Annotated in this window: 52 protein-coding genes (1 of these 52 cut by a window edge); 22 read left to right on the forward strand and 30 right to left on the reverse strand. The window is 64.2% G+C overall.

Features of this window, described 5'->3' with window-relative positions; genetic code table 11:
• Both FHP89_RS16730 and FHP89_RS16735 read left to right on the forward strand, forming a co-directional pair.
• On the forward strand, positions 1 to 58 hold the 3' end of the coding sequence (locus FHP89_RS16730; protein WP_144178921.1) for a phasin family protein. 482 nt of this gene lie to the left of the window's left edge; 58 of the gene's 540 nt are visible here — the last part of the coding sequence; its start codon lies beyond the left edge, outside the window; it ends in the stop codon at positions 56 to 58.
• A gap of 169 nt (positions 59 to 227) precedes the next feature.
• Entirely contained in the window at positions 228 to 734 is a 507-nt protein-coding gene (locus FHP89_RS16735; protein WP_144178920.1) for a hypothetical protein, read from the forward strand.
• A gap of 62 nt (positions 735 to 796) precedes the next feature.
• Here the strand turns inward: FHP89_RS16735 and FHP89_RS16740 are convergent, their stop codons facing one another.
• Positions 797 to 2,134 carry a mechanosensitive ion channel family protein gene (locus FHP89_RS16740; protein ID WP_222105428.1) on the reverse strand — a complete coding sequence of 446 codons (1,338 nt, stop codon included), beginning with the start codon at positions 2,132 to 2,134 and terminating at the stop codon, positions 797 to 799.
• Between the two features lie 193 nt (positions 2,135 to 2,327).
• On the opposite strand from FHP89_RS16740, the gene FHP89_RS16745 reads away from it, so the two are divergent.
• The 3 genes from FHP89_RS16745 to FHP89_RS16755 all read left to right on the forward strand — a co-directional run bounded on the left by FHP89_RS16745 (position 2,328) and on the right by FHP89_RS16755 (position 4,574).
• A complete protein-coding gene (locus FHP89_RS16745; RefSeq protein WP_144178919.1) occupies positions 2,328 to 3,023 on the forward strand; it encodes a hypothetical protein in 696 nt (231 codons plus the stop codon).
• A gap of 19 nt (positions 3,024 to 3,042) precedes the next feature.
• Positions 3,043 to 4,029, forward strand: coding sequence for a DUF6976 family protein (locus FHP89_RS16750; RefSeq protein WP_144178918.1), 987 nt, complete (start codon positions 3,043 to 3,045; stop codon positions 4,027 to 4,029).
• A gap of 116 nt (positions 4,030 to 4,145) precedes the next feature.
• Positions 4,146 to 4,574 carry a GFA family protein gene (locus tag FHP89_RS16755; protein ID WP_144178917.1) on the forward strand — a complete coding sequence of 143 codons (429 nt, stop codon included), beginning with the start codon at positions 4,146 to 4,148 and terminating at the stop codon, positions 4,572 to 4,574.
• Between the two features lie 51 nt (positions 4,575 to 4,625).
• Here FHP89_RS16755 and FHP89_RS16760 read toward each other — a convergent pair whose 3' ends face one another.
• Both FHP89_RS16760 and norR read right to left on the reverse strand, forming a co-directional pair.
• Positions 4,626 to 6,455 (reverse strand): gamma-glutamyltransferase family protein, encoded by a 1,830-nt coding sequence (locus FHP89_RS16760; RefSeq protein WP_144178916.1) that lies wholly within the window; start codon positions 6,453 to 6,455, stop codon positions 4,626 to 4,628.
• Between the two features lie 67 nt (positions 6,456 to 6,522).
• The gene (norR, locus tag FHP89_RS16765) at positions 6,523 to 8,064 is read right to left on the reverse strand and encodes a nitric oxide reductase transcriptional regulator NorR (protein WP_144178915.1); all 1,542 of its coding nucleotides are present in this window, start codon (positions 8,062 to 8,064) and stop codon (positions 6,523 to 6,525) included.
• Between the two features lie 154 nt (positions 8,065 to 8,218).
• On the opposite strand from norR, the gene FHP89_RS16770 reads away from it, so the two are divergent.
• From FHP89_RS16770 to FHP89_RS16785, 4 genes are all read left to right on the forward strand, one after another.
• Positions 8,219 to 9,160, forward strand: coding sequence for a multicopper oxidase domain-containing protein (locus tag FHP89_RS16770; RefSeq protein WP_144178914.1), 942 nt, complete (start codon positions 8,219 to 8,221; stop codon positions 9,158 to 9,160).
• Positions 9,161 to 9,197: 37 nt separating this feature from the next.
• Positions 9,198 to 9,890 (forward strand): c-type cytochrome, encoded by a 693-nt coding sequence (locus FHP89_RS16775; RefSeq protein ID WP_186300350.1) that lies wholly within the window; start codon positions 9,198 to 9,200, stop codon positions 9,888 to 9,890.
• Entirely contained in the window at positions 9,887 to 10,234 is a 348-nt protein-coding gene (locus FHP89_RS16780) for a c-type cytochrome (protein ID WP_144178912.1), read from the forward strand. The genes FHP89_RS16775 and FHP89_RS16780 overlap by 4 nt, the downstream gene beginning before the upstream one ends.
• An 86-nt stretch (positions 10,235 to 10,320) precedes the next feature.
• Positions 10,321 to 11,385, forward strand: coding sequence for a multicopper oxidase domain-containing protein (locus tag FHP89_RS16785; RefSeq protein WP_222105429.1), 1,065 nt, complete (start codon positions 10,321 to 10,323; stop codon positions 11,383 to 11,385).
• 43 nt (positions 11,386 to 11,428) lie between these two features.
• On the opposite strand, the gene FHP89_RS16790 is transcribed toward FHP89_RS16785, so the two are convergent.
• Genes FHP89_RS16790 through FHP89_RS16805 form a run of 4 tightly spaced genes read right to left on the reverse strand, consistent with a single transcriptional unit; the run spans position 11,429 to position 13,612 of the window.
• Positions 11,429 to 12,232: an ABC transporter permease gene (locus FHP89_RS16790; protein ID WP_144178910.1), complete on the reverse strand. Its 804-nt coding sequence runs from the start codon at positions 12,230 to 12,232 to the stop codon at positions 11,429 to 11,431.
• Entirely contained in the window at positions 12,223 to 12,852 is a 630-nt protein-coding gene (locus tag FHP89_RS16795; RefSeq protein ID WP_222105430.1) for an ABC transporter ATP-binding protein, read from the reverse strand. The genes FHP89_RS16790 and FHP89_RS16795 overlap by 10 nt, the downstream gene beginning before the upstream one ends.
• A gap of 56 nt (positions 12,853 to 12,908) precedes the next feature.
• A complete protein-coding gene (locus FHP89_RS16800; protein WP_144178909.1) occupies positions 12,909 to 13,274 on the reverse strand; it encodes an antibiotic biosynthesis monooxygenase family protein in 366 nt (121 codons plus the stop codon).
• Between the two features lie 2 nt (positions 13,275 to 13,276).
• Positions 13,277 to 13,612 carry an NIPSNAP family protein gene (locus FHP89_RS16805; RefSeq protein WP_144178908.1) on the reverse strand — a complete coding sequence of 112 codons (336 nt, stop codon included), beginning with the start codon at positions 13,610 to 13,612 and terminating at the stop codon, positions 13,277 to 13,279.
• A 76-nt stretch (positions 13,613 to 13,688) separates the two neighbouring features.
• Here FHP89_RS16805 and FHP89_RS16810 point away from each other — a divergent pair, with 76 nt between their 5' ends.
• Positions 13,689 to 14,372: an ArsR/SmtB family transcription factor gene (locus FHP89_RS16810; RefSeq protein WP_144178907.1), complete on the forward strand. Its 684-nt coding sequence runs from the start codon at positions 13,689 to 13,691 to the stop codon at positions 14,370 to 14,372.
• On the opposite strand, the gene FHP89_RS16815 is transcribed toward FHP89_RS16810, so the two are convergent.
• The 3 genes from FHP89_RS16815 to FHP89_RS16825 form a co-directional block, all read right to left on the reverse strand.
• On the reverse strand, positions 14,373 to 14,615 hold the full coding sequence (locus tag FHP89_RS16815) for a hypothetical protein (RefSeq protein ID WP_144178906.1): 243 nt from the start codon (positions 14,613 to 14,615) through the stop codon (positions 14,373 to 14,375). It lies immediately after the preceding gene.
• Between the two features lie 229 nt (positions 14,616 to 14,844).
• Positions 14,845 to 15,183, reverse strand: a complete 339-nt coding sequence (locus tag FHP89_RS16820) for a hypothetical protein (protein ID WP_144178905.1) — start codon at positions 15,181 to 15,183, stop codon at positions 14,845 to 14,847.
• 370 nt (positions 15,184 to 15,553) lie between these two features.
• On the reverse strand, positions 15,554 to 16,462 hold the full coding sequence (locus FHP89_RS16825) for a LysR family transcriptional regulator (protein ID WP_144178904.1): 909 nt from the start codon (positions 16,460 to 16,462) through the stop codon (positions 15,554 to 15,556).
• A gap of 193 nt (positions 16,463 to 16,655) precedes the next feature.
• On the opposite strand from FHP89_RS16825, the gene FHP89_RS16830 reads away from it, so the two are divergent.
• The 5 genes from FHP89_RS16830 to FHP89_RS16850 all read left to right on the forward strand — a co-directional run bounded on the left by FHP89_RS16830 (position 16,656) and on the right by FHP89_RS16850 (position 20,128).
• A complete protein-coding gene (locus FHP89_RS16830) occupies positions 16,656 to 17,483 on the forward strand; it encodes a pirin family protein (protein ID WP_260851654.1) in 828 nt (275 codons plus the stop codon).
• Positions 17,484 to 17,570: 87 nt separating this feature from the next.
• Positions 17,571 to 18,197: an isochorismate family cysteine hydrolase YcaC gene (ycaC, locus tag FHP89_RS16835; protein WP_144178902.1), complete on the forward strand. Its 627-nt coding sequence runs from the start codon at positions 17,571 to 17,573 to the stop codon at positions 18,195 to 18,197.
• A gap of 99 nt (positions 18,198 to 18,296) precedes the next feature.
• Positions 18,297 to 18,875, forward strand: coding sequence for an antibiotic biosynthesis monooxygenase (locus FHP89_RS16840; RefSeq protein WP_222105431.1), 579 nt, complete (start codon positions 18,297 to 18,299; stop codon positions 18,873 to 18,875).
• Positions 18,876 to 18,914: 39 nt separating this feature from the next.
• The gene (locus FHP89_RS16845; RefSeq protein ID WP_144178901.1) at positions 18,915 to 19,829 is read left to right on the forward strand and encodes a pirin family protein; all 915 of its coding nucleotides are present in this window, start codon (positions 18,915 to 18,917) and stop codon (positions 19,827 to 19,829) included.
• Positions 19,830 to 19,939: 110 nt separating this feature from the next.
• Positions 19,940 to 20,128: a hypothetical protein gene (locus tag FHP89_RS16850; protein ID WP_144178900.1), complete on the forward strand. Its 189-nt coding sequence runs from the start codon at positions 19,940 to 19,942 to the stop codon at positions 20,126 to 20,128.
• A 409-nt stretch (positions 20,129 to 20,537) separates the two neighbouring features.
• Here FHP89_RS16850 and FHP89_RS16855 read toward each other — a convergent pair whose 3' ends face one another.
• The 10 genes from FHP89_RS16855 to fliF form a co-directional block, all read right to left on the reverse strand.
• On the reverse strand, positions 20,538 to 21,932 hold the full coding sequence (locus FHP89_RS16855; RefSeq protein ID WP_144178899.1) for an alkaline phosphatase PhoX: 1,395 nt from the start codon (positions 21,930 to 21,932) through the stop codon (positions 20,538 to 20,540).
• 170 nt (positions 21,933 to 22,102) lie between these two features.
• Positions 22,103 to 22,627 (reverse strand): flagellar motor switch protein FliN, encoded by a 525-nt coding sequence (gene fliN, locus FHP89_RS16860; RefSeq protein WP_144178898.1) that lies wholly within the window; start codon positions 22,625 to 22,627, stop codon positions 22,103 to 22,105.
• A complete protein-coding gene (gene fliM / locus FHP89_RS16865) occupies positions 22,620 to 23,630 on the reverse strand; it encodes a flagellar motor switch protein FliM (protein ID WP_144178897.1) in 1,011 nt (336 codons plus the stop codon). The genes fliN and fliM overlap by 8 nt, the downstream gene beginning before the upstream one ends.
• Before the next feature lie 21 nt (positions 23,631 to 23,651).
• On the reverse strand, positions 23,652 to 24,209 hold the full coding sequence (locus tag FHP89_RS16870) for a flagellar basal body-associated FliL family protein (RefSeq protein ID WP_144178896.1): 558 nt from the start codon (positions 24,207 to 24,209) through the stop codon (positions 23,652 to 23,654).
• 95 nt (positions 24,210 to 24,304) lie between these two features.
• A complete protein-coding gene (locus FHP89_RS16875) occupies positions 24,305 to 25,624 on the reverse strand; it encodes a flagellar hook-length control protein FliK (RefSeq protein WP_186300349.1) in 1,320 nt (439 codons plus the stop codon).
• 67 nt (positions 25,625 to 25,691) lie between these two features.
• Positions 25,692 to 26,141 carry a flagellar export protein FliJ gene (gene fliJ, locus FHP89_RS16880; protein WP_144178894.1) on the reverse strand — a complete coding sequence of 150 codons (450 nt, stop codon included), beginning with the start codon at positions 26,139 to 26,141 and terminating at the stop codon, positions 25,692 to 25,694.
• 109 nt (positions 26,142 to 26,250) lie between these two features.
• The gene (fliI, locus tag FHP89_RS16885) at positions 26,251 to 27,654 is read right to left on the reverse strand and encodes a flagellar protein export ATPase FliI (protein ID WP_144178893.1); all 1,404 of its coding nucleotides are present in this window, start codon (positions 27,652 to 27,654) and stop codon (positions 26,251 to 26,253) included.
• Positions 27,654 to 28,331 (reverse strand): flagellar assembly protein FliH, encoded by a 678-nt coding sequence (locus tag FHP89_RS16890; protein WP_144224976.1) that lies wholly within the window; start codon positions 28,329 to 28,331, stop codon positions 27,654 to 27,656. The genes fliI and FHP89_RS16890 overlap by 1 nt, the downstream gene beginning before the upstream one ends.
• A 12-nt stretch (positions 28,332 to 28,343) precedes the next feature.
• Complete coding sequence (gene fliG, locus FHP89_RS16895; protein ID WP_144178891.1) at positions 28,344 to 29,342, reverse strand: flagellar motor switch protein FliG; 999 nt, start codon at positions 29,340 to 29,342, stop codon at positions 28,344 to 28,346.
• Positions 29,339 to 31,024, reverse strand: a complete 1,686-nt coding sequence (gene fliF / locus FHP89_RS16900) for a flagellar basal-body MS-ring/collar protein FliF (protein ID WP_144178890.1) — start codon at positions 31,022 to 31,024, stop codon at positions 29,339 to 29,341. The genes fliG and fliF overlap by 4 nt, the downstream gene beginning before the upstream one ends.
• Positions 31,025 to 31,196: 172 nt before the next feature.
• On the opposite strand from fliF, the gene FHP89_RS16905 reads away from it, so the two are divergent.
• The 3 genes from FHP89_RS16905 (at position 31,197) to fliE (ending at position 34,073) form a co-directional block, all read left to right on the forward strand.
• A complete protein-coding gene (locus tag FHP89_RS16905) occupies positions 31,197 to 32,324 on the forward strand; it encodes a sensor histidine kinase (protein WP_144178889.1) in 1,128 nt (375 codons plus the stop codon).
• Positions 32,317 to 33,681, forward strand: coding sequence for a sigma-54-dependent transcriptional regulator (locus FHP89_RS16910; protein ID WP_144178888.1), 1,365 nt, complete (start codon positions 32,317 to 32,319; stop codon positions 33,679 to 33,681). The genes FHP89_RS16905 and FHP89_RS16910 overlap by 8 nt, the downstream gene beginning before the upstream one ends.
• 68 nt (positions 33,682 to 33,749) lie before the next feature.
• Positions 33,750 to 34,073 (forward strand): flagellar hook-basal body complex protein FliE, encoded by a 324-nt coding sequence (gene fliE / locus FHP89_RS16915; RefSeq protein ID WP_144178887.1) that lies wholly within the window; start codon positions 33,750 to 33,752, stop codon positions 34,071 to 34,073.
• Positions 34,074 to 34,179: 106 nt separating this feature from the next.
• Here fliE and FHP89_RS16920 read toward each other — a convergent pair whose 3' ends face one another.
• The 3 genes from FHP89_RS16920 to pmbA all read right to left on the reverse strand — a co-directional run bounded on the left by FHP89_RS16920 (position 34,180) and on the right by pmbA (position 38,191).
• Positions 34,180 to 35,505: an IS4 family transposase gene (locus FHP89_RS16920; RefSeq protein ID WP_144178886.1), complete on the reverse strand. Its 1,326-nt coding sequence runs from the start codon at positions 35,503 to 35,505 to the stop codon at positions 34,180 to 34,182.
• Positions 35,506 to 35,634: 129 nt separating this feature from the next.
• Entirely contained in the window at positions 35,635 to 36,717 is a 1,083-nt protein-coding gene (locus FHP89_RS16925) for a TRAP transporter substrate-binding protein (RefSeq protein ID WP_144178885.1), read from the reverse strand.
• A gap of 133 nt (positions 36,718 to 36,850) precedes the next feature.
• A complete protein-coding gene (pmbA, locus tag FHP89_RS16930; RefSeq protein ID WP_144178884.1) occupies positions 36,851 to 38,191 on the reverse strand; it encodes a metalloprotease PmbA in 1,341 nt (446 codons plus the stop codon).
• 63 nt (positions 38,192 to 38,254) lie between these two features.
• On the opposite strand from pmbA, the gene yjgA reads away from it, so the two are divergent.
• Together yjgA and mog are read left to right on the forward strand one after the other, a co-directional pair.
• The gene (gene yjgA / locus FHP89_RS16935; protein WP_144178883.1) at positions 38,255 to 38,779 is read left to right on the forward strand and encodes a ribosome biogenesis factor YjgA; all 525 of its coding nucleotides are present in this window, start codon (positions 38,255 to 38,257) and stop codon (positions 38,777 to 38,779) included.
• Between the two features lie 14 nt (positions 38,780 to 38,793).
• On the forward strand, positions 38,794 to 39,387 hold the full coding sequence (gene mog / locus FHP89_RS16940) for a molybdopterin adenylyltransferase (RefSeq protein ID WP_144178882.1): 594 nt from the start codon (positions 38,794 to 38,796) through the stop codon (positions 39,385 to 39,387).
• A 263-nt stretch (positions 39,388 to 39,650) separates the two neighbouring features.
• On the opposite strand, the gene FHP89_RS16945 is transcribed toward mog, so the two are convergent.
• From FHP89_RS16945 to FHP89_RS16960, 4 genes are all read right to left on the reverse strand, one after another.
• Positions 39,651 to 40,358 (reverse strand): protein-methionine-sulfoxide reductase heme-binding subunit MsrQ, encoded by a 708-nt coding sequence (locus FHP89_RS16945; protein WP_144178881.1) that lies wholly within the window; start codon positions 40,356 to 40,358, stop codon positions 39,651 to 39,653.
• A gap of 9 nt (positions 40,359 to 40,367) precedes the next feature.
• Positions 40,368 to 41,306, reverse strand: a complete 939-nt coding sequence (gene msrP / locus FHP89_RS16950) for a protein-methionine-sulfoxide reductase catalytic subunit MsrP (RefSeq protein WP_144178880.1) — start codon at positions 41,304 to 41,306, stop codon at positions 40,368 to 40,370.
• 85 nt (positions 41,307 to 41,391) lie between these two features.
• Entirely contained in the window at positions 41,392 to 42,162 is a 771-nt protein-coding gene (locus FHP89_RS16955) for an anti-sigma factor family protein (protein ID WP_222105432.1), read from the reverse strand.
• Entirely contained in the window at positions 42,159 to 42,659 is a 501-nt protein-coding gene (locus FHP89_RS16960) for an RNA polymerase sigma factor (RefSeq protein ID WP_144178879.1), read from the reverse strand. Before FHP89_RS16960 ends, FHP89_RS16955 begins: the two co-directional genes overlap by 4 nt.
• 193 nt (positions 42,660 to 42,852) lie before the next feature.
• Here FHP89_RS16960 and aroG point away from each other — a divergent pair, with 193 nt between their 5' ends.
• Complete coding sequence (gene aroG / locus FHP89_RS16965) at positions 42,853 to 43,932, forward strand: 3-deoxy-7-phosphoheptulonate synthase AroG (RefSeq protein WP_144178878.1); 1,080 nt, start codon at positions 42,853 to 42,855, stop codon at positions 43,930 to 43,932.
• 57 nt (positions 43,933 to 43,989) lie between these two features.
• On the opposite strand, the gene FHP89_RS16970 is transcribed toward aroG, so the two are convergent.
• On the reverse strand, positions 43,990 to 44,280 hold the full coding sequence (locus FHP89_RS16970) for a ferritin-like domain-containing protein (protein WP_260851655.1): 291 nt from the start codon (positions 44,278 to 44,280) through the stop codon (positions 43,990 to 43,992).
• Positions 44,281 to 44,641: 361 nt separating this feature from the next.
• Between FHP89_RS16970 and dinB the strand changes: the two genes are divergently transcribed.
• Entirely contained in the window at positions 44,642 to 45,724 is a 1,083-nt protein-coding gene (dinB, locus tag FHP89_RS16975; RefSeq protein WP_144178877.1) for a DNA polymerase IV, read from the forward strand.
• Positions 45,725 to 45,783: 59 nt separating this feature from the next.
• Here the strand turns inward: dinB and FHP89_RS16980 are convergent, their stop codons facing one another.
• Both FHP89_RS16980 and ilvC read right to left on the reverse strand, forming a co-directional pair.
• Positions 45,784 to 46,485 carry a PEP-CTERM sorting domain-containing protein gene (locus FHP89_RS16980; RefSeq protein ID WP_144178876.1) on the reverse strand — a complete coding sequence of 234 codons (702 nt, stop codon included), beginning with the start codon at positions 46,483 to 46,485 and terminating at the stop codon, positions 45,784 to 45,786.
• Positions 46,486 to 46,798: 313 nt separating this feature from the next.
• On the reverse strand, positions 46,799 to 47,498 hold a 700-nt coding region (gene ilvC, locus FHP89_RS16985; RefSeq protein WP_144178875.1), incomplete at its 5' end, for a ketol-acid reductoisomerase.

Below are 47,498 nucleotides of genomic sequence, written 5' to 3' on the forward strand. Positions count from 1 at the left end.
CGAAGCCAACGTGGCTGCTGCCACCAAGGCCGCGACCAAGGCTGTTAGCGGTAAGTAATGACGGCGCTCGGTTCGGCTTCGGCTGAACCGACCCGGCGCTTCGGCGCAGATGCCGTCCGGCGAAAACCGGGCGGCATTTTTACGTCTACGATCCGGTGTTTTCGTTGGCATGTCTTTGTAATATGTCGGCGCTAGGCTGGCAGCACTATTCAATTTCGGGAGCCGTCATGATTGCCCAACACCTGATCCGCCAGCATCACGTCGAATCGCTTGATCACTTCCATGCCGCCGGCCAGCTTGCGGTCGACACGCTGTCGCGGCTGACCGATGTGTCGCTGCGTCATCTGCGCGGCAGCGTCGGCACCCACGGTCAGCGGGCGCAGGCCCTGAGCGCACGCGAGCAGCCGACGCCGATGGATGTGGAGGCCGCGGTGTCGGTGCTGAGCGAGTCGATGCATGTGCTGACCGAGAGCTACGGTCGCTGGATTGCGCTGGCGGAGGCACAGCGCCAGCTCATGCACCGAACCACCCATGCCACGCTGGAAGACCTGCAGCGCTGGAGCCCGGCCGGCACCGAGTTTGCCGTCGATACCGCTGAAGTACTTACCGATGTGCTGGAGTCGGCTGTCGAGATCGCCGCCGACGCCAGCGTTGCGATGGCCAATGCCGTCGACGCGAAGCCGGCCCCGGCGCCGCGCCGCAGCCGCCGTGCGGCGCCGCCCGACACCGAATGATGGGCCGGGTCTGAGAAAACACGGGGCGCCACGTGGCGCCCCATTTTTTGCTGTGCCGGCTTTCAGTCGGGAGTCGCTGCGTCGCGCAGCGTGCGCACCGGTGGCATCGATTTGAGGTGCAGGTCGCGCTGCGGATACGGAATGGTGATGCCGGCCGCTTTGAACAGCCGCCAGATCGCCAGGTTTACATCGGTGCGTACATTGCCGATGCCGTTCTCCGGGTCGCTGATCCAGATGCGCAGTTCGAGTTGAATGCCGCTGTCGGCAAATTCCAGCATGCGCGCCGTCGGCACCGGCTCGGCGAGGATGCGGGGCGAGGCCTTGGCCGCTTCCATCAGCAAGGCCATGGCCTGCTCGGGGTCGTCGTCATAGCTGATCTGCACCGGAATGCGTACCCGCGTGTTCGGGTCCGAGTAACTCCAGTTCACCACCTCGGAGGTGATCAGGTTTTCGTTCGGGATCAGGCGCTCGACGCCATCGCGATCGCGTACCACCACGTAGCGGGCACGTAGCTCCTGCACCCAGCCGAACTTGGCATCGTTGCCGCCCACCGAGATCACGTCGCCGGGTTTGATGGAGCGGTCGAGCACCAGGATGAAGCCGCTGATGAAGTTGCTGGTGATGCGTTGCAGACCAAAGCCGATGCCGACACCCAGCGCGCCGCCGAAGACCGTGAGCGTGGTCAGGTCGATGCCGACCGCGTCGATGGCCAGAAAAATGGCCAGCGCGATCAGAAAGAATTTGCTGAACTTGCCGAAGGCCACCTGCAGCGACGGGTTCATGTGCGCAGAGGCGCGCATGCGCCGTTCAAGCACGCCCGAGATCCAGAACGCCAGCGTGAGCAGCAGCGCGATCAGCGCCACCAGCTTGATGGTCGACAGTACCGAGACGCGAGAGCTGCCGATGTTGATCGCCAGATCATCCAGCGCCTGCTGCACCGCCGGCAACCAGCCCACCAGGTGCAAGGCGACCATCGTCCAGATGCCGAAGCCGATGATGTTTTCCCAGGCCTTGAGTGCCGGCGTGGCGCGAAAGCCCTTGCGCAAGGCATACACCAGCAGCCGGACGGTGGCCAGCGACAGCAACAAGGGCACGGCGGCATCAAGCAAGCGGGCTGGCGCGTCCAGGGACAGAAACACGCCGCGCCCGATCAGCACCACGACCAGCGTCATCACCGGCCACATCAGACGCTGCACCCCGCGAAGCGCCAGGCGGCGCAGGTCGTCGGGTGGGTAGCGATCGCAGAGCGTGCGCAATGGGCCTTTGAGTATCCGGTGCAGCAGCCATGCGCCGACACCGGCGGCAAGAAGAAAGCCGAGTTCGTACAACATGGCGGGTTGGATCAGCGCGTCGACCCATTCCGGTACACGGGCCCGCAATGCCTGAATGTCTGATTCCATTGCAACTCTCATCACCTCGGAGAACCTCCAGTCTATCGCGGCGGCACGCTGGCTCGGTGTTCCAATTCGAAGCACCTGCATCGTGATGATCCATTGGCGTGGCGCGATTTGCTGTATTTCGGGCGTTTAGGCGGTCGCACGCTAATTGCATTCGTCATGGTTCGGACGGCAGCCGCCGCGATGGAGGCAGGATATGAAATATGAAGATCTGCTATGCCAGGCACTCGAAATCGAGCCCCCCTGGCAGATCGTTCGCATGCGCAACGATCTTGGCCGGCGTCAGCTCGACGTCTGGGTAGCCCGGGAGATGCCGCGTCGGGGGTGGATTTTCGGTCCGCGCCACGCCCTGCCGGAGGTGCCGGAGCGAGTGTGGCGGCACATCAATGTCGGCCAGTCGCGTTGCGTGGTGCACGCAGCTACCACGGACGACATGGCACAGATGGCGCTGCCCTGGATTGGCGCCGACGAGCAGGTGTTTACCCATGCGCTGAGCCGTCAGATCGCGACCTATTTCATGGAAGGGATCAAGTTTCAATCGATCTGCAAACTGCTCGACATCCCGGCAGGCGACCTGTGGAAATTCAAGCACAGTCTCGATAACGGAAAGATCAGTTTGTCCGGCAAGGACACGCTCATGGCGGACAGCGGGCAGGCGAAGTTTGATATTCCCGAGGTCGATCATCCGGTGTGGGGCGCCTTGCTGACGGGCGGGCTGGATATCGAGATCCGTGTGCTCAGTCTCAAGCTGCTGCTGACCAAGCTGCGTGGGCAGATGCAGCTGATCAGCGACCCGGAGGTGCGTCAGATGAAGGCGCATGAGTTGCATCACTACTTTGTCCGCCATGCGATTCAGCTCTCGCATGAGCTGGCACAGATCCGCCAAAACTGACCGCCTCCGGAGAGCGCACATGATGCCAAAAGAAGGATTGATGCCCGTGGCCGCCGTGGCCGAGTTGATTCGAGCGGGTCACTACCTGAGCCTTGCCGGTGACGAAGCCGCACTCAGGCAACTGCCCTTGGGCAACTGGATCGGTGGCACGATCCCCTATTTCATGGCGGCAACCGGCGGCACGGTGAGCCGGGACCAGGTGTTTGTTCAAGCGGTGACCGGGTTCGCGTCACCCCCGCGTTTGCGTCTGTACGACCCGGGCACTTTGCCGCAACTGTGCCGGAATGCGCCCGACCACGGCTTCAGTTTGCTGATCGTGCCAGCCTTCAGCGCATGCCATGGCGACTTTGCGCGCAACGCACCGAACTATGAAGATATGTACCTCAAGCCGCTGGCTGGCTGGGTGGCCGGAACGCATCTGGACGATGCCGGCCACGCGACGCCGCGGGTGGTGCTTGGGCCGAGCGGTGAGTTCTCGGCCGAGCACGCGGTGGTCATGGATGTTGAGTTGCCGCCCGAGCGTTTTGCTCAGATCGACATCATCAACCCGTTCAAACCCGGTGACGGCGATGCCATCAGCTTTGCGGAGACCGGCTTTTCGGTGGATACCTGCTTCGTCAATGGTGAGCCGATGCCTCTGGCCGACTACCTCAGCAATCTGGGGGTCGATACCCGGCTGCCGCTGGTGGCGGATTACTGCGGCGCATCGGTCAACGTCAGCATCAAACAGATCGACATGGGGGCACGACGGGTCGAGCTTTATGCCCCGGTGTTTCCGGGGCTGAACTATCGGCTCGCCACCCCCTCTGGCGAAGTTGCTCCGCCGTCGGTCGGCGGCGATGCGTCTGCCGGAGTTCCGCCCACCTTTGCGTGCAACTGCATTCTCAACTTTCTCTATGAGGGCCTGGAGGGCCAGCGCGCCGGGGCACTGACCGGCCCGGCCACCTTCGGCGAGATTGGCTACCAGTTGCTTAATCAGACGCAGGTGGTGCTCACCGTTCGCTGATCCCGGTTGCCTCCTGTCGTCCAGTGGCGCGATCGGCAAAATGACGTTGTCAATCCGGCACCGGTTTTGTAGGCTGCGTTGGGAGGCATTTTTCAGCGACGACAAAGGAGCGCGTGATGTCAGAACCAAATCCAGCCCAGGGGCGTTGTCTGTGTGGCGCCGTGACGATGCAGGTGGCACGCCCGGCGAATACCGTGGGCGCCTGCCACTGCAGCATGTGTCGCAAGTGGGGCGGCGGGCCCTTGTTGGCGGTGGAGTGCGGCACCGAAGTAAGGATTGCTGGCGAGGAAAACGTGTCGGTGTTCGACTCCTCGCCCTGGGCGCAGCGCGGCTTCTGCAAGCACTGTGGCACGCATCTGTTCTACCGGCTGAAAGAGGCGCAGCAATATCACTTGCCGGTGGGGCTGTTCGATGAGGCGCCCGAGTTCAGCTTCGATCAGCAGATCTTCATCGACGAGAAACCGGCCTATTACCGCTTTGCGAACGACACCAAAAACATGACCGGCGCGGAGGTGTTTGCGCTGTACGCGCCGCCGCCGGGCTGAGCGCCGCTGCCGTGGCGAGTCGTGCTCGCCACGGGCGGTTTGTGCCGTCGCTTATTCGCCCATCACCACGCCTTCGCGTCGCGGGTCGGCGCCGCCGAGCAGGCGTTGCTTGCTGCCGTCGCCTTCCACCCGAATGGCCTGAAGGCCGCTCGTCATGTCCATCTCCTTGATCTGATGACCCCGGGCCTTGAGCCCGTTGATGGTCGTCGCGTCAAAGCGTCCGGCTTCGAGCAGCACCGGCACCTTGCCGCCCACCGAGGCGAAGTTGGGCAGGTCGATGGCCTGCTGCGGGGTGAGTCCGCGGTTGAGCGTGCCGTAGAGGGTTTTGGCGGTGTAGTGGATGATCAGCGCGCCGCCCGGGCTGCCGCCGCTCATCACCAGCTTGCCGGTCGCCTTGTCGAATACCAGCGTCGGCGCCATCGATGAGCGCGGTCGTTTACCAGACTCGACCCGGTTGGCGATCGGCGTGCCGTCGGCAGCCTTGGGGGCGAAACTGAAGTCGGTCAGCTCATTGTTGAGCAGGAAGCCTTTGACCATCTGCCGCGCGCCGAATGCGTCCTCGATGGTGGTGGTCATGGCCACCGCGTGGCCGTTGGCGTCGACGATGCTGATGTGGCTGGTGCCGTATTCAGGTTGCTCCGGCATGGGGGCGTAGCTGGTTTTCATCGCGCCGGGCACACCGGCCGGCGCATCCGCCATCGCCATGTCGCCGATCAAACGGCTGCGTTCCGCGAGGTAGGCCGGGTCGAGCAGCGAGGCCCAACTGCCGCCCGGTGCGGCCACGAAGTCGGGGTCGGCGAGATACTGCGCGCGGTCGGCAAAGGTGAGGCGCGAGGCCTCGACATAGCGATGCAGCCACTCGGCCGACGCCATATCTGCGGGGGGCTCGGTGGCGCCGGCTTCGAGCGAGGTCGTGCGGGTCTCTGCGTGGCCAAGAATGCCCAGAATCTGCCCAACGGCGATGGCGCCCGAACTTGGCGGCGGGAAGCCGCAGATGCGGTAATCGGTGCCGAGACCGCGGTGGTCGTGGCACATCGGGGCGCGGCGTTTGGCCTTGTAGTTGGCCAGGTCGGACAGGGCGAGCACTCCCGGGTTGGTCGGGTGGGAGGTGACCTTGCTGACGATGGCGCGCGCCACTTCGCCTTCGAGCAGACCGGTCGCGCCGCGCTGTGCGATGGTTCGCAGCACGGTGGCGAGCTCGGGGTTTTTCAGCACATGGCCGACGGGCCACGGCCTGCCTTCAGCATCAAAAAAGTAGGCCCGCGCGGCCGGGTCTTTGGCGATGAATTTGTCCTTGCCGAGCATGGTGTTCAAACGCGGACTCACCTTGAAGCCTTGTTCCGCGAGCTGGATGGCCGGCGCGAACAGCGTGGCCCAGGGCAGCGTGCCGTGCCGGGCGTGCGCCATCTCGAGCATGGCGACCGTGCCCGGCGTACCGACTGAACGGCCGCCCACCTTGGCCTCGTCGAAGGCCATCGGCTTGCCGTCCTTGTCCAGAAACAGCGTCTCGGTGGCAGCCGCCGGGGCGGTTTCCCGGCCGTCGTAGGCGGCGATGTCCGTGCCATCGAAGTACATCAGGAAGGCGCCGCCGCCGATGCCGGACGATTGCGGTTCGACCAGCGCCAGTACCATCTGCACGGCGATGGCCGCATCGATGGCCGAGCCGCCGGCCTTGAGAGTCTGGAAGCCGGCGTCGGTCGCCAGCGGGTTGGCGGCGGCGACGGCAAAGTGTTGATGCGTCCAGCCGGGTTTGGCGGTGTAGCCGGAGGCGGCTTCGGGCTGGTCAGGGCGGGTGTAGGTGAAGCTGGGCGCGCTGGCGCAGCCGGCCATCAGGGCGGCGGCGAGCAGGGTGCCGAGCCTGGGGATCAAAGCCGTTTGCATGTCGATCTCTCCGCGGATATGAATGCTCACTATAGATGACAAGCGTCTGGGTGGTGGCGGGCGGCGCTCAGGACAGGTTCAGTTTGCGCAGCAGGCGGTGGAAGTTGCCGCGGTCGATGCCGAGCGAGCGGGCCGCTGCGGCCTTGTTGCCGTCATGGTGCTTGAGGCGGGCCAGGATGATCTTGCGCCGGCAGTGGTCGATGACTTCGTCCAGCGGCCGGGGCGCCTGGTCTGTGGTCTCGGTGGCGGCGACGACTTCTTCGGGTATCGGCAGGACCTCGGTGCCCAGGTGCTGGATGCCCAGTTCGATCACCCGCTCGCGCGATGGTGCGGCGCTGAGCGCTCGAATCATGGCGCGCGACAGGGTGTGTTCAAGCTCACGCACGTTGCCAGGCCAGTCATAGTGGGTCAGCCACTGGCGGGCCCGACGGCTCAGTCGTACGCCGTGCAGACCCAGGCGGCGTTGGTTGCGTTCGATGAAGTAGCCGGCCAGCAGCAACACGTCATCGCCGCGCTCGCGTAGCGGCGGCACCATCAGCGGATAGACGCTGAGGCGATGGTAGAGGTCGGCGCGGAAACGGCCGGCGGCCACCTCGGCTTTCAGGTCGCGGTTGGTGGCGGCGATCACGCGCACGTCGACGCGATGGTGCCGGTCGCTGCCAATGCGCTGGATCTCGCCGTTCTGCAGCGCCCGTAGCAGCTTGGCCTGCACCGTCAGCGGCAACTCGCCGACCTCGTCGAGAAACAGTGTGCCTTCGTGTGCCAGTTCGAACTTGCCGATACGGTCGTCGGTGGCGCCGGAGAAGGCGCCGCGCTGGTGGCCGAAGAGCTCGCTCTCGGCGATTGTTTCTGGCAGCGCGGCACAGTTGAGATAGACCATCGGCTCCTTTCCCCGGGTCGAGTGGCGGTGGATCATTCGTGCCACCAGCTCTTTGCCGACGCCGGTCTCTCCCAGGATCAGGGTTGGCAGATCGGATGGCGCAACGGTCTGCGCTTCGCGCTTGAGCTGGTCGATGATCACGCTCTGGCCGATCAGTTCGTCGGTTGTACCGTCGTGCGGTTCGGCGCGCTGGATGCGGTGATGGCGCTCGAGTTGCTCCTCAAGACGCACGATCCAGTCGGCCGCCCGCACGGTGGCAGCGGCCACGGCCACGAAGGCGCGGAAGACGTCCGGGTCGATGGCATCGAAGCTGCCCGGCGTCATCGCGTCGAGGGTGACGACACCCCAGGGCTGGCCGTCGATATACAGCGAGGCACCCATGCAGTCATGGACGTAGAGGTGCTCGCCCGCCTTGTCGACCAGACCGTCGTAGGGATCAGGCAGCGCGGAGTCGGCCGGAAAGCGCACCGGCTCGGCGCTGTGCACGATTTGCGCTAGTCGTGGCTGGTCGCGAATGACGAAACGCCGGCCCATGGTGTCGGGGCTGAGCCCGTGCACGGCGCGCGGCACCAGCTGATCGCCATCCCGTTCGAGCAGGGCGATGGCATCGCACGGAAAGCTGTTGAAAAAGGCTTCGAGCAGGCGCGCATAACGCTGCTGCCGGGGCATCGCCTTGGACAGGTCGGCCACGGCGCCAGCCAGGTTGAGGAAAGTCGCGTGCGTTGTCATTTGGATGTCAATGTTGTCATTAATACACCATTGTCAGTGCTGTCATTGTGACTGCATTAGAAAATAACTATATGAAATATAAGGTGAAATTATTCTGGCCCGAATATTGATATAGGTCAAGTGGCACTTGAGCCACAACCTCTGGAGAACCGATATGAGACAACGTCCCCTGGCTGCCATGCTGCTGCTGACCGCGGCCCTGGCCAGCGCCAACGTCCTGGCCGCTACCCACAAGGTGGAGATCCCGGTACGCGAGCTCGATCTGGCGATCGACAACGCCGGCAACACTGCCCCGATGTGGACATTCGGCGGCACCATTCCCGGTCCGCTGGTGCGGGTCACGGAAGGCGATGTGGTCGACTTCACCTTGCTCAACGAAGCCGGCAACAAGAACAGTCACTCGATGGATTTCCATGCCGGCCGTCTTGATGTGCTGGCCGACTTCGAGGCGATCAAACCGGGGCAGAAGAAGCAGTTTTCGTTCAAGGCTGAGTACCCCGGCGTGTGGATCTACCACTGTGGCGCCGATTCGATGTCCGAGCACATCTCGCGCGGCATGTACGGCGTGGTGATCGTCGACCCGAAGGCGGGTTACAGCGACAAGTACCCCAAGCCGGACCGCGAATACGTGCTGGTGCACGGCGATCTGTACGAGACCGGCGCCTCGGCCGAGGAGCGCACGGTGGGCGAGAAATGGAAGGGCGTGCTGGTCAACGGCAAGGTCTTCCACTACGACCCGGTGCATGACGCCAACGCCAGCATCGCGCTCGAATCCAAGCCCGGCGAGCGGGTCCGCATCTACTTCGTGAACGCCATGATCAACGAGTGGGCAGCCTTCCATCCGATCGCCGGCATCTGGGACCGGGTTTGGGACAACGGCAACCCGCAGAACGTGTTGCACGGCATGCAGACCATGTCGGTGCCGCCGGCGCACGCGGTGGTGGTCGACCTGATCAGTCCGGCCGATCGACCGACCAACAACGCCCTGGTCGATCACAGCATGAAGCACGCGCTCAAGGGCGGTATCACGGTGCTGATGAATAGCAAGGACGCTAACCCGGACAAAGGGCGGGGCGATCAGTTGATCCTGCGTTGAGCCGCGGATCGACCAGACCATGATGAAAGGAATTCCCGTGAAACTACGACTGACTCTCGGTATTGCCGCGGCGCTGGCCGCCAGCGTGCACGTGGCCGCGCACGCCGATACTGCCGCTGACGTGAAACAGCAGTGCGGTAGCTGCCATGCGCTCGATCGCGACTACGCCAAGGCCGCCAAACACGAAAGGGCCGAACGCAAGGCCCCGCCGCTTGATTTTGCCGGCAACAAGTTCCGGCGCGAATGGTTGTATAGCTGGTTGCAGAATCCGGTGCGCCTGCGCCCGGCCGGTGTTTTCCCGCCGGCACATGCCAAACCCTCGGCCGACGGCGATGTGGTTGATACCACCACGCTCGCCAAGCACCCAGCGCTCGACGCCGCGCAGGCGGGCAAGGTGGCCGACTACCTGATGACGCTGACGCCCTTTGACGGGCTGATCGCGGCAGAAACCTACCAGCCCGGCACCATCGCCCAGCGCATGGGGCAGATGAACTTTGGCAAGTTCAAGGGCTGCGACGGCTGCCACCAGGACGCCCCCGACACGGGCGGCGTGTCTGGGCCGGAGCTGTATACCGCCTGGCAACGCCTGCAGCCGGCGTTCATCAGTGCCTACATCGCCCAGCCCGCGGCCTGGGACCCGCACACCATGATGCCGGTGGGCGACGCCAATACGGCCGCGGTGCACAAGCTGGCCAACTATCTCAAGCTCATCGGGGAGAAGCAGCCATGAAGACCCTGCTAATCGCAGCGACCCTGTCGCTCGCCAGTGTCACCGCGCAGGCCGCGGCCGACTCGGGCAAACAACTCTATTCGGTGTACTGCACCCAGTGCCACGGCGTGGCGGGTGACGGCAAAGGCATCAACGCTGCCCAGATGGCAGTCCAGCCGCGCGATCACACCGACACCAAGGAGATGTCTGCACGCACCGACGAGGAGTTGTTCAAGGTGATCGAGCACGGCGGCAAGTCGATCAACAAATCCGTGCTGATGCCGCCCTGGGGCGACAACCTGAACGATGACGAGATTCACGCACTGGTTGGCCACCTGCGCGCGCTGTGCTGTCAGAAAAACTGAGTGGATGAGGGCGTGTCCCTCGTCGAGCCCCGACGGCCGCCCTCGGCGGCCTCTGCGGTCTCTTCCCAATGCAATGGAGTACTACCATGACGAAGAAACAAGCCTTGCTGGCGCTGTGCCTGGCGCTTGGCCTGAGTGCCAGCGCGCAGGCCGAGCTGCGCAAATTCGAAATGACCATCGAGGAGGTCGACCTGCAGGTCGCGCCCAACCTGGCGGTCAAGGTCTGGGCTTATAACGGCCAGGTCCCTGGCCCGCTGATCCATGTGAAGGAGGGCGATGAGGTCGAGGTGCTGCTGCACAACAACACCACCCTCAGCCACACCATCCACTGGCATGGCGTGTACCAGACCAACAGCTGGCAGTCCGATGGCGTGCCCAACGTGACGCAGGAGGCCATCGAGCCGGGCGACAGCTACACCTACCGCTTCATCGCCGACAAGCCGGGCAGCCTGTGGTACCACTGCCATGTGAACGTGGCCGAGCATGTTGCCCTGCGTGGCATGTGGGGGCCGCTGATTGTCGATCCCAAAGAGCCGACCGCGCTCGAGAAGACCGTCACCAAGGACGCGGTGCTGATGTTCTCCGGCTGGAATTCCGAGGTGGCGCAGGAGTACGGAAAGGGCGGCCATCCCAAGGAGGTGAGTGACTACTTCTCGATCAACGGCAAGTCCTTTCCCGACACCCAGCCGATCCGCGTCAAGAAGGGCGACGTGTTGCGGCTGCGCCTGTTTGCGCCGACCTCGCCGACGGCCTTCCACCTGCATGGCCATGACGCGCTGGTGACCCACAAGGATGGTCTGCCGCTCGACAAACCGTATGCGGTGGATGTGCTGCCGATGATGCCGGGCGAGCGCTACGACCTGATCGTGGAGATGAACAACCCCGGCATCTGGATGACGCACGACCACATCGAGCACCACACCGCCAACGCCGGCAAAGACCACACCGGGTCGATGCTGGTGGTCGAGTACGAGGATATCGAGAAGCCGGACTACTACATGTGGAAAGACAAGCAGTTCGATCCGGACTTCTACTGGATCGAGTCGATGAAGAAACCCCACGGCCTGCATGAAAATCCGGCCTTCAAGGGCTTCGACCCCAGCCAGCCGCCGCCCGCGACGGCCAGCAAGACGATGCACCACGGCAAGTGACGCCGGAGCCGGTCGGCCGGGGGCAACCCCGCTGGCCGGTGCGCTATTTGAGCGGTGTCGACAGCCGGTCCAGCCGAAGCCGCTCGCGCTCGTCGAACAGGCGCCGACTGGCGGCCAGCACCGCCACCAGCGTGCCGAAACCGGTGCCGACGGTGATCGTGAACATGATCAGGATCTGATATTTAACCGCCAGCGTGGGTGCGGCGCCGGCCAGGATCTGGCCGGTCATCATGCCCGGCAGGCTGACGATGCCGGCGGCGGCCATGCCGTTGATGATGGGAATCATGCCGCTGCGCATGGCGTCGCGACGCGCCTCGCCAATGGCCTCCTGCCAGCGGTGCCCAAGCATCAGCCGGTTCTCGATCAGTGCGCGCTGGCGCCACACCGCGTCGGTGAGCCTGTCGAGGCCGACGGCGATGCCGGTCATGGTGTTGCCGAGCATCATGCCGAGCAGCGGAATGGCGTACTGCGGCGCATACCAGGGCTCGGGGCCGATGATGGCGACCAGCGTGAGCACCGTGACGCTGAAGGCCGAGATGAACATCGACAGCGTGCCAATGCCGAAAGCCCAGCCGCCGGTGAGCCGGCGCTTTTGCCGCGCAGTGACTTCGCGGCCGGCCATCAGCAGCATCACCAGCGCCATCAGCGCAATCCAGGGCAGGGCCGCGACCGAGAACAGCGCTTCGAGCACCAGGCCGATCAGGCTCAGCTGCACCACGGTGCGAACCGCCGCAATGAGCATGGTCTTGCCGATGTCCAGCCGGGCGAGCTGGGTGCACGCGGCCAGCGCCAGCACCAGGCCGGCCGCGAGGGCAAGTTGCCACCACGCGAGATCGATCAGCTGCATGCCACGGCTTCCAGTTGCGTGCCGGCGATGCGCAGATGCGCGTCGGCCACACGCTGGATCTGTGCGGGATCGTGCGCCACCCAGAGCACCGGCCAGCCGTGGCGGCGAGTCAGTTCGGTGAGCCAGGCTTCGACGCGGGTCGTGGTGTCGGGGTCGAGGTTGGCGGTGGGCTCGTCCAGCAAGAGCGCGCGCGGCTGGTGGGCAACGGCGCGCAGCAGGGCGAGGCGCTGCTTCTCGCCGGACGACAAGCGGCTCACCTGCCAGCCCATCACTTCCGGGCCAAAGCCCAGTGCGGTGGGGTCGATCGCGGCGCCGTCTGGAAAGTGCTCGCCCACGGTGTCAGCCCACCACTGGCTGTCGGCGGGCACCATCATGACCGCCTGCCGCCAGCGGTGGCCCGTGACCCCGGTTTGCGTGAGCTCGCCCAGCGCGACCGAGCCATCATGCGGGTCGAGATCGGCCAGCGCGCGCAGCAAGCGGCTCTTGCCCGAACCGGAGGGGCCGGACAGGGCAAGGATATGCCCGGGCGGGATGGTGAAATCGATGGCCGATAGCGCGCCAACGCCCAAGGCTTGGGCACGCAGTGCGGAAGGCGTATCGGCGCGGGGGGCTGGCTTCAATCGGTACGCTCGGCGATGGGCGGAGGTTTCATGATACCCGCCGCCGGGCAGGGTGATCAGGGCCCGGTGGCGACCCTGCCGTCGTGATGCTCGCGTGAGTCAGCGGGCGCTTCGGCGCGGGCACGCATGCCGTAGTCGCGCACCACCTCGGCAACCCGCAGCCCGTAGTCGGCAAACACCTGCTGCCTACCCGCGACCTGCGCTGCGCGATGTGTTTCGAGTGTGCGCCAGCACTGTATGGCGGCTTCGTCGCGCCAGAAGGACAGCGACAGCAGCTTGCCGGGCTGGCTCAGGCTCTCGAAGCGTTCAATTGAGATGAATCCGTCGATCGCCGCAAGCGTGGGGCGCAGCGCAGCGGCCATGTCCAGATAGGTGTCGCGCTGGTCGGTTGCGGGTTCGACTTCAAAGATCACGGCAAGCATGGTCAAGCCCTCATCTGCGGCGCTTGGCAGAAGGTGCCGTCCACCGTGTCGACAAAGCTGCGTTCCTCGCGAAGGATGAAGCGCGCGTCCTGCGCGAAGGCAAAGTTGGTGCGGCCTTCGTCATCGTCGCGTAGCCGCGCACGGTAGCGTTCGTAGGCCGCCAGGTTGTCGAAGCCGATCAACCCCCAGGCGATGTCGTTGGTCCCCTCGTGCGGCAGAAAATAGCCAATCAAATGGCCACCACAGCGCGGGATGATGCGGCCCCAGTGTTCGGCGTAGGTCGCGAAGGCCTCGCGCTGGAAGGGGTCGATCTGATAGCGGATGAAGCAGGTGATCATGGTCGGGGCTCCGGGGTGAAAGACGGAACCACGATAGCGAATTGAAGTGGCAAGATGGTTCGGCTAGGATCGAACCATGAAAGACGGCCCCCACATCGCCCGCGTTGCCGCGCTGATCGGCGACAACGCCCGCGCCGACATCCTCACCGCGCTGATGGCCGATCGCGCCCTCACCGCCACCGAACTGGCGGGTATTGCCGGGGTCACCAAGCAAACCATCAGTGGCCACCTGGCCAAGTTGCTCGACGCCGGGTTGGTCGAGGTCGACGCGCAAGGCCGGCATCGTTACTTTCGCCTCGCCGGGCGTGACGTCGCGCATTTGCTCGAATCGCTCATGGGCGTGGCGTTTCGCACCGGCGCCGTGCGCCTGCGCTCGAGTCCGCGCGAGCCGGCGCTGCGCAAGGCGCGCGTGTGCTACGACCATCTCGCTGGTGAACTGGCCGTGGCCGCCTTCGAAGCCATGCTGATGCGGGGTTGGTTTGCCGCCCGGGTTGGCGAGTTGAGCCTGACCGGCGCCGGTCGCGCCGCGTTCGAGGCCATTGGTGTGGATGTTTCCGTGCCGGGTTCGAGTCGCCGTCCGGTGTGCCGCATGTGTCTGGACTGGGGGGAGCGGCGGCACCATCTCGCCGGTGGCGTGGGTGCCGCCTTGCTGCAGCGGATGTATGCTGCCGGGTGGGCCCACCGACAGAAAGATTCGCGGGTGGTGGTGCTCAGCGCCGAGGGCGAAAAAGCGTTTCGCGAGGTCTTTTTGCTGGACTGATCAGCGTCGCCGGACAATGACCTCGACGATCCACCACACCACCCCGATGGCGGCACCAAAGGCACCGGCAATGGTGCCGAACATGGCGGTCAGCGCCAGCCCGGTGGGCGTGACATCGGTCGAGCCAAACTGAGTGAACAGCCACAGGGGCACGGCGGTGAGTGTGCCGAGGATGAGGCTGGTCAGCACAATCTTGATGCCGGTGCGCACATCGCTGCGGTAGAAATTGAGAATCGGGTTCACGGCAGGGTTCCGGAGAAATCGTGGTGCAGACAATACCGGAGCGTGCGCCACCGCGGATTGATCGAAGTCGAGAATCGGTGTCGCGCCGTTCAGCACTTGAACCGGCGGGCCGGGGCACAGCATTGACTTCATTGTGTCACGGGGGGCGCAGTGCGTCGTCCGGGGGCCGTGCCTGATCAAACGACGGCGCCGGGATGCACCCCGGCACGCAAATTCTGAGCGACGCGGACTAGCCCCGCGTGCCTTTCACGAACGCCAGCGACGCCTGAAACACCTCAATATCGAGCGCGTAATCCGCCGCGTCGGCGTGGTCGATCTGCACCCACTCCTTCGAACTCGGCATGCCGCCGGGCTGGAAGGGCACGACATCGCCCCGCGAGAACTGCAACTCAATCGCCATGGCCGCCGACACGCGTATGCCCACGCCGTTGCCGCTGATGCAGGCGAACATCTTGTCGGACACAAGATAGGCGTCAAGCCCGCCAATGTTCTTGGCCTTCACGCCCGGCAGCTTGAGAAGAACGTCGTCGATTTGTTGCTTTCGGGTGTCGGGGATACTGGTAGCCAAGGGAACTCCGTGGGGTGTCGCTGAAAAGGGTTGGAACACCTGCTTTGATACGCGAGAGACGCCGGGACTGCAAGGAAATCATGCCGAGGTCGGGTGATGTTGTGAGGCGCGGGCTGGTCAATGGGGTATGGGATTCCAGATTCGACCCGGAACCGTCCGTCGTAAGTGCGCAACGGCACCATGTAGGTTGGGTTGAGCGCAGCGAAGCCCAACATTCAGCCGTGCAATTGTGGAACGCCGAGTGTTGGGCTTCCTTCGTCAGCCCAACCTACGCGTGCTGCGCGTTCGCGACGTAACCCACGGCAACCAGGTGCTGTCCATCGATCCGCAAGCGCAACCCGTACCGGACTACGAGTTCGCATTGAAATTCCTATTCGTCATTCTCCAGTGCCTGGAACCGCTCGGCGAGGTAGTCGATCAGCGAGCGTACGGCGGGCAGCAGGCAGCGGCGCGACGGATACACGACGTGAATGATCTGGCGTGGCGGGGCCCAATCGGGCAGGAGGGAGACGAGAGTGCTGGTGGTCAGATCGTCGCGCAGCATCAAGGTCGGAAGCTGAACGACGCCGACACCGGCGCGCGCTGCACTGCGTAGCGCGACCATGTCGCCCGTGACAAGGCGGGGTCGGTAGTGCAGCGATACCTCGGTGTTGTCCGGGCCGATAAGCGTCCAGCGGTGTTCATCCTGCGGCGGGCCGAGCGACAGGCTGGGAAAGGAAGCAAGATCGGTCGGTTCGACAGGACGGCCGATCGACTCGACGAGCGCGGGGCTTGCGACGATGCACTGGGCGCTGTCGGCAAGCACGCGCAGCACGAGGTTACTGTCGGGTAGTGGTGGCGGGCGGACGCGAATCGCCAGATCGACGCCGTCGCTGACTGGCGAAATCTTGCGGTTGGTGGCGTCCAGATGCACCGACACGCGCGGATGTGCAGCGAGAAAGTCCGCAAGCATGGTGCCGACGTGCACGTGAAGAAGCGTGATCGGGCAGCTGATGCGCACCGTGCCGGCCGGTTCGGCGCGGGTGGCTTCGACCGCCTCGAGCGCGGCATCAGCCTCGACCAGCATGGCGCGGCAGTGCTCGTAGAAGGTCTGGCCCAATTCGGTGACCGAGAAGTGGCGGGTCGAGCGGTGCAACAGCCGGGCACCGAGACGCTCTTCCATCAGTGCGATGCGGCGGCTGAGCTTGGACTTCGGTACCCCGGTGGCGCGCCCGGCGGCAGCGAAGCCGCCATGTTCGACCACGCGGGCGAAGTAGTAGAGATCGTTCAGGTCGTTCATGCAAGTCTCCCTGCGCTGCCGCCTATTGTCCTGCTGGTAGGACGCTGAAGCCGAATTTTACCGTCTTCTCCTCTTCACGTTCCATGCCTAAAGTGACGTTACGCAATACGAACGTGACAAGGAGGCGAACATGAAACGAGTCCAGGGCATTTACAGCACGCCGCACACCCATTGGGTCGGCGACGGGTTTCCGGTGCGCTCGCTGTTCAGCTACCAGAGCCATGGCAAGGCATTGAGCCCGTTCCTGCTGCTCGATCATGCTGGTCCGGCGCAGTTCGATCCGACCGAGCGCCGCCGCGGTGTCGGCCAGCATCCGCACCGTGGCTTCGAGACCGTGACCATCGTCTACGCCGGTGAAGTGTCGCACCGCGATTCCACCGGGCAGGGTGGTGTGATCGGGCCGGGCGACGTGCAGTGGATGACGGCTGGTGCCGGCATATTGCATGAAGAGTTTCACGGCGACGGTTTCGCGCGTTCGGGCGGCGAACTGGAGATGGTTCAACTATGGGTGAATCTGCCGGCGCGCGACAAGTACGCGCCGCCGGGCTACCAGGCCATCACCTCGGCCGGAATTCCGGTCGTGAAACTGGCAGATGGTGCCGGTACGGCACGCATCATTGCCGGTGAGCTCGACGGCAAACGCGGCCCGGCGAAGACCTTCACGCCGATGAACGTGTGGGACCTGCGTCTGGTGCGCGACGGCGTGGCGGAGCTGCCTTTGCCCGACGGCTGGACGGCTGCGGTCGTTGTGCTTCGCGGCACGGTGCTGGTGAACGGCCACGCGCTGACGCGCAACGGTCAGCTTGTGGTGCTCGACCGGGCCGGTGTCAGCGTCTCGATCGAGGCGAACAACGATGCCGTCGTTCTGTTGCTCGCCGGTGAGCCGATCGACGAGTCCATCGTCGGCTACGGACCGTTCGTCATGAACAGCGAGGCCGAGATCGCACAGGCCATCGAAGACTTCAACAGCGGCCGGTTTGGCGGCATCCCGCGCGCGGAAACCACCGAGACGACCGGTTGAAACCGACCCCCGGCCCTGCGGGGCCGGGGGCAAACCCTGCCGCGCAAGCGGCATCCCGACCCCGAGAGAGCAAACAAGGAGAACACCATGACTCAGCCCTACGTGAAACTCGACAAGAACAACGCTGCCATGCTGCTGGTGGATCACCAGGCCGGCCTGCTGTCGCTGGTGCGCGATATCGATCCCGACCGCTTCAACAACAACGTGCTGGCGCTGGCCGATGCGGCCAAGTACTTCGGTCTGCCGACCATCCTCACCACCAGCTTCGAAGACGGCCCGAACGGCCCGCTGATGCCGGAGCTAAAGGCGTTGTTCCCGGATGCGCCTTACATCGCGCGCCCCGGTCAGATCAACGCCTGGGACAACGACGACTTCGTGAAGGCGGTGAAGGCCACAGGCAAGAAGCAGCTCATCATTGCCGGCGTCGTGACTGAAGTGTGTGTGGCCTTCCCTGCGCTGGCCGCAATCGAGGAAGGCTTCGAAGTCTTTGTTGTCACCGACGCCTCGGGCACCTTCAACGAGCTTACCCGCAACTCCGCGTGGGATCGCATGACGGCAGCCGGGGTACAGTTGATGACGTGGTTCGGCCTGGCCTGCGAACTGCACCGCGACTGGCGCAACGACGTCGAGGGCCTGGGGACGCTGTTCGCGAACCACATTCCCGACTACAAGAACCTGATGACCAGCTACGCTACCGTCAAGGGCGGAGCGTAAGCTGCTGGGCGTGTGCTTGCTTGCCCCGCGATCCGCCGGTGCAGACGAGTACGCGCCCGGTCTGTGGAGTCCGAAATCCCATCTATCCGGGAGCCAACCGTGACAACCCCTTCGCAACTGGAAACGACGCCCGCACCGCCCGGCGAGACGGTGACCGGTATCATCGTCCATCAGCCGCGCCGCGATGCCTATGACGAATATGAACGCTGGCTGCTCGAGATACGCGAGGCCTGCAAGCGCTTCCCGGGCTATCTGTCCACCGACGTGATCCGCCCGGTCGACGGTCAGGACACCTACACGGTGATCATCCGCTTCGCCGGTGTCGAGCAGCTCAAGGCCTGGATCGAGTCCGAGGTCCGGAGCGAATTCCTTCACCGAATCGAGCATGCGCTGGAAAAGGGCGACCGCTACGTGATCCAGACCGGTCTGGACTTCTGGTTTGCGCCGCCGGCCGCGATACCACCAAATAGGTGGAAGCAGTTCCTGCTCACGCTTTCGGCGATTTTCCCGCTTACGGTGATCGTGCCATGGGCGCTGTCGCCGCTGCTTGGGGGATCGCAGGGTGTGCCAGCGCTGTTGCTCGGAAAGCTGCTTGTTGCGGCAGTGATCGTGTTCCTGATGGTTTACCTGATCATGCCGCGTTATACCCGGCTGGTCGCGAAATGGCTTTACCGTTGACGCTACAGCCCGATTTTGACAACAAGGAGAACCCCAGCGATGAGCAATCTGACGAAAGAGCTGAATTCCGACTGTTCCGAAACCAAGGGCCGTGATGCCGTCGAACTCGTGCTGCGTCCGCGCGAGAAGGACCTTGGCGGATTCTCGGTCCGGCGTTTGCTACCGACCGCGCAGCGCAAGACGGTCGGCCCATGGATCTTCTTCGATCATATGGGTCCGGCGGACTTCCCGGCCGGCGAAGGCATCAACGTGCGCCCGCACCCCCACGTGAACCTCGCAACGGTCACCTATTTGTTCGAAGGGGAGATTCTTCACCGTGATTCGCTCGGCAGCCGCCAGCCGATCAGGCCCGGCGACATCAACCTGATGGTGGCCGGCCGTGGCATCGTTCATTCCGAGCGCGAGCAACCGGAGGTCAACAGCGTGCCGCACCGCTTGCACGGCCTGCAGTTGTGGCTGGCGCTGCCGGAGGCGGACGAGGAAGTCGAGCCGGCCTTCCATCACTATCCGTCGGCGGACATTCCTGCGGTGGAGGTCGGCGGCGTACCGGTGCGCGTGATGATGGGCACAGCCTACGGCGTGACCTCGCCGGTGCGGGTGTTTGCCAGCACGCTGTATGTCGAAGCACATCTGCAACCGGGCCAGAAGTTGTTGTTGCCAGACGCCGATGAGCGCGCGATCTACGTTGCGCAGGGTGCGCTCAAGGCGCAGGACATTGATATCCCCGAGCATGCGATGGCGATTCTCTCGAATGTGTCCGGTGTCGTTGTCGAAGCCGCTGAGGAGTCCCGAATCGCGATCATTGGCGGCGAACATATGGGCAAGCGCTTCATCGACTGGAACTTCGTCTCCAGTCGCAAGGAACGCATCGAGCAGGCCAAGCGGGACTGGCGTGAACGTCGCTTTCCGGTCGTGGCCGGTGACGAGGTCGAATTCATCCCATTGCCGGAATAGCGCTGACAGGGAGGTTCACAGGCCTAGCGCCCGGCCCTCGCTGCGCGGGTCGTGGGCCGCACACGGGATTGGCGTCGCCACGGGAAGGCAGCACTTTCGGCGCCTGACTGATGACCGAGACCGTGCGGGCCGTGCCGTTGCAGTCGCCGATGATCATCGCCTTCATCACCGAGGGGGTGGTGATCCTGGGGACTCTCGGTCATCTGGGCGAGCCCACTTCACCGCCGTGTCTGATACAGGCACGCGGTCCGCCGCTGTGGGAGATGCAGGACAGTGGATCAGACGCGATCGATGCGTAAGCGCAAGTCGTACCGGACTAGGAGTTCGATCAGCGTATCGCGAGGTAGGACACAAGACGGACAACGGAAATTCCGGAGCGGGTTTCGAGGGGCGATCAGGAATCTTGGGCACGAAATTCACGATTGACACGGACGAGATCGGACGGACTTCTTCCAAAAGGTGCATTGAAACGCCTATCCTTGGTGCCGTCGCGCTTGAAGATGTCACCCGGCAGGCTTGGGTCGGACGGGTGAGCTCGAGGATGGCGAGACCGGTCGTTGGTTGAGCGTGAGCGCCGGCCGGCAGAACTACATCGCAGTGCCGCCGCTCGATCGACGCAGGCCGAGCGACAGCAGATGGCCGATAGCCAGCCCTCAACGACAAACGCGCCCCTCGGGGCGCGTTCGTTTTTGTTGCCGCTGTTCTTGCTCAGGCGCGGCGGCGACGCGCAAAGGCGCCGACCAGGCCGAGGCCGGCGAGCATCATGGCGTAGGTTTCCGGTTCGGGGACGGCGGTGATCATGATGGTGCGATCGATGCCGCTGCTGGGGTGCTGGATGTTGACGTAGGCGACGTTGGGGTTGAAGGCGTCGAAGTACAGGCCGGTGGGTTCGGCGCCGGTGGTGCCCATGCTGGCCCAGCGCGACAGCGATTCGGCCACGCCGTCCTTGTCGGCGTCGGTGGCCATCCAGATGTCGGCGACGCCGCCCGGCTGGTCTTCGATGATGTAGAAATTGCCGGCGGCGTCGATGGCCATGTTGTCGGGGCTGGCGAGGGCGGAGCCAACGGCGAGGCCGGTGGCGGCATCGAGGGTGTTGCGGCTGGCGAAGAGCTTCATTTCGCTGGTTGCGAGGTTCATGGAGTAGACCTCATGGGTGCCGGTGGCGGTGAAGAGCATCAGCTCGCTGCCGTTGTCCAGGGTGAGAATTTCCATGTCTTCGGGGCGGTTGTAGCCGGTGCCGCCGGCTTTGTCGGCGGAGGCGCGACCGTCGATTTCGTTGGTGTTCAGACGCGTGGTGACGCCGGCGATGTCGCCGCCGTTGACGTCGGTGATGGCTTCCCAGGAGACGATGCCGGTGGTGCCGTTGCCGGCTTTGGCGACAAAGGTCTGGCCAGCGGCGAAGTAGTCGTTGCCAGAGGTGGCGTTGGGGTTGGCGGAGACGTATTTGTAAATGGAGCCGCTGCTGTTCTCATCGACAAAGTAGAAGTTCTTGTTGTTGTCGAAGACCATGCCTTCGTGCGAGATGAGCGGCACGACACTGTTGCGCTGGACGAGGTTGCCGGTGTCCTTGATGGCGCTGACCGGGTTGGTGACTTCGAACAGACGGCCGGTACCGGTGTTGCCGTTGTAGTTTTCTTCGCCGGTCATCCAGCCGCCCCAGGGTGCCCATCGCGAGGCGTCGCCGCGCTGCCAGTTTTGTTCGCCAACGGCGACGATGGTGGTGGTGCGCTTGTTGTAGTCGGTTTCCCACAGGTCGATACGCTGGGCGCCCGAGGCGGTGTTGGGGCCGCCTGAGTTGCTCGGTTCAAAGGGCATGAACAGGTAGCGGCCGGCGTCGGGGCCGGTGTGATTGGTGTCGATCATGTCCCACACGCCGGTGTTGCTGTGGCCGAGGCTGAGCTGGGTGGCGCGGTCGGCGATGGTTTGCTGGGTCCAGTTCGGGTTGGCGAGTTTGAAGGGGGTGGCTTCAAGCGCGTCACCGACCGGAATCGGGCTGCCGTAGGACGAAGACATCGGGGTGAAGTCGTCGAACTGGGTAGTAGCGGCAAAAGCTTGGGAACATGAGAACGCAGCAAATACGGCGAGGGCAATCGGCTTGACCATGGCTATTCCTTGTTGGCTAGGTATTTTGTTTGTGCCGGGGTAAGCCCGGCTGAGCGTGATCCTAGCGAGGGCGCATGACGTTTTGGTTATCGCGCCATGGTCAGTTTGATAGTGCGTAAACGCATCGGGCCACCCTTGTGGGGTGGCCCGATGTGTGCGCGAGGCGGTGTTCAGTGGCGTAGTTTTCGCATGCGCTCGGCGGGGGTGATGATGTCGGTGAGGCGGATGCCGAATTTTTCGTTCACCACCACGACTTCGCCTTGGGCGATGAGGGTGCCGTTGACCAGCACGTCCATGGGTTCGCCGGCCAGGCCGTCGAGTTCAACCACCGATCCGTGCGCGAGTTGCAGCAGGTTGCGGATCGATAGTTTGGTGCGGCCGAGTTCGACGGTGATCTGGACGGGGATGTCGAGAATCATGTCGAGGTCGTTGTTGCCCCCGCCGGTACTGCGCTCGGAGCCGAAGTCGGGGAAGACCTGGCTGGCCGGTTTGGCCTGGTAGGGCGATTCGCCTTCGGCGGCGGCAGCGGCCAGATCGGCCGCCGCTTGTTCTTGCATGGCGGCGGCCCATGGGTCGTCTTCACCGTCGGCGGTGGCTTCGGTGTCTGGCTTGGCTTCGGCGTCGGATTGTTCTTCCATGGCGGAAGCCCAATCGTCGTCGGAGACCTGGTTTTCGTCGGTGTCGGTATCAGCCATTGCGTGCTCCCGATGGCGAGGTGTCAGAGTTGTCGTCGGCGGCAATCATCCGCTCGACCTTGATGGCGTATTGCCCGTTGTGGACGCCGTAGTGGCCTTCCAGTACCGGCACGTTGTCGACGCAGGCCCGGATCGTTTCTTCCACGTCGAGGGGGATCACGTCGCCCACGCGCATGTTGACGATGTCGCGCAGGGACACGGTGGCGTGCCCGAGATTGCAGGTGAGTTTGACCTCGGCAGTTTTCAGCTGCTTGGTCATGGTGCCGATCCAGCGCTTGTCTTGCGTGATGTGATCGCTCTGCATGGTCGAGTAGAGCGTTTCGCGGATCGGCTCGAGCATGGAGTAGGGGAAGCAGATGTGCATGTCGGCCTGCGCGCCGCCCAGCTCGAGCGAGAACACGGTCGACACCACGATCTCGGAGGGGGTGGCGATGTTGGCAAACTGCGAGTTCATCTCCGAGCGCAGGAATTCGAGCTTGAGCTTGTAGACCGGCGCCCAAGCGCGCTCGTATTCGGCGAACACCGTGCCCAGCATGCCCATGATGATGCGCTGCTCGGTGGCGGTGAAGTCGCGGCCTTCCACACGGGTGTGAAAGCGCCCGTCGCCGCCGAACATGTTGTCCACCACCAGAAACACGAGGTTTGGGTCGAACACGATCAGCCCGGTGCCGCGTAGCGGCTTGGCGGTGACCAGGTTGAGGTTGGTGGGCACCACCAGATTGCGTACGAATTCGCTGTATTTCTGCACCTTGATCGTGCCGACCGAGATCTCGGCGTTGCGGTGCATGTAGTTGAACAGACCGATGCGCAGGTAGCGGGCGAAGCGCTCGTTGATGAGCTCCATGGTGGGCATGCGCCCACGCACGATGCGCTCCTGCGTGCCCAGGTTGTAGTCACGAACTCCGCTGCCGTCGCCTTCGTCGGCTTCGGTTTCCTCAACTTCCCCGGTGACGCCGCGTAGTAGCGCGTCGACTTCGTCCTGGGAGAGAAAATCGGCTGCCATGGCCTGTGCTGTCCTTTTGGCTTACTGCACGATCAGCGAGTTGAACAGCACGGACATGACCGGCCCCCAGGGGCCCTTGTCACGGCGGCGGTCGTCGTCGCGGGGTTTGTCGAATCCGAGCACATAATTGGTTCGGACCATGATTTCGTCGGCCAGCGTTTCGCGGCCTTCGACGGTGGCGATTTCTGACGGCAGCTTGCTCGACAGCAGCAAATTAACCTCGTGGCGAATTTCGGGCATGTACACCTTGAGCTGATCGGCAATGGTTTGATCCACCACCTTGAGCACCAGCACCACCTGCAGGTAATGGCTGCCCTCGGCGGGTGCGAGGTTGACTGTAAAGGGGTCGAGATTGACAAAGGTCGGCGGTTTGGACGTATCCACCGTGATCTTCGGCGCTTCGGGTTCATGGGCCTCGTCGCCGCTGTCTGCCTTCTTCTTGCCCAGCAGCAAAAACGCAGCGGCACCACCGGCAATCACCAGAAGCAACACCACAACGAGGATGATGATCAGCAGCTTCTTGCTTTTCTTGGGGGGCTCTTCGCCTTCCGCGGGGGGCGTGGCGGGTGCTTTCGACATGCGTCAATCTCCAGTTACGACGTGTTCATTATCGATCACACAGTGCGCCGCAAATGCCACGAATAGCGGTGGCAGAAGCCCGCTATTCCGCGCCCTTAAGCGAATGTGTCGATCATTCCTTCGCCGCGCTGCAGCCAGGGGCCGCCGCGTGACATCAAATTTTCCTGTGCGACGTCGGCGCCGCGCGCATTGCCCGCGTGTCCTTGCCCACGTCCGGATTCGCCATTGGCGTCCCGGTTTGCCGTGTTGACGTTGCTGTCGGTCAGCGTCACGCCGGCCTGTTCGAGCATCTCGCGCAGGCGCGGCATGGCTTGTTCCAGCGCTTCGCGGGCCGCCGGCGTGGCGGCTGTGAATTGAGCGGTGGTGGTGTCGCCGGTGACGGTGAGCGAGATTTCCAGCTTGCCCAGGTGGGGCGGCGTGAGAATCAACTCGGCTTTGCTGTTGTTCTGACCAACCAGCCATAACACCCGGTTGGCCACGGCATCCCCCCAGGTGGCGTCGCTGGCTGGCGTGCCGACATGAACGGGCAGTGCGGCCTGCGCGGCTTGCGGGCGGTCGGCAGCGGGCACTTGAACACCGCCCATGGCGGCGTTCAGTGCAGAGCTGCCCATATTGCCCGGCATGCTGGATGACTCGGTCGTGAGCGCGCCGACGCGGTCGCCGCGCGGGGCGGTGTTGGCGGCCAGCAGCTCGGCGAAGCGGCCCGGGCGGGCTTGGGCAGTGGGCGCCGCGCTTGGGGCATCGTCGGCGGTGGTGGCGGTCAGGCCGGTGCTTGGTTCGGCGGTGCTTGTGGCGGCTTTGGGGTGGTGCGCCTGGCCGTTCAGGCTCGGTGTGTCGCCGCGGGTGGTGCGGGCCAGCACGGGTTGATCGGTGCTGTCGGCATCCACGGCAGCTTGCGCATCGGCGGCGACGGCGGGGCTTGCCGTGACGGCGGCAAGCGCTGCCGGTGTGGCGGCAAGCGCTGCCGCAGGTACGGCGTTGGCCGGGTCGCCGCTGGCGCTGATGAGTGTGGCCTCGGCCTCGGCGTCGATGGCTTGCGCGTCGGTGACCGCTGTTGCCGTGGTCGCGTTTGCGACAGCCGTGGTGTCGGTTGTTGCTTGTGTATTGGCCGCTGCCTCAGTGCGTGCGCCGGCCTCGGCGTCTTTCGGCTTGGTGGGCGCCGTATTCTGGCGAGCCTCGGACGGGGCCGCGGGCTTGGCCGGCGCGTGCGGGCCGCGTGAGGGTTCGGGTGTGGCGGGGCGCTGCGCTGCGCTGCGGTCAACCGCTCGCTCTGCCGGGCGCTCGGGCGCTTTCATTTTCTGGTCGAGCGTGCTGGAGAAGGAGGGGGTGCTGGCATCGGCTGCGTTGCGCTCGCGTGCGGACGCGTTTCGCGTCGTGGCGGAACTGAGCAACTGCGACAGGGAGGAATTCGCCATTTCAGGCATCGCCGTCTTCCTTGAGTGGAATGTTCAGGCGATCTGTTGCAAGCCCCGTGCCAGTGGCTCAGCTGTCCTGGTGGCGATCCCGATGTTGCTTGCTGGCGTGCTCGTCGGTGGCGTGTTGCTCGCGACGAGACTCGATGCGCGCTTCCTTGGCCACATGGCGTTGGGACAGCGTGTCGAAGGCTTTCACCTTGTTGCGCTGATCCATCCATGCCTTCTGGCCATGGGCCGTACTCTTGCGTGCCTGTTCGACGACTGCGCGTTGGGCGCTGACGGCTTCATCCAGCTTGTTGATGAACAGGCTGAAGTTACGCCAGGCGTCCGGTCCGATTCCCTCGCTACAGGCTTCCTGGAAGCGCTGCTGGTATTCGGCGCGGTAGTTTTCGAGCAGTTCGAGCTTTCGACAGTCCTCGGTTTCACCGGCAATCAACTCACCCAGACGGCGCGCGGCGCCATCCATGCGGTTGTTGGCCAGGTCCAGCAGGGGCTGCAACGGAAACGTCTTGCTCATCCACGTTCTCCGATGCGCGGTCGGCGCTGTGCGCTTTCCGCAACAGGGCTTACGGTTCGGGGGGCGAAATCTTTAGGGGCTGATTCCGTCCTGGGCGACAAGATGAGTATCACACCTCGTCGCCAAAGAGTGTGTGTAAGTTTGCCACGGCGGCGTCGAAGCCTTCACGTTCATCGATGCCTTGCTGCAAGAAGGCTTCGAGTGCGGGGTAGGCTTCGACGGCTTGATCGAGCACCGGATCGGCGCCGGCCTGGTAGGCACCCACGGCGATCAGGTCGCGAGAGCGCTGGTAGCGGGAGAACAGCAGCTTGAAGCGGCGCACATGCTCGAAGTGGCTGGGCTTGACCAGATTGTGCATGGCCCGGCTGATGGACTGCTCGATGTCGATGGCCGGGTAGTGGCCCTGGTCGGCCAGGGTGCGCGAGAGCACGATGTGGCCGTCGAGAATCGCGCGGGCGGCGTCGGCGATGGGGTCTTGCTGGTCGTCGCCTTCGGTGAGCACGGTGTAGAAGGCGGTGATCGAGCCGCCTTCGTCGGGGCCGTTGCCGGCGCGTTCGACCAAGGCCGGCAGGCGGGCGAACACCGAGGGCGGATAGCCGCGGGTGACGGGCGGCTCGCCGATGGCGAGGGCGATTTCGCGCTGGGCCATGGCGTAGCGGGTGAGTGAGTCCATGATCAGCAGCACTTGCTTGCCCTGGTCGCGGAAGTACTCGGCGATGGTGGTGGCGTAGGCGGCGCCTTGCAGGCGCATCAGCGGGCTGGTGTCGGCGGGGGCGGCCACCACCACCGAACGCGCACGGCCTTCGGCGCCGAGGTTCTGCTCGATGAATTCCTTCACCTCGCGGCCCCGTTCGCCGATCAGCCCGACCACGATCACATCGGCCTTGGTGTAGCGCGCCATCATGCCGATGAGCACCGACTTACCCACGCCGGAGCCGGCAAACAGACCCATCCGCTGGCCACGGCCGACGGTGAGCAGGGCGTTGATGGCGCGGATGCCGACGTCGAGTGACTGGGCAATCGGTGCGCGTTGCAGCGGGTTGATCGGGCGGCTCTGGAGCGAGCGGGTGTCTTCGGTGTCGATGGGGCCGAGGCCGTCGAGCGGACGGCCGGCGCCGTCGACCACGCGCCCGAGCAGGGAGTCGTCGATCGGCAGGTGCTTGGCGCGGTCGGAGGCGCGCCGGCGTGGCACGGTGCGCTGGCCGGCGACGAGGCGCGGCTGCACCGGCTCCATCGGTAGCACTTGCGCGCCTGGGGCGAGGCCGAAGATGTCATCGGTTGGCATCATGAAGATGCGCTCGCCGTGAAAACCGACCACCTCGGCTTCGACCGAGCCGCCGCCGGGCACCACGATGCGGCAGCCCGAGCCGAGCGGCAGCTTGAGCCCGGCCGCCTCCATGACCAGCCCGTTGATGCGGGTGAGCCGGCCGGAGAGCTGGAAGGGGCTGTTGGCGGCGGCGAGGCGTTTGCCGTCGGCCAGCACATGGCGCCAGGTTTCGGTGTGACGTTCCATCAGTCTTTCGGATCCCAGCGGATGTCGTCGGCGTTCATGGTTTCCATGATGCGCCGCCAGCGGGTCTGCACGGTGGCGTCGACCATCGCGCCTTCGGCTTCGATGGTGCAGCCGCCGCGGGTGAGGGCGTCGTCCTCGTAGATGCGGTGTTCGTGGTGGCTCATCTGCTCGCCGAGGTATTCGCGCACCAGCGCGGCATCGTCCGGATGAACATGAATCGTCGCGCGCACCTGCGGCAGTTGCTGCAGCGCCTCGCGGACGAGATCGACGATGTTTTCCGGATGCGCGGCAATGCTGCGCTTGACCATCTGGGCGGTCATTTCGATGGCCAGGGCGACAATCTCTTCGGCCACGTCCTGATCGACCTGCTTGAGCGCGGTGTCGAGGTTTTCGACCAGCGTGTGCAGTTGCAGCGCCTCCATCCGGCCGCGGGCGGTGCCTTCTTCGTAGCCGGCGGCGTAACCGTCCTTGTGGGCGGCATCGTGGATTTTCTCGATGTCGTCGGCGGTCGGCAGCTTGAAGGCGGGTGTCTCCGGTTCTGGGACTGACGCTGGGGTTGTGGCGCTCGGCTCAAGCGGCTCGGGCTCGGACTCAGGTTCCGACTCCGGCTCGCGGGCGTCAAAACTGGGCGGCTCCCAGCGGCGGTAAGCACCGACGGCCTGGTGGCGAAAGCTCATGCCCGTGGTCCTTTAAACGAAGGCATCGTCGCCGCCTTTGCCGCCGAGCATGATCTGGCCTTCCTCTGCCAGACGGCGCACGATCTTGAGGATCTCCTTCTGCTCGCCCTCGACCTCGGACAGGCGCACCGGGCCGCGCGATTCGAGGTCTTCGCGCAGCATTTCGGCCGCGCGCTGAGACATGTTCTTGAAGATCTTTTCACGCAACTCGGCCTGGGCGCCCTTGAGTGCGACCACCAGCGAGTCGGACTGCACTTCGCGCAGCAGGGTCTGGATGCCGCGGTCGTCGATGTCCATCAGGTTGTCGAAGACGAACATCTCGTCGAGGATCTTCTGCGCCAGATCCGGGTCGTATTCGCGCACGTTGTCGATGATCGCGGTCTCGGCCGCGGCGCCGACAAAGTTGAGAATGTCGGCGGCGTGGCGTACGCCGCCCATGGCCGCCTTCTTGACGTTGGATGCACCCGACAGGGTGCGGGTGAGGGTGTCGTTGAGTTCCTTGAGCGCGGCCGGCTGCACGCCGTCCAGCGTGGCGATGCGCAGCAGCACGTCGTTGCGCAGGCGGTCGGTGAAGGCTTTCAGGATCTCGCCGGCCTGGTCGTTTTCCAGGTGCACCAAAATGGTGGCGATGATCTGCGGGTGTTCGTTCTTGATCAGGTCGGCCGCGGTGGCGGCGTCCATCCACTTGAGGCTTTCGATGCCGGCGGTGTCGGAGCCTTGCAGCACGCGCGAGATGATGTGCGCGGCGCGGTCGTCGCCCAGCGCCTTGGTGAGCATGGCGCGGATCTGCTCTTCGTCGGCCTCGATCGGCGAGCCTTGCTCGCAGTGGGTTTCGAGCTCGTCGAGCAGGGGCTCGACCTTGCTGCGCGGGTGCGAAGGCAGCTTGGCCATGGCCATGCCGAGCTTCTGGACCTCTTTGGGGCCGAGAAACTTGAGCACCTCGGCCGCTTCGTCAGAGCCGAGCGAGAGCAGCAGCAGGGCGCTCTTTTCGAGTCCTTCTTCCGCGCTCATTTGCGCGCCTCCTCATTGACGCCCATCCATTCCTTGATCATGTTGGCGACCAGCTTCGGGTTGTTCTTGGCGGTTTCGCGCGCCTGAGCCAGCTTGGCTTCGTAGCTGTTTTTCTGCCGCGCCGACTCGGAGAGCGTCACCTCCTCACCCTCTTCATCGTAGGTCCTTTCGCCGGCCGCGGCGCCCGGTGTGGCGTCTTCTTCGTCGCCTGCGGGCGGTGGGGTGAGGGTTTTGAGCAGCGGCTTGATGACCCCGAACGCCACATAGGCGAGCACGGCGAGCACGATCAGGTAGCGCAGCGCCTGTTTGCCGATGTCGATGATCTCGGGGTCTTTCCACAGCGGCAGTTCGGGCAGTGTTTCGGTGATGCCGGCGGCAAATTCGGTGTTGGCCACGTTGAGGCTGTCGCCGCGCTCGGCGTTGAAGCCCATGGCTTCGCGCACCAGATTGTTGATGCGGGCGATCTCTTCGTCCGACAAGGGCGTCGTGGTCTCTTTGCCATTCTTGTCGGTGACGGTGCGGTGGTTGAGCACCACGGCGACCGACAGCCGGCGGATCGCACCGGTTGCGCGCGTGGTGTGCGAAATGGTGCGATCCACCTCGTAGTTGGTGGTGCCGCTGGCGTTGCGGGTGAGGAAGTTGCCATCGGCGGCCGCGCCGGCGCCACCGACTGCCGGGTTGGTGATCGGTGCCGTGGCCGGCACGGGCGGCTGATTGGTGAGGGCGCCGGGGATGCCCTTGGCGCCTGGGTCGCGGGTCAGCACCTCGTTGCTTTGTTGCGAGCGGATCGCCTGCTGCGGCGAGGGGTTGGGTTTGTAGATCTCGTCGGTTTGCTCGACCCGGTTGAAGTCGACATCGGCGGTCACTTGGGCGCGGAAATTGCCTTTGCCGACCATGGGCTCGATGATTGTTTCGATCCGCCGCACATACGCCGACTCAATATCTTCCACATAGCGCAGTTGCGTCGGGTCCAGGCCGGCGACACGCATCGGGTCATTCGAATCGGTCAGCAGCTTGCCGGTTTCATCGATGACGCTGACGCTCTCGTTGCTCATGTTCGGCACGCTGGAGGACACCAGATGCACAATGCCGGCGACCTTGGCGCCATCCAGATTGCGGCCCGCGCGCAGATTGACGAACACCGAGGCGGTCGGCTTTTGCTGGTCGCGCAAGAAGGCGCTGCGCTTGGGGATGGCCAGGTGCACCCGCGCGTTGGCGACCGAGCCGATCGCCTGAATGGTGCGCGCCAGCTCGCCTTCGAGCGCGCGCTGGTAGTTCATCTGCTCATGAAACTGTGACACACCGAGTTTCTGGTTCTCCATCAGCTCGAAGCCGACCATGCCGCCGCGTGGCAAGCCCTGGGCGGCCAATTGCAGGCGGATGTCGTGCACCCGGTCGCTGGGCACCATGATTGCGCCACCGCCCGGCGTAAATTTGTAGGGCACGTTCTGCGCCTGGAGTGAGGTCACGATGGCGCCGCCGTCGCGCTCTTCCAGATTGGAGAACAGCACGGCGTAGCTGGACGACTGGTTCCACAGCAGCACGCCGACAACCAGCGCAATGGCGGCTGCCACGGCGGCCAGCAGCGCCATTTTCTGGCGCCCGGGCATGGCGCTGAAGTTTTCGAACGCGTGCTGTATCGGGGAGCCCGGTACGGTAGCGGCATTTTGTGCGGTGGCCATTGCTTCGGTCCTTCACGGAATCGCTTTGACGGATGAGACGCATTGTCTGCGCCAAGACGGAAAAGCTTAGGCAGAATAAGCGGCAGTTTTTGCCGCCTATTTGCCGCCTCTAAACACAAGGTCCACCCGTAGGCTTCGCACTGTGGAAAAGCGTCTACCTACCGAACCTGTCATGAACGAGACCGCCGCGCCGTCGCTTGACGCCGCCCAGCTGGCCGAAGCCTTTGCCCTGTTCAACCGCGCCTCGGCCGAGCTGACCGATGCCTATGCCGGCTTGCAGGGGCAGGTCGGGCAGCTCAACGAGCGCCTGTCGGTCTTGATGGGCGCCTTGCCGGCCGGCGTGCTGGTGCTCGACCGTCAGGGCACCGTGTTGCAAGCTAACCGCGCCGCGCGGGACTGGCTTGGCGAATCCATCGAGGGCATGGCCTGGAGCGCGCTGGCCCAGCGGCTGGCGGCCACCGAAACCCCGGGCGAACTGGAACTGGGCGAGGGCGAGGCGGCGCGTCGTATCGCCATGTCGTCCACGCATCTGGAGTCGGGCGAGGGCAGTATCGTGCTGATAAACGACGTCACCCACACCCACCGCATGCAACGCGAGGCCGAGCGCAACGCGCGCCTGGCGGCCATGGGCGAGATGGTGGCGGGTCTGGCGCACCAGCTGCGCACGCCCTTGTCGGCGGCGCTCTTGTATACCGCCACGCTGGGCAAGGGGCAGCTGCCGGAGTCCGAACGCGGCCGCATCGCCGACCGCGCCGTCGAGCGCCTGCGCCACCTCGAACGCCTGATCCGCGACATGCTGCTGTTTGCCCGTGGCGACTGCCTCGGCCGCGAGCCGGTGCCGGTGTGCGCGCTGACCGAAGAGCTGACCCACACGCTGGAGCCCATCGCCCGTCAGCGCGAGATCGAATTCACCCATGCCTGCGAGTGCGGCACCACGCGACTGGTGGCCGACCGCAAGGCGCTGGCCGGCGCGCTCACCAATCTGCTCGAGAACGCCCTGCAGTTCACCCCGGCCGGCGGCAAGGTGAGCCTGCGCGCCACGCGCGACGCCGAGCAGGTGAGCTTTGTGGTTGAAGACACCGGCGCGGGGATTTCCGCCGATCAGCAGCAACGTCTTTTTGAGCCCTTCTTCACCACCCGCGCCGAAGGCACTGGCCTGGGCCTGGCGATTGCCCGTGGTGTCGCGCGCGCCCATGGTGGCGATATCGACCTGGTCTCCCGGCCCGGCGAGGGCACCCGATTCCGGCTGGTGGTCCCGCTGACCGCCGGCGACACCGTTGACGAGAATACCCATGAGTGAGCCCTTGAACCTCCTGCTGGTCGAAGATGACGCCGCACTGCGCGACGCCGTCACGCTGATCCTCGAACTCGAAGGCCATGTCGTGACCGCCGTCGATGGCGGCCCCGCGGCGCTCGAAGCGCTCGGGCGCGGCGTCTTCAACCTCGTCATCAGTGATCTCAAAATGGAGCCCATGGACGGCCTCACGCTGCTCGGCGAGATCCGCGCGCGACTGCCGCAATTGCCGGTGATGCTGATGACCGCTTTCGGCGATGTCGAAAAAGCCGTGGCCGCCATGCAGGGCGGGGCGTGCGACTTTCTGCTCAAGCCCTTCGAACCCGATGCCTTGCACGCCCATGTGCGCCGCTACGCCGCCGTGTCGGTCAGCGACAGCGGCACCATCGCCGAAGACCCACGCACCCGCGAGCTGCTCAGTCTGGCCGCGCGTGTGGCCGGCACCGACGCCACCGTGATGCTCTCGGGCGAATCCGGTACCGGCAAGGAAGTCTTCGCGCGCTACATTCACAATCACTCACCGCGCAAAGCCAAGCCCTTCGTGGCCATCAACTGCGCGGCGATTCCCGACAACCTGCTCGAAGCCACTTTGTTCGGTCATGAAAAGGGCGCCTTCACCGGCGCGCACAGCGCCCAGGCCGGCAAGTTCGAACAGGCCGACGGCGGCACCTTGCTGCTGGATGAAATTTCGGAGATGCCGCTCAGCCTGCAGGCCAAGCTGCTGCGCGTCTTGCAGGAGCGCGAAGTCGAGCGGGTGGGGGGCAAGAAACCGGTGCAACTTGATCTGCGCGTGCTCGCCACCAGCAACCGTGACATGGCCGCCGAAGTGGCCGCCGGGCGCTTCCGCGAAGACCTGTACTACCGGCTCAATGTTTTCCCGCTGCCGATTCCCGCGTTGCGCGAGCGGCCGGGCGACATCCTGCCGATGGCGCGACACTTTCTGTCGCGGCAAAGTGAGCGGCTGGGCAGCCAGGCGGTGATCGACGATGACGCCGCCGAGCTGATGCGCGCCCACCCGTGGCCGGGCAACGCCCGCGAGCTCGACAACGCCATGCAGCGCGCGCTGATTCTGGCCACTGGCGGCGTGATTCGCGCCGACACGCTGCGCCTGTGCCTGGGCAGCAGCACGCCGCGACCGCCGGCAAGTGCTGCCGCCGAACCGGCAAATATTGCCGCTTTGGGCGCGTCTGCCGCGTCCGGCACCAGCAGCAACATGAAAGACCTGGAGCGCGAGCACATTCTCGGCACGCTCAAGGCCATGGGCGGCTCACGCAAGAAAGCTGTTGAAAAGCTTGGCATTTCTGAGCGCACCTTGCGCTACAAATTGCAGCAGTACCGGGAAGAGGGCTACCCTGTCGACTGAGGGCGTCGGCATGGCATGCGCCTTGCTGATAAGAAACCACCGATAGCGCAGGAATTGCTGGAACCACCATGGACACTCGCGGCATCGATCAAGTACTGAACGAACTGCGTGCCACCGCTCAGACGGCTGGCGGCAAGAGTGCGTCTGCGGCCACCGAAACGCCGGATGGCGTCAGCTTCAACGATGCGCTCCAGAACGCCCTGGCCGATGTCAGCGCCGCCCAGCAAGACGCCCAGACGATGGCCAAGTCCTTCTCGGCCGGCGACCCGAATGTCAATTTGCAGGAAGTGATGGTCAACCTGCAAAAAGCCAACCTCAGCTTCCAGCAGATGACGCAAGTGCGCAACCGCCTGGTGTCGGCGTATCAGGACATCATGAACATGCAGGTGTGACCGGGCGCACCCGATGCTGAAACGGCCACCCCAGGGTGGCCGTTTTGCTTGGTGCTGTTGTTTTCGATGGTGCAAAAGAAAAACCCCGCCGGAGCGGTAATGCCGTTCAGTTAAGGTCTTTTTTGAGATACCGAACGGTGTAACGTTTTGGCAGTGCTTTGACCTGACGGGGGCTTTGACGCCCCCGTCGTTTTTCCACGATGGCGAACTGAAGCCGCTTTCGCAAGCGGTTGAGGTGGGCAGGTAGCTTGCCTGGAGCCATACCGGCGGCCCAGATCATCTCGTGTTGCAGGATGTGCAACGCCCGCAAGAAGCTCAGATCAGTGGGTTCGACACGCGCCTCAATGGCGGCCTTGGCCATCTCCAGGCGCACCAGGTTGTAGGCGATCAGCGCGCCCCATATCTCCTGCTCAATGCCGGCCGGTTGAGCACTGCGCAGCGTGAGCGCCTCGCCAAGCATGGAGTGCTTGAGTTCGCGATAGCTCGTCTCGATCTCCCAGCGGCGCCGGTAGCACTCGGCCAAGGCCTTGGCTGGAAAGCGCCGGCGGTCGAGCAACGAAGTCAGTAGCACCCGCTCCTTGCCGCTGGTTGAGACCACCCGCACGGCCCGCGCCGTCCAGTACTCGGGCAACTGCGGCGCCTTGGCTCGGGCCTGGGGCGAGACGCGCATGCGTACGAGACAGTCGTCCGCGGAGCCCGAGAGCTTTTCCCACTTGGTGTTCGATTTGGCCGGAATCAGGTAATGACGCCCCTGCCCGCCCATCGTCAGCCCCAGCAGGATTTCAGCACTGAGGAAGCCGCGATCGAAGACCGTGAGCGAATGATCAGCGATCCGTTCAATCAGCGTCTTGGCGTACAGCATCTCGTTCTGGCCGTAAGGGCCGAAGGCGATGTCCGAGACCAGGTGGGTCGGGATGGCCGTGACGCTGACCGCCCGCACCTGCGGGTAGCTGGCCACCTTGCCACTGGCGTAGCCCTGAGCGCCGAAGTGTGCCCGGTTCTCGGTGCTGTCCGGCGCGCGGAAAGTCGTGCCGTCCACCGCCCACAGCGACAGCCCCTTCCAGGCGTGGCGTCGGGCATCCTGATCACACCAGGCCCGAGCGCTTCGGGCAAACAGCCATTGCATTGCGGGTGCGCCCAAGCGCTGACGCGCTTGAGTCACCGCGCTCTTGCTAACTGGCCGATCAGCGGCCTGTGGCAAAGCCAGATCCAGCGTAGCGAGCACTTCGGGCATCGACTGACCCCGATACAGCGCCAGTGCGATGACCAGCCATACCACCTGTTCGGCGGGAAGCCGACGCCGCCGAACACTGGCCGTACCCGTTAAGTCCAACGCCTGCTCAATCCACGCCGCCGGCAAATGCTCAGCCAACCGGTTCAAACCGGCCACGGGAATGATTTGCGTCGTGGCGTGTAATTGGCTCGAGAGCATCGAGCCGGACGTTAACAGGAGTTCCTAATGTTCACAACTGCTTAACGAGAAATAAAAATGCCGTTCAGCGCTAACTGAACGGCATTACCGCCGGAGCGGGGTTCTTCATCAGGCAGACGGCGAAGCGGATTAGCGCTTGCGGGTCTGCATGAAGCGGTCGAAGTTGCCGTCCGCCACGCTGTGCCACAGGTTCTGGTCGTCGCGAAACTTGACCATGGCCTCGTAGATCTTCTTGAAGGCCGGGGAGGCAGCGGTGGTTTCTGCGTACACTTCCTGGGCGGCCTTGTAGCTGGCGTCCATGACGTCACGCGGGAACGGGCGCAGCTTGGCGCCACCGGCGACCAGACGCTTGAGGGCGTCCGGGTTCTTGGCATCGTACTTGGCCAGCATGTCGACGTTGGCTTCGGCAGCCGCGGCTTCGATGATGTTTTTGTACTCTTCCGGCAGGGCCTTCCACTTGTCCTGGTTGATGTACAGGGACAGGTTCGGACCACCTTCCCACCAACCCGGGTAGTAGTAGAACTGGGCGACTTTCTGGAAGCCGAGCTTTTCGTCGTCATAAGGACCGATCCATTCGGCTGCGTCGATGGTGCCTTTTTCCAGCGACGGGTAGATGTCGCCGCCCGGAATCTGCTGCGGCACGGTGCCCAGCTTGGACAGGACCTTGCCGGCAAAGCCCCCGACGCGGAACTTCAGGCCGTCAAGATCCTTGACCGACTTGATTTCCTTGCGGAACCAGCCGCCCATCTGAGCGGCTGTGTTGCCCATCGGGAAGTTCATGATGTTGTAGCCGGCGAAGAACTCGCGCAGCAACTCCTTGCCGCCACCGTGCATGAACCAGGCGTTGAATTCACGCGCATTCAGGCCGAACGGCACGGCGGTGTCCAGTGCGAAGGCCGGGTCCTTGCCGAAGAAGTAATACGAAGCGGTGTGGCCGCATTCGACCGTACCGTCTTTGACTGCGTCCATGACCGAGAAGGCCGGGACGATTTCACCGCCCGCGAACACGCGGATCTGGAATTTGCCACCGGTCGCGGCTGCGACGCGGGACTGGAACATCTCGGCGGCGCCGTAGATGGTGTCAAGGCTCTTCGGGAAGCTCGAGGCCAAGCGCCACTGGATCTCAGGCAGACCTTGTGCGATGGCGGGGGCTGCAACTGCGCCGGCGGCGATGCCGACACCCGTTTTTTTCAGAAAGGAACGGCGTTCCATAAGTCTCCTCGCTATGACGTGGGCGGAAATAATTGTTCGTGGTTCGTTAGACCGCGGCAAATTATAGGAATCGGTTTGCAGCCTGAGAAATAGGGGTTTTCCCGTCAAACGTGAAATGGCGTTTCATTTTTTCTCAGGCGCCGGCAATTGTCATCCGGTTGATGAGCAGGGAGCCGGTTTGCTTTGAGCCGCGACGATGCACGTCGCTGCCGACGGCTTCGATGCCGAGCAGCATGTCCTTGAGGTTGCCGGCTATGGTGATTTCCTCTACCGGGTAGGCGATCTCTCCGTTTTCAACCCAGAAGCCGGCGGCGCCACGGGAGTAATCTCCTGTGACGTAGTTGACGCCATGGCCGAGCAATTCGGTCACGATCAGGCCGCGGCCCATACGGCGGACCAAGGCCTTGAAGTCGTCCTGGCCGGGGGTGACGAGCAGATTGTGAGCGCCGCCGCCATTGCCGGTGGTCTGCATGCCCAGCTTGCGGGCAGAGTAAACCCCGAGAAAGTAGCCCTGCAGCACGCCGTCGATGATCACGTCGCGGTCGCGGGTCTGAACGCCGTCATCGTCAAAGGGGCCGGAGGCGAGCCCTTTTTTGATATAGGCGCGCTCAGCGATATTGATGCACGGCGAGAACACCGCCTTGCCGAGGCTGTCGAGCAGGAAGGTGGATTTGCGATACAGCGCGCCGCCGCTGGCCGCGTGCACGAAGCTGCCGATCAGTCCGGCGGCGAGCGGTGCTTCGAAGATGACGGGTACGTCGCAGGTTGAGATCTGGCGGCCGTTGAGGCGCGCCACGGCACGGTCGGCGGCCGTGTGGCCGATCGCCTTGGCGGATTCCAGCTCGCTCGCGTCGCGGCAGCTGTCGTACCAGTAGTCGCGTTGCATGCCGTCGCCTTCGCCGGCAATGACCGAGCACGAGACCGAGTGCCGGGTCGAGGCGTAGCCGCCCATGAAGCCGAGGCTGTTGGCAGAGATAAAGTGAGACTCCTGCCGCGAGACGCTGGCGCCCTCGGAGTTGCTGATGCGGGTGTCGCGCTCGAAGGCGGCGGCTTCGCATTCGCGGGCCAGTTCGATGGCGCGCTCGACGGGCAGATCCCACGGGTGGTGAAGGTCGAGGTCGGGGAAGTCGGTGGCAAGCAGTTCGCGATCCGCCAGACCGGCGAATTCGTCGGCGGCGGTGAAGCGGGCAATCGACAGGGCGGCGTCGACCGTGGCGCGCAGGGCGGCCGGGGTGAAGTCGGAGCTGCTGGCGTAGCCGCGCTGCTGGCCGACATAGACGGTGACGCCGATGCCCTTGTCGCGGTTGTATTCGATGGTGTCGACTTCGCTGCGGCGCACCGCCACCGAGGCACCGACGCCTTCGGAGACATCGGTTTCGCAGGCGGTGGCGCCCTTGTCGCGGGCGTATTTGAGAATGTCGCTGGCGATTTCGCGCAGCGCGTCCTGAGAGTAACTGAAGCCGTTTGCGGACATGGACAGTGGGGGCGGGTGCGGGAAAGCTATAATCTTAACCGTTTCCGCCAATTGCCTACGTATATGACCGATCACGATCCGATCGAAACCGAAGATGAGCTGCCCGAAGGGCCGAGCAAGACCCGCCGCAAAAAGGACTCGAATGCGCTCCAGCATCTGGGCGCCGAGCTGGTGGACTTGTCGGCTGACCGGCTCAAGAAAGTGCCGCTGCCCGACAACCTGCGCGATGCCGTGCGCGCCTGCCAGCGCTTCAAGATGGAGGCGCGGCGCCGTCAGCTGCAATACATCGGCAAGCTGATGCGCACCATCGACGTGGAGCCGATCCAGGCCATGCTCGATGTGTTCAATGGGGTGTCGGCCGAAGAGATTGCCCGACAGCACCGGCTCGAGCGTCAGCGTGAGCGCCTGCTCGAAGACGAGGGCATGCTGTTTGAACTGGCAGAGCGCCATCCAGGCGTGGACTTGCAACGCCTGCGGGTGTTGCGCCGCAATGCGCTCAAGGAGCGCGAGGCGCAGAAGCCGCCGCGCGCTTATCGCGAGATCTTTCGCATTTTGCGAGAGATCGACGAATCCCCCAAAAACGACTAGAGAGCAGCCCGCCCATGAGCACCGACACCCTTCGTATTGGCCTCGTTTCGATCAGTGACCGCGCATCGAGCGGTGGCTATGAAGACAAGGGCGTGCCCGCGCTGCGTGACTGGTTTTCGCAAGCGCTCAGCTCGCCGTGGGAGATGGAAACCCGCCTGATTCCGGACGACCAGGCCATCATCGAACGCACGCTGATTGAACTGTGTGACGAGGCCGGTTGTGCGCTGGTGCTGACCACCGGCGGCACCGGCCCCGCGCCGCGCGATGTCACGCCCGAGGCGACGCTGGCGGTGGCGCACAAAGTGATGCCGGGCTTCGGCGAGCAGATGCGCCAGATCAGTCTCAAGTTCGTGCCAACGGCCATCTTGTCGCGTCAGGTGGCGGTGATCCGTGGCAAGAGCCTGATCATCAATCTGCCGGGCCAACCCAAGTCGATCAAGGAGACGCTGGAGGGCCTGAAGAACGCAGCGGGTGAGTCGCTGGTCGATGGCATCTTCGCCGCCGTGCCGTATTGCATCGACCTCATCGGCGGGCCGTACGTTGAAGCACACGCCTCGGTGGTCAAGGTCTTCCGGCCCAAATCGGCGATTCGCCCGACCTCGGCCTGAGTCAGCACGGCGGCGTTGTTGCGCCGCCGCGCCTTGCGGCCATTCGTCAAGAATAAAGTGTCGCCCGTGTGCCGCCAGCCAGCCCGAAGGCCGGAACGGATAGGCGTGAATGGGGGGCTTTTCTTCTTTGTTGATGTGGCAGCGCGCGGGCTTTGTCGCGTGCGCGATGCTGGTTTGCGGCCTGGCTGCGGGGCCACGCTGCAGTCGATGACTATCGATCAGATCATCAGGTTTATCGCGCCGAGTCGCCGCCCGCGGTGGATCTACTGCGGCAGGATGGGGATGATCCGTCCCTGACTGCGCCCAGTCGCTGACGGCGGCGGTGCAGCACGTTGGCGCCGCCGCTCCTGCTCGCGCCACCAGGCGCGCAGGCCCAGCAGCACGGCCAGGATCAGCGCGTAGATCAGCGGCGCGAACACATCAGCCTTGACCAGCCACCAGTAGTGCACCACCCCCAGAATGGCGATGCCGTACACCGAGCGATGCAACGCTTGCCAGCGCCGGCCGCCGAGGCGGCGGACCATGGCATTGGTGCTGGTCACGGCTAGCGGCACCAGCAGCACAAAGGCGGCAAAGCCGACGGTGATGTAAGGCCGCTTGAGCACATCGAGCACCACGGCCCGCCAGTCAAAGAACTGGTCGAGCACGATGTAGGTGCCAAAGTGCAGCACGGCGTAGAAGAAGGTGAACAGGCCGAGCATCCGCCGCAGCCGCAGCAACCAGTGCCAGCCGGTGAGCTTGCGCAGCGGGGTGACCGCCAGCGTGATCAGCAAAAAGCGTAGGGTCCAGTCGCCGGTGGCGTGGGTGATGGTCTCGATCGGGTTGGCACCCAGCTCATCCTGAAAGAAGGCGAGCAGCAGCAGGCCGAGCGGGATCAGGCTGAGGATGAATACCAGCACTTTCAGCGCGCTGATTTTTTGGGGCGAGAGCGCTTTGATCGAAGGCGAGCGGGGAGCGGGGGTGGCAGTCATGAGTCGTGGTCAGAAGTTTTTGCGAAGGTCCATGCCAGCGTACATTGACGCGACCTGATCGGCATAGCCATTAAAGGGCAGGGTCTTGCGCTTGAGGAAGTCACCAATGCGGCGTTCCTTGGCCTGGCTCCAGCGCGGGTGGTCAACATCGGGGTTCACGTTGGAGTAGAAACCATACTCCCCCGGCCCGGCATCGTTCCAGGAGGTGTTGGGCTGCTTGTCGGTGAGGCGGATGGTGACGATGGATTTTGCGCTCTTGAAGCCGTACTTCCAGGGCACCACCAGGCGCACCGGCGCGCCGTTCTGGTTGGGCAGCTCCTCGCCGTAGAGGCCAACGGCCATCAGGGTGAGCGGGTGCATGGCTTCGTCCAGGCGCAGGCCCTCTTTGTAGGGCCAGTCGAGCACCGGGCGGGTGTCCATCACCTTGGGGTCGAACAGCGAAACAAACTCCACGTATTTGGCGCTGCCCAGCGGTTCGACCGCCTTGAGCAGGGCAGACAATGGGAAGCCGACCCACGGGATCACCATCGACCAGGCCTCAACGCAGCGCAGGCGGTAGATGCGCTCTTCGAGCGGCGCGAGCTTGTAGATCTGGTCGAGGTCGAAGGTGCGCGGCTTGCCGACCAGGCCTTCGACCTTGATCGTCCACGGGTCGGTTTTCATGCGGTGGGCGTTGATCGCCGGGTCGCCCTTGTCGGTGCCGAACTCGTAGAAGTTGTTGTAGCGGGTCACATCCTTGCGTGGGGTGAGCGGCTCGTCGACGGTGAAGGGGCTCTTGACCAGCGGGCCCAGATCTCGCGCTTGTGCCGCCAGCAACTCGGTCGGGCCACCCAGCGCGAGCGCCGCGGTGCCGGCGCCCGCCAGACGCAGAAAGCGACGGCGGTCGGCGTACAACTCGGGCGAGGTGATCTCGGAGGGGCGGGTATCGGCAGCGTGTTTGATCAGCATGGCGGACTCTTTATGAACATGTCAGTGCATCTGACCGGCCAGGGCCGGCGATGCTTACAGTCAGATGCGATTTCGGGTGCAGGGTTCAGGGGTTGAGCGCGCGATAGACCGCGGTGGCGACGGTGAGCAGCTGCTCGCGCGGCAAGGTGCCCGATAGCGCATAGCCGTAGCCGGCATCGACCCAGTAGAACACATTGACCTTGTCATGCTCGGCAAAGCGGAAGGCGGTGGCGCTCTCATCGGTGTCCGCGCCCACAAACAGGGTCAGCCGCTCGCCGCTGGCGTCTTCGTACATCAGCAGCGCGCCCGGGCCGGCGGGGCCGGACAGCAAGCGTCCGCCGACCAGTTGGTAGCCCAGCGCTTCGAGCGCCGGGGCAACGATGGGGTGCCCCAGCCGCTTTGACAGCCAGCCCAGCAGGTGGTCGCGTTGGTCGGCGCCCACTTCGACCGGATGGCGCACTTCCGGCGCATACACGGCGTGCGCGACAGCCGCCTGCCGGGCCAGGGGGATCTGCGCCGTCGTTGTCGGGGCGGTGTCGGTGTTGCGCCCGGCAATGAAGCCGCCGACCAGCCCGATGGCCAGCCAGCCGATGGCGGCGGCCATGCCCCAGCGTGAGCCGGCCGCCGCCGCGCGGCCGCCGTGCGCCGCGGCGAGCAAATGTGGGGGCACGGCGTCGTCGAGCATCGGGTCGTAGGCCGCATGCATCGCGGCGCTTTGCGCTTGCCAGGCGGCCACCTCGGCGGCGGCTTCGGGGTGGCTGGTCAGCCATTGCGCCACGTCGGTGTGTTCGGCGGCCTCGAGCTGACCATCGGCGAAGGCGTGCAGCAGGGCGGAGTCGGGTTGTTTCATCATCATTTCACCCGCGTCAGGGCCGGTCGGGCGGGGCTGCCGTCAAGCTGTGCTTTCAACTGGGTGCGCGCGCGCGACAGGCGCGACATCACGGTGCCGATCGGTACATCGAGCACACCGGCAATTTCTTCGTAGCGCAAATTTTCCAGCCCCACCAGCAGCAAGATTTCGCGATGATCGGCCGACAAGGTCTGCATGGCCCGGTCGAGGTCGCGCAGGCCCAGACCGTCGCTGCTCGCGTCGCGCATCGCCAGTTCGACGGCATCGGCTTCGCTGGCGCCACGCAGCGCGTCGTTGCGGCGCACCTGGTTCACAAACACGTTGTGCATCAGCGTCAGTAGCCAGGCGCGCAGGTTGCCGCCTTGCCAGTGCGCCGCTTTGCGCAAGGCGCGCTCGATGGTGTCCTGCACCAGATCGTCAGCCCGCGCGACATCGCCCAGCAATGCGCGGCCATAGCGGCGCAAGCGGGGCAGTTCGGCTATGAGGGCTTCTGCGTCGATCATCGGGGTGTTCAAGTCAATGGCAGGGGACGCCGGGTAAACAGCCGGAGTGCGCAAAATATTCCGGGCGACGGCGTGCGGATCGATTCGCGCGGCGCCGAGTTGTCGTCAGCGGCGCCGCATTGCAGCAAACTGACGGCGATTGGGCTACACTCAAGGGCTAAATTTCATTCAAAAAGCCACACGGAAAGCCATCATGCCTGCGTCAATCTTGCTTCATATCGACGATGTCCGCATCAAGGAAATCAAAGAACTGGTGCCGCCATCCCATGTTCTGCGCGAATTTCCGGCCACCGAGCGCGCTGCGGAAACGTCCTATGAGGCGCGTCAGGCGCTGCATCGCATTCTGTATGGCGCCGACGACCGCCTGCTGGTGATCATCGGCCCGTGCTCCATTCATGACTACGACGCCGCGATGGAATACGCACGTCTGCTCAAGGAAGAAGCCGATCGCCTCAAGGACGACCTGCTGATCGTCATGCGCGTGTACTTCGAAAAGCCGCGCACCACGGTGGGCTGGAAAGGCCTGATCAACGACCCGTATCTGGACAACAGCTTCAAGATCAACGAAGGCGTGCGCCTCGCCCGCAAGCTGCTGTGGGACATCAATGAAATCGGTCTGCCCTGCGGCACCGAATTCCTCGACATGATCACCCCGCAATACATCGGCGACCTCATCAGCTGGGGCGCCATCGGCGCGCGCACCACCGAAAGCCAGGTGCACCGCGAACTGGCCTCGGGGCTGTCCTGCCCGGTGGGTTTCAAGAACGGCACCGACGGCAACATCAAGATCGCCGTGGATGCCATCAAGGCCGCGCAGTCGCCGCACCATTTTCTGTCGGTGACCAAGGCCGGTCATTCGGCGATTGTGTCGACCCGCGGCAATGAAGACTGTCATGTCATTTTGCGCGGCGGCAAGAGCACCAACTTTGACGCCGCCAGTGTCGACGCCGCCTGCAAGGAGCTGGCCGCCAGCTCCGTGTCGGCCCGCGTGATGATCGACTTCTCTCACGCCAACAGCCGCAAACAGCATCAGCTGCAGATCGAAGTGGCCGAAGACGTGGCCGGTCAGATGTCGGCTGGCGACGATCGCATCATCGGCGTGATGGTTGAGTCGCACCTCAAGGATGGCCGCCAGGACCTCAAACCCGGCTGCGAACTCGAATACGGCAAGAGCATCACCGATGCCTGCATCGGCTGGGAAGACAGCGTGCGGGTGCTCAACATTCTTGCCGAGGCAGTGCGCAACCGTCGAGTGCAACGCGCCAGCGTCTGAGCCGGACGCCTCGGCCATGAAAAGCCCGCATCGCGGGCTTTTTCATGTCTGGCAGGCCTACTTGTGGGCGATCGCCTTTTTGGTAAACAGGTAATCCTTCATTTCCTTGGAAAAGGCCGGGTCCTTGCGCCGGATCCACTCCAGCACCATCGCCGCGTGTTCTTTTTCTTCATCGCGGTTGTGTTCAAGGATGGCCTTCAGCTCTTTGTCCTTGCAGGCATCGGCCCGCTGGTTGTACCAGTCGACCGCTTCAAGTTCCTCCATCAGCGAGACGATCGCGCGGTGCATGTCGCGGGTCTCGTCGGACAGCTCTTCGATGGGTTCGTGATAGCCAACACTCGACATCATGGTCTCCTTTCGGTGGGGGAAGTCGCGATAGTGTGTCAGACAAATGATCCTAGCAACCGCAGTTGACCGCTTGTGCCCGTGAGCCAGGTATTGAACATGCGAAGCTTTCGACTTTGAGGCCGATTACCCGCTGGGTGATAGCGCTACGCGCCCGGTTGCACGCCTGGCAGGCCGCCTTGCTGCGTTGCGCCTCCTTGCAGCGTGCAGGCTGTGTGTCGTCGCGCCTTGCCAGACAGCCCGCCAGGCGCACACTCGGGCGCGTCCAACTACGGTTTCTAGGATGATGCTGTTTGCAAAGCGCGGCTTCAATCAGTGCACCGATGCTCGGCGCCCATCCTCAATTGACGGCACACTTCGCTTCATGACCCGAAAGATCATCCACTGCGATTGCGACTGCTTCTATGCCGCCATCGAGATGCGCGACGATCCGGCCCTGGTGGGGCGGCCGGTGGCCGTGGGCGGTCGGGCCGAGACGCGAGGGGTCGTCGCCACCTGCAATTACGAGGCGCGCGCGTTTGGCGTGCGCTCGGCGATGCCGACCGGGCGGGCGCTGCGCATGTGTCCTGAGCTGGTGGTGCTGCCGCCGGACTTTGAGCGCTATCGGGCGGCCTCGCGGCAGATTCTGGCCATCTACCGCGACTACACCGACAAGGTCGAGCCGTTATCGCTGGATGAGGCTTACCTCGATGTGAGCGGTGTGGATCGCTGCCGTGGCAGCGCGACGCTGATGGCGGAGGAGATCCGCACGCGGATTTTTGCCGAGGTGGGCATCACCGCCTCGGCGGGCATCGCGCCGAACAAATTTCTGGCCAAGATCGCCAGTGACTGGCGCAAGCCGAACGGGCAGTTTGTGATTCGGCCGGAAGAGGTCGACGCCTTCGTGGTCGACTTGCCGGTCAAGAAACTGTTCGGCGTGGGGCAAGTGACGGCGGCGCGACTGGAGCGTCTGGGCGTTCTCACCTGCGGTGATCTGCGTGAATGGGCGCTGGCGGATCTGATTGCGAAGTTCGGGTCCTTCGGGCGCAGCCTGCACCGATTGTGCCGTGGCATCGACGAGCGCTCGGTGTTGCCGGATCGGCCGCGCAAGTCGCTGTCGGTCGAGACGACCTATGTCACCGATTTGCCGGATCTGGCCGCCTGCGTGGCGGCGGTGGCGCCGTTGCTGGCGGATTTCCAGCGGCGCTTTGATCGACTCGACCCGGCCCCGGCGGTGCACAAGGCCTTCGTCAAGATTCGCTTCAATGATTTCACGCGCACCACCGCCGAGTGCGTGGCGACCACGCCCGACGCGGTCGATTGGCCGGCACTGCTGGCCACCGCGCATGCGCGTCAGGCGCGGCCGGTGCGTTTGCTGGGAGTGGGGGTGCGCTTTGTGGAGGAAGCGGGTGAAGCGCGCGGCGCGCAGCCGGGCTTGTTTGATGAGGATGCGGCGTCGCCGGATTAGCGGCGGGCCAAACGGAAAAAGCGGCCGGGTGGCCGCTTTTTGTGTTGCGCGCGCTCAGATCACTTGCGTCGGCGGTACGCGCCGAACAGACCGGCCAGGCTGAGGCCGAACAGCGCCAGCGAGGTGGGTTCGGGCACGGGGTTGGCAAGCTGGTCGTGCTCGACGGGCTGCGAAAGCGCTTCGTTGAACCCGGTGACCAGCCCGGTCGAATCGCGCAAACCGCCGGCCATATAGAGGCGGCTCGTGCCGTCGGACGCGTTATCTACCGCATCGAAAGACAGGGTGTTGCCGCTGCTGGCCAGCCCGGTGACATTGATGCTCAGCAGCAGGTTGCCGAACAGCGGATCGTAGTTGAAGGCGTTGTCGAGGAAGATGTCCATGCGGCTGCCGGGGGCCACGTCGGTGGGCAGAGCGCCGGTGAATACCGTCAGGACATTACCGCCGAGGTTGGCCGTAGCGTTTGCCGACAATTCATCGACAGCGGCCGTCGTGGTCGACAGCGAGAAGGTATAGATGCCGGTGTTGGGCGCGTTGCCACTCCAGGTATCGATGCTGCGATAGAAGCTCAGCGTGGAGATCGGCAGGGGCGCGTCAAATGCCGATGCGTCATAGACCTGCTGGTAGGTCGGCGTCCAGTAGCTGCAGCCAAAGGGGAAGCAGTTGCCCGTGGCGGACCCCGCGCCGATCACGAGGGCATTGGCGCTGGAGGTGGTACCGAGAACGGCAAGGGCGAGGGCGATTTTCAAGCGTTTTTTGAGCATGGGCGTCTGTGATGTGAGCCGTTTCTGGGCAAAAAAATGTTTCCGGCGGGAAGCGTTGGCGTTTTATAGCATGGCGGGACGATTCCCCTTCGTGCATAACGCCACGGACGCATCGTGAAACTCCGAAAACACATTGGGATGGTGCGCTCGGGTTCAATGGCCACGGTTGGCCAGGCTGGTTAGGGTCTGTTCTCGTTCATCTGGCGGGGGGGCTCGCCCGGTGAGAAACATTCGACGGCCGAAACGGCGTCGGCCGTTACCGAACGCCGTGGTGCAGTGTCCGGTAACGGCCGGCGGGCCCACAGGAGAGGCGTCAGTTTTTGGACTGGTCGACCAGCTTGTTTTTCATGATCCACGGCATCATCTCGCGCAGCTGACCGCCCACCTGTTCAATCGGGTGGGCTGCGTTGAGGCGACGGCGGGCCGTCATGGATGGGTAGTTGGTCTTGCCTTCGAGAATGAACATCTTGGCGTATTCACCGCTCTGGATGCGCTTGAGTGCTTCGCGCATGGCGTAGCGGGACTCTTCGTTGATCACTTCGTGGCCGGTCACGTACTCGCCAAACTCCGCGTTGTTGGAGATGGAGTAGTTCATGTTGGCGATGCCGCCTTCGTACATCAGGTCGACGATCAGCTTGAGCTCGTGCAGGCACTCGAAGTAGGCCATTTCCGGCGCGTAGCCGGCTTCGGTCAGGGTTTCGAAGCCCATCTTCACCAGCTCGACCGCGCCGCCGCACAGCACGGCTTGCTCGCCGAACAGGTCGGTTTCGGTCTCTTCGCGGAAGTTGGTCTCGATCACGCCGCCCTTGGTGCCGCCGTTGGCTGCGGCGTAGGACAGAGCGAGGTCCTTGGCTTTGCCGGAGACGTCCTGATGCACCGCGATCAGCGAGGGCACGCCGCCGCCTTTGAGGTACTCGGAGCGCACGGTGTGGCCGGGGCCTTTCGGGGCGACCATGATCACGTCCAGATCGGCGCGCGGCACGACCTGGTTGTAATGCACGTTGAAGCCGTGG

Origin of the sequence: Denitromonas ohlonensis, assembly GCF_007625205.1 — a bacterium.
In the GTDB taxonomy this organism is placed as follows: domain Bacteria; phylum Pseudomonadota; class Gammaproteobacteria; order Burkholderiales; family Rhodocyclaceae; genus Nitrogeniibacter; species Nitrogeniibacter ohlonensis.

What these genes read in the sequence shown, in the direction of transcription:
- fliM (WP_144178897.1), bottom strand. Translation starts at nt 23,630, where the DNA reads ATGGCAGCCGATTTTCTCTCCCAGGACGAAGTCGACGCGCTACTACGC.
- ycaC (WP_144178902.1), top strand. Translation starts at nt 17,571, where the DNA reads ATGACTCAGCCCTACGTGAAACTCGACAAGAACAACGCTGCCATGCTG.
- fliE (WP_144178887.1), top strand. Translation starts at nt 33,750, where the DNA reads ATGGACACTCGCGGCATCGATCAAGTACTGAACGAACTGCGTGCCACC.
- FHP89_RS16755 (WP_144178917.1), top strand. Translation starts at nt 4,146, where the DNA reads ATGTCAGAACCAAATCCAGCCCAGGGGCGTTGTCTGTGTGGCGCCGTG.
- fliG (WP_144178891.1), bottom strand. Translation starts at nt 29,342, where the DNA reads ATGAGCGCGGAAGAAGGACTCGAAAAGAGCGCCCTGCTGCTGCTCTCG.
- FHP89_RS16740 (WP_222105428.1), bottom strand. Translation starts at nt 2,134, where the DNA reads ATGGAATCAGACATTCAGGCATTGCGGGCCCGTGTACCGGAATGGGTC.
- FHP89_RS16875 (WP_186300349.1), bottom strand. Translation starts at nt 25,624, where the DNA reads ATGGCGAATTCCTCCCTGTCGCAGTTGCTCAGTTCCGCCACGACGCGA.
- fliI (WP_144178893.1), bottom strand. Translation starts at nt 27,654, where the DNA reads ATGGAACGTCACACCGAAACCTGGCGCCATGTGCTGGCCGACGGCAAA.
- msrP (WP_144178880.1), bottom strand. Translation starts at nt 41,306, where the DNA reads ATGCTGATCAAACACGCTGCCGATACCCGCCCCTCCGAGATCACCTCG.
- FHP89_RS16910 (WP_144178888.1), top strand. Translation starts at nt 32,317, where the DNA reads ATGAGTGAGCCCTTGAACCTCCTGCTGGTCGAAGATGACGCCGCACTG.
- FHP89_RS16925 (WP_144178885.1), bottom strand. Translation starts at nt 36,717, where the DNA reads ATGGAACGCCGTTCCTTTCTGAAAAAAACGGGTGTCGGCATCGCCGCC.
- mog (WP_144178882.1), top strand. Translation starts at nt 38,794, where the DNA reads ATGAGCACCGACACCCTTCGTATTGGCCTCGTTTCGATCAGTGACCGC.
- fliN (WP_144178898.1), bottom strand. Translation starts at nt 22,627, where the DNA reads ATGGCTGATACCGACACCGACGAAAACCAGGTCTCCGACGACGATTGG.
- FHP89_RS16870 (WP_144178896.1), bottom strand. Translation starts at nt 24,209, where the DNA reads ATGTCGAAAGCACCCGCCACGCCCCCCGCGGAAGGCGAAGAGCCCCCC.
- FHP89_RS16790 (WP_144178910.1), bottom strand. Translation starts at nt 12,232, where the DNA reads ATGCAGCTGATCGATCTCGCGTGGTGGCAACTTGCCCTCGCGGCCGGC.
- FHP89_RS16960 (WP_144178879.1), bottom strand. Translation starts at nt 42,659, where the DNA reads ATGATCGACGCAGAAGCCCTCATAGCCGAACTGCCCCGCTTGCGCCGC.
- FHP89_RS16735 (WP_144178920.1), top strand. Translation starts at nt 228, where the DNA reads ATGATTGCCCAACACCTGATCCGCCAGCATCACGTCGAATCGCTTGAT.
- FHP89_RS16780 (WP_144178912.1), top strand. Translation starts at nt 9,887, where the DNA reads ATGAAGACCCTGCTAATCGCAGCGACCCTGTCGCTCGCCAGTGTCACC.
- FHP89_RS16810 (WP_144178907.1), top strand. Translation starts at nt 13,689, where the DNA reads ATGAAAGACGGCCCCCACATCGCCCGCGTTGCCGCGCTGATCGGCGAC.
- FHP89_RS16750 (WP_144178918.1), top strand. Translation starts at nt 3,043, where the DNA reads ATGATGCCAAAAGAAGGATTGATGCCCGTGGCCGCCGTGGCCGAGTTG.
- FHP89_RS16855 (WP_144178899.1), bottom strand. Translation starts at nt 21,932, where the DNA reads ATGGTCAAGCCGATTGCCCTCGCCGTATTTGCTGCGTTCTCATGTTCC.
- FHP89_RS16805 (WP_144178908.1), bottom strand. Translation starts at nt 13,612, where the DNA reads ATGATCACCTGCTTCATCCGCTATCAGATCGACCCCTTCCAGCGCGAG.
- FHP89_RS16970 (WP_260851655.1), bottom strand. Translation starts at nt 44,280, where the DNA reads ATGATGTCGAGTGTTGGCTATCACGAACCCATCGAAGAGCTGTCCGAC.
- FHP89_RS16745 (WP_144178919.1), top strand. Translation starts at nt 2,328, where the DNA reads ATGAAATATGAAGATCTGCTATGCCAGGCACTCGAAATCGAGCCCCCC.
- pmbA (WP_144178884.1), bottom strand. Translation starts at nt 38,191, where the DNA reads ATGTCCGCAAACGGCTTCAGTTACTCTCAGGACGCGCTGCGCGAAATC.
- FHP89_RS16770 (WP_144178914.1), top strand. Translation starts at nt 8,219, where the DNA reads ATGAGACAACGTCCCCTGGCTGCCATGCTGCTGCTGACCGCGGCCCTG.
- FHP89_RS16920 (WP_144178886.1), bottom strand. Translation starts at nt 35,505, where the DNA reads ATGCTCTCGAGCCAATTACACGCCACGACGCAAATCATTCCCGTGGCC.
- aroG (WP_144178878.1), top strand. Translation starts at nt 42,853, where the DNA reads ATGCCTGCGTCAATCTTGCTTCATATCGACGATGTCCGCATCAAGGAA.
- FHP89_RS16980 (WP_144178876.1), bottom strand. Translation starts at nt 46,485, where the DNA reads ATGCTCAAAAAACGCTTGAAAATCGCCCTCGCCCTTGCCGTTCTCGGT.
- dinB (WP_144178877.1), top strand. Translation starts at nt 44,642, where the DNA reads ATGACCCGAAAGATCATCCACTGCGATTGCGACTGCTTCTATGCCGCC.
- fliJ (WP_144178894.1), bottom strand. Translation starts at nt 26,141, where the DNA reads ATGAGCAAGACGTTTCCGTTGCAGCCCCTGCTGGACCTGGCCAACAAC.
- FHP89_RS16890 (WP_144224976.1), bottom strand. Translation starts at nt 28,331, where the DNA reads ATGAGCTTTCGCCACCAGGCCGTCGGTGCTTACCGCCGCTGGGAGCCG.
- FHP89_RS16845 (WP_144178901.1), top strand. Translation starts at nt 18,915, where the DNA reads ATGAGCAATCTGACGAAAGAGCTGAATTCCGACTGTTCCGAAACCAAG.
- FHP89_RS16955 (WP_222105432.1), bottom strand. Translation starts at nt 42,162, where the DNA reads ATGATGATGAAACAACCCGACTCCGCCCTGCTGCACGCCTTCGCCGAT.
- FHP89_RS16800 (WP_144178909.1), bottom strand. Translation starts at nt 13,274, where the DNA reads ATGCTTGCCGTGATCTTTGAAGTCGAACCCGCAACCGACCAGCGCGAC.
- FHP89_RS16785 (WP_222105429.1), top strand. Translation starts at nt 10,321, where the DNA reads ATGACGAAGAAACAAGCCTTGCTGGCGCTGTGCCTGGCGCTTGGCCTG.
- FHP89_RS16905 (WP_144178889.1), top strand. Translation starts at nt 31,197, where the DNA reads ATGAACGAGACCGCCGCGCCGTCGCTTGACGCCGCCCAGCTGGCCGAA.
- yjgA (WP_144178883.1), top strand. Translation starts at nt 38,255, where the DNA reads ATGACCGATCACGATCCGATCGAAACCGAAGATGAGCTGCCCGAAGGG.
- FHP89_RS16850 (WP_144178900.1), top strand. Translation starts at nt 19,940, where the DNA reads ATGACCGAGACCGTGCGGGCCGTGCCGTTGCAGTCGCCGATGATCATC.
- FHP89_RS16825 (WP_144178904.1), bottom strand. Translation starts at nt 16,462, where the DNA reads ATGAACGACCTGAACGATCTCTACTACTTCGCCCGCGTGGTCGAACAT.
- norR (WP_144178915.1), bottom strand. Translation starts at nt 8,064, where the DNA reads ATGACAACGCACGCGACTTTCCTCAACCTGGCTGGCGCCGTGGCCGAC.
- fliF (WP_144178890.1), bottom strand. Translation starts at nt 31,024, where the DNA reads ATGGCCACCGCACAAAATGCCGCTACCGTACCGGGCTCCCCGATACAG.
- FHP89_RS16760 (WP_144178916.1), bottom strand. Translation starts at nt 6,455, where the DNA reads ATGCAAACGGCTTTGATCCCCAGGCTCGGCACCCTGCTCGCCGCCGCC.
- FHP89_RS16945 (WP_144178881.1), bottom strand. Translation starts at nt 40,358, where the DNA reads ATGACTGCCACCCCCGCTCCCCGCTCGCCTTCGATCAAAGCGCTCTCG.